At 36.1% G+C, this 57671-nt stretch carries 64 protein-coding genes, 1 tRNA gene and 1 other RNA gene (2 of these 66 only partly in view); 55 read left to right on the forward strand and 11 right to left on the reverse strand.

Annotation, left to right across the window (positions count from 1 at the left end):
* Positions 1–260 carry the 3' portion of a YneB family resolvase-like protein gene (locus tag JOC86_RS17250; protein ID WP_205174139.1) on the forward strand. Its footprint begins 391 nt before the window's first position, so the window shows 260 of its 651 coding nt (coding positions 392–651); its start codon lies beyond the left edge, outside the window; its stop codon occupies positions 258–260.
* Positions 261–362: 102 nt separating this feature from the next.
* Positions 363–596, forward strand: coding sequence for a DUF896 domain-containing protein (locus JOC86_RS17255; protein WP_205174140.1), 234 nt, complete (start codon positions 363–365; stop codon positions 594–596).
* Between the two features lie 112 nt (positions 597–708).
* Here the strand turns inward: JOC86_RS17255 and JOC86_RS17260 are convergent, their stop codons facing one another.
* On the reverse strand, positions 709–1035 hold the full coding sequence (locus JOC86_RS17260) for a hypothetical protein (protein WP_205174141.1): 327 nt from the start codon (positions 1033–1035) through the stop codon (positions 709–711).
* Positions 1036–1256: 221 nt separating this feature from the next.
* Between JOC86_RS17260 and tkt the strand changes: the two genes are divergently transcribed.
* The 6 genes from tkt (at position 1257) to JOC86_RS17290 (ending at position 9388) form a co-directional block, all read left to right on the forward strand.
* Positions 1257–3263, forward strand: a complete 2007-nt coding sequence (tkt, locus tag JOC86_RS17265) for a transketolase (RefSeq protein WP_205174142.1) — start codon at positions 1257–1259, stop codon at positions 3261–3263.
* A 326-nt stretch (positions 3264–3589) separates the two neighbouring features.
* Entirely contained in the window at positions 3590–4033 is a 444-nt protein-coding gene (sirA, locus tag JOC86_RS17270) for a sporulation inhibitor of replication protein SirA (RefSeq protein ID WP_205174143.1), read from the forward strand.
* 86 nt (positions 4034–4119) lie between these two features.
* Positions 4120–4335, forward strand: a complete 216-nt coding sequence (locus JOC86_RS17275) for a YneF family protein (protein WP_205174144.1) — start codon at positions 4120–4122, stop codon at positions 4333–4335.
* Between the two features lie 164 nt (positions 4336–4499).
* Complete coding sequence (locus JOC86_RS17280; protein ID WP_205174145.1) at positions 4500–5642, forward strand: CamS family sex pheromone protein; 1143 nt, start codon at positions 4500–4502, stop codon at positions 5640–5642.
* 202 nt (positions 5643–5844) lie between these two features.
* Entirely contained in the window at positions 5845–7605 is a 1761-nt protein-coding gene (locus tag JOC86_RS17285) for an ABC transporter transmembrane domain-containing protein (protein WP_205174146.1), read from the forward strand.
* Positions 7598–9388, forward strand: coding sequence for an ABC transporter ATP-binding protein (locus JOC86_RS17290; RefSeq protein ID WP_205174147.1), 1791 nt, complete (start codon positions 7598–7600; stop codon positions 9386–9388). Before JOC86_RS17285 ends, JOC86_RS17290 begins: the two co-directional genes overlap by 8 nt.
* Before the next feature lie 106 nt (positions 9389–9494).
* Here the strand turns inward: JOC86_RS17290 and JOC86_RS17295 are convergent, their stop codons facing one another.
* A complete protein-coding gene (locus tag JOC86_RS17295) occupies positions 9495–9698 on the reverse strand; it encodes a Spo0E family sporulation regulatory protein-aspartic acid phosphatase (RefSeq protein ID WP_239587651.1) in 204 nt (67 codons plus the stop codon).
* A 304-nt stretch (positions 9699–10002) separates the two neighbouring features.
* Here JOC86_RS17295 and JOC86_RS17300 point away from each other — a divergent pair, with 304 nt between their 5' ends.
* From JOC86_RS17300 to JOC86_RS17315, 4 genes are all read left to right on the forward strand, one after another.
* On the forward strand, positions 10003–10710 hold the full coding sequence (locus JOC86_RS17300) for a cytochrome c biogenesis CcdA family protein (protein ID WP_205174148.1): 708 nt from the start codon (positions 10003–10005) through the stop codon (positions 10708–10710).
* A 145-nt stretch (positions 10711–10855) separates the two neighbouring features.
* On the forward strand, positions 10856–11215 hold the full coding sequence (locus tag JOC86_RS17305) for a response regulator (protein ID WP_205174149.1): 360 nt from the start codon (positions 10856–10858) through the stop codon (positions 11213–11215).
* Between the two features lie 170 nt (positions 11216–11385).
* Entirely contained in the window at positions 11386–11874 is a 489-nt protein-coding gene (locus tag JOC86_RS17310) for a CcdC family protein (RefSeq protein ID WP_205174273.1), read from the forward strand.
* A gap of 330 nt (positions 11875–12204) precedes the next feature.
* Positions 12205–12912, forward strand: a complete 708-nt coding sequence (locus tag JOC86_RS17315; RefSeq protein WP_205174150.1) for a DUF459 domain-containing protein — start codon at positions 12205–12207, stop codon at positions 12910–12912.
* Positions 12913–13001: 89 nt separating this feature from the next.
* Here the strand turns inward: JOC86_RS17315 and JOC86_RS17320 are convergent, their stop codons facing one another.
* On the reverse strand, positions 13002–13349 hold the full coding sequence (locus JOC86_RS17320) for a DUF4260 domain-containing protein (protein ID WP_205174151.1): 348 nt from the start codon (positions 13347–13349) through the stop codon (positions 13002–13004).
* Between the two features lie 323 nt (positions 13350–13672).
* Between JOC86_RS17320 and JOC86_RS17325 the strand changes: the two genes are divergently transcribed.
* Positions 13673–14392: a protein-glutamine gamma-glutamyltransferase gene (locus JOC86_RS17325; protein ID WP_205174152.1), complete on the forward strand. Its 720-nt coding sequence runs from the start codon at positions 13673–13675 to the stop codon at positions 14390–14392.
* 186 nt (positions 14393–14578) lie between these two features.
* Here JOC86_RS17325 and JOC86_RS17330 read toward each other — a convergent pair whose 3' ends face one another.
* On the reverse strand, positions 14579–15004 hold the full coding sequence (locus JOC86_RS17330; protein ID WP_205174153.1) for a DUF2621 domain-containing protein: 426 nt from the start codon (positions 15002–15004) through the stop codon (positions 14579–14581).
* 199 nt (positions 15005–15203) lie between these two features.
* On the opposite strand from JOC86_RS17330, the gene JOC86_RS17335 reads away from it, so the two are divergent.
* The 13 genes from JOC86_RS17335 (at position 15204) to JOC86_RS17395 (ending at position 26960) form a co-directional block, all read left to right on the forward strand.
* Positions 15204–16532, forward strand: coding sequence for an ATP-binding protein (locus tag JOC86_RS17335; protein WP_205174154.1), 1329 nt, complete (start codon positions 15204–15206; stop codon positions 16530–16532).
* Positions 16533–16639: 107 nt separating this feature from the next.
* Positions 16640–16801, forward strand: a complete 162-nt coding sequence (locus JOC86_RS17340) for a hypothetical protein (RefSeq protein WP_205174155.1) — start codon at positions 16640–16642, stop codon at positions 16799–16801.
* Between the two features lie 100 nt (positions 16802–16901).
* Positions 16902–17351, forward strand: a complete 450-nt coding sequence (locus JOC86_RS17345) for a GyrI-like domain-containing protein (protein WP_205174156.1) — start codon at positions 16902–16904, stop codon at positions 17349–17351.
* A gap of 297 nt (positions 17352–17648) precedes the next feature.
* Positions 17649–18722: a putative 2-aminoethylphosphonate ABC transporter substrate-binding protein gene (locus JOC86_RS17350; RefSeq protein ID WP_205174157.1), complete on the forward strand. Its 1074-nt coding sequence runs from the start codon at positions 17649–17651 to the stop codon at positions 18720–18722.
* Between the two features lie 79 nt (positions 18723–18801).
* A complete protein-coding gene (locus tag JOC86_RS17355) occupies positions 18802–19815 on the forward strand; it encodes an ATP-binding cassette domain-containing protein (RefSeq protein ID WP_205174158.1) in 1014 nt (337 codons plus the stop codon).
* Positions 19816–21585, forward strand: coding sequence for a putative 2-aminoethylphosphonate ABC transporter permease subunit (locus tag JOC86_RS17360; RefSeq protein WP_205174159.1), 1770 nt, complete (start codon positions 19816–19818; stop codon positions 21583–21585).
* 17 nt (positions 21586–21602) lie between these two features.
* On the forward strand, positions 21603–22406 hold the full coding sequence (gene phnX, locus JOC86_RS17365; protein WP_205174160.1) for a phosphonoacetaldehyde hydrolase: 804 nt from the start codon (positions 21603–21605) through the stop codon (positions 22404–22406).
* A 14-nt stretch (positions 22407–22420) separates the two neighbouring features.
* Positions 22421–23533, forward strand: a complete 1113-nt coding sequence (phnW, locus tag JOC86_RS17370; RefSeq protein ID WP_205174161.1) for a 2-aminoethylphosphonate--pyruvate transaminase — start codon at positions 22421–22423, stop codon at positions 23531–23533.
* A complete protein-coding gene (locus JOC86_RS17375) occupies positions 23530–24726 on the forward strand; it encodes a saccharopine dehydrogenase family protein (RefSeq protein WP_205174162.1) in 1197 nt (398 codons plus the stop codon). The genes phnW and JOC86_RS17375 overlap by 4 nt, the downstream gene beginning before the upstream one ends.
* Before the next feature lie 35 nt (positions 24727–24761).
* Positions 24762–25541, forward strand: coding sequence for a DeoR/GlpR family DNA-binding transcription regulator (locus tag JOC86_RS17380; protein ID WP_205174163.1), 780 nt, complete (start codon positions 24762–24764; stop codon positions 25539–25541).
* Between the two features lie 108 nt (positions 25542–25649).
* Positions 25650–25746, forward strand: a tRNA-Sec gene (locus JOC86_RS17385).
* Positions 25747–26144: 398 nt separating this feature from the next.
* Positions 26145–26678 (forward strand): hypothetical protein, encoded by a 534-nt coding sequence (locus tag JOC86_RS17390; protein WP_205174164.1) that lies wholly within the window; start codon positions 26145–26147, stop codon positions 26676–26678.
* Between the two features lie 141 nt (positions 26679–26819).
* Positions 26820–26960, forward strand: a complete 141-nt coding sequence (locus JOC86_RS17395; RefSeq protein WP_205174165.1) for a hypothetical protein — start codon at positions 26820–26822, stop codon at positions 26958–26960.
* 157 nt (positions 26961–27117) lie between these two features.
* Here the strand turns inward: JOC86_RS17395 and JOC86_RS17400 are convergent, their stop codons facing one another.
* On the reverse strand, positions 27118–27726 hold the full coding sequence (locus tag JOC86_RS17400) for a lysophospholipid acyltransferase family protein (protein WP_205174166.1): 609 nt from the start codon (positions 27724–27726) through the stop codon (positions 27118–27120).
* Between the two features lie 166 nt (positions 27727–27892).
* On the opposite strand from JOC86_RS17400, the gene JOC86_RS17405 reads away from it, so the two are divergent.
* The 6 genes from JOC86_RS17405 (at position 27893) to JOC86_RS17430 (ending at position 35227) form a co-directional block, all read left to right on the forward strand.
* Positions 27893–29038 (forward strand): exonuclease SbcCD subunit D, encoded by a 1146-nt coding sequence (locus JOC86_RS17405; protein ID WP_205174167.1) that lies wholly within the window; start codon positions 27893–27895, stop codon positions 29036–29038.
* A complete protein-coding gene (locus JOC86_RS17410; RefSeq protein WP_205174168.1) occupies positions 29035–32169 on the forward strand; it encodes an AAA family ATPase in 3135 nt (1044 codons plus the stop codon). The genes JOC86_RS17405 and JOC86_RS17410 overlap by 4 nt, the downstream gene beginning before the upstream one ends.
* Before the next feature lie 183 nt (positions 32170–32352).
* Positions 32353–32652 (forward strand): hypothetical protein, encoded by a 300-nt coding sequence (locus JOC86_RS17415; RefSeq protein WP_205174169.1) that lies wholly within the window; start codon positions 32353–32355, stop codon positions 32650–32652.
* Positions 32649–33455: an acetate and sugar kinases/Hsc70/actin family protein gene (locus JOC86_RS17420; RefSeq protein WP_205174170.1), complete on the forward strand. Its 807-nt coding sequence runs from the start codon at positions 32649–32651 to the stop codon at positions 33453–33455. The genes JOC86_RS17415 and JOC86_RS17420 overlap by 4 nt, the downstream gene beginning before the upstream one ends.
* 177 nt (positions 33456–33632) lie before the next feature.
* Positions 33633–34631, forward strand: coding sequence for a processed acidic surface protein (locus tag JOC86_RS17425; RefSeq protein ID WP_205174171.1), 999 nt, complete (start codon positions 33633–33635; stop codon positions 34629–34631).
* On the forward strand, positions 34628–35227 hold the full coding sequence (locus JOC86_RS17430; protein ID WP_205174274.1) for a class D sortase: 600 nt from the start codon (positions 34628–34630) through the stop codon (positions 35225–35227). The genes JOC86_RS17425 and JOC86_RS17430 overlap by 4 nt, the downstream gene beginning before the upstream one ends.
* 473 nt (positions 35228–35700) lie before the next feature.
* On the opposite strand, the gene JOC86_RS17435 is transcribed toward JOC86_RS17430, so the two are convergent.
* Positions 35701–36234, reverse strand: coding sequence for a small multi-drug export protein (locus tag JOC86_RS17435; protein ID WP_205174172.1), 534 nt, complete (start codon positions 36232–36234; stop codon positions 35701–35703).
* Positions 36235–36422: 188 nt separating this feature from the next.
* On the opposite strand from JOC86_RS17435, the gene JOC86_RS17440 reads away from it, so the two are divergent.
* The 3 genes from JOC86_RS17440 (at position 36423) to JOC86_RS17450 (ending at position 38610) form a co-directional block, all read left to right on the forward strand.
* Positions 36423–37007: an SCO family protein gene (locus JOC86_RS17440; protein ID WP_239587654.1), complete on the forward strand. Its 585-nt coding sequence runs from the start codon at positions 36423–36425 to the stop codon at positions 37005–37007.
* Positions 37008–37335: 328 nt separating this feature from the next.
* Entirely contained in the window at positions 37336–38292 is a 957-nt protein-coding gene (gene trhO, locus JOC86_RS17445) for an oxygen-dependent tRNA uridine(34) hydroxylase TrhO (protein WP_205174173.1), read from the forward strand.
* 171 nt (positions 38293–38463) lie between these two features.
* Positions 38464–38610, forward strand: coding sequence for a hypothetical protein (locus JOC86_RS17450; RefSeq protein WP_205174174.1), 147 nt, complete (start codon positions 38464–38466; stop codon positions 38608–38610).
* A 111-nt stretch (positions 38611–38721) separates the two neighbouring features.
* Here JOC86_RS17450 and JOC86_RS17455 read toward each other — a convergent pair whose 3' ends face one another.
* The 4 genes from JOC86_RS17455 to JOC86_RS17470 all read right to left on the reverse strand — a co-directional run bounded on the left by JOC86_RS17455 (position 38722) and on the right by JOC86_RS17470 (position 40720).
* On the reverse strand, positions 38722–39336 hold the full coding sequence (locus JOC86_RS17455) for a LysE family translocator (RefSeq protein ID WP_205174175.1): 615 nt from the start codon (positions 39334–39336) through the stop codon (positions 38722–38724).
* A 101-nt stretch (positions 39337–39437) separates the two neighbouring features.
* Entirely contained in the window at positions 39438–39752 is a 315-nt protein-coding gene (locus JOC86_RS17460) for a DMT family transporter (protein WP_205174176.1), read from the reverse strand.
* Between the two features lie 17 nt (positions 39753–39769).
* Entirely contained in the window at positions 39770–40129 is a 360-nt protein-coding gene (locus JOC86_RS17465) for a DMT family transporter (RefSeq protein WP_205174177.1), read from the reverse strand.
* On the reverse strand, positions 40130–40720 hold the full coding sequence (locus tag JOC86_RS17470; protein WP_205174178.1) for a TetR/AcrR family transcriptional regulator: 591 nt from the start codon (positions 40718–40720) through the stop codon (positions 40130–40132).
* A 129-nt stretch (positions 40721–40849) separates the two neighbouring features.
* On the opposite strand from JOC86_RS17470, the gene JOC86_RS17475 reads away from it, so the two are divergent.
* The 12 genes from JOC86_RS17475 to JOC86_RS17530 all read left to right on the forward strand — a co-directional run bounded on the left by JOC86_RS17475 (position 40850) and on the right by JOC86_RS17530 (position 50065).
* A complete protein-coding gene (locus JOC86_RS17475; protein ID WP_205174179.1) occupies positions 40850–41332 on the forward strand; it encodes a GNAT family N-acetyltransferase in 483 nt (160 codons plus the stop codon).
* A 37-nt stretch (positions 41333–41369) separates the two neighbouring features.
* Positions 41370–41540, forward strand: a complete 171-nt coding sequence (locus tag JOC86_RS17480; RefSeq protein WP_205174180.1) for a hypothetical protein — start codon at positions 41370–41372, stop codon at positions 41538–41540.
* 10 nt (positions 41541–41550) lie between these two features.
* Positions 41551–43434 (forward strand): selenocysteine-specific translation elongation factor, encoded by a 1884-nt coding sequence (gene selB / locus JOC86_RS17485; RefSeq protein WP_205174181.1) that lies wholly within the window; start codon positions 41551–41553, stop codon positions 43432–43434.
* Positions 43435–43582: 148 nt separating this feature from the next.
* Positions 43583–44122, forward strand: a complete 540-nt coding sequence (locus JOC86_RS17490) for an RDD family protein (protein WP_205174182.1) — start codon at positions 43583–43585, stop codon at positions 44120–44122.
* A gap of 204 nt (positions 44123–44326) precedes the next feature.
* Positions 44327–45328, forward strand: a complete 1002-nt coding sequence (locus JOC86_RS17495) for a permease (protein WP_205174183.1) — start codon at positions 44327–44329, stop codon at positions 45326–45328.
* Positions 45329–45340: 12 nt separating this feature from the next.
* Positions 45341–46243, forward strand: coding sequence for a TIGR03943 family putative permease subunit (locus JOC86_RS17500; protein WP_205174184.1), 903 nt, complete (start codon positions 45341–45343; stop codon positions 46241–46243).
* 151 nt (positions 46244–46394) lie between these two features.
* Positions 46395–47579, forward strand: a complete 1185-nt coding sequence (locus tag JOC86_RS17505) for a GTP-binding protein (protein WP_205174185.1) — start codon at positions 46395–46397, stop codon at positions 47577–47579.
* A 248-nt stretch (positions 47580–47827) separates the two neighbouring features.
* Positions 47828–48640, forward strand: coding sequence for a DUF2785 domain-containing protein (locus JOC86_RS17510; protein WP_205174186.1), 813 nt, complete (start codon positions 47828–47830; stop codon positions 48638–48640).
* Positions 48641–48655: 15 nt separating this feature from the next.
* On the forward strand, positions 48656–49090 hold the full coding sequence (locus JOC86_RS17515; protein WP_205174187.1) for a MerR family transcriptional regulator: 435 nt from the start codon (positions 48656–48658) through the stop codon (positions 49088–49090).
* On the forward strand, positions 49080–49463 hold the full coding sequence (locus tag JOC86_RS17520) for a hypothetical protein (protein ID WP_205174188.1): 384 nt from the start codon (positions 49080–49082) through the stop codon (positions 49461–49463). Before JOC86_RS17515 ends, JOC86_RS17520 begins: the two co-directional genes overlap by 11 nt.
* The gene (locus JOC86_RS17525) at positions 49464–49601 is read left to right on the forward strand and encodes a hypothetical protein (RefSeq protein ID WP_205174189.1); all 138 of its coding nucleotides are present in this window, start codon (positions 49464–49466) and stop codon (positions 49599–49601) included.
* Positions 49598–50065, forward strand: a complete 468-nt coding sequence (locus tag JOC86_RS17530; protein ID WP_205174190.1) for a GNAT family N-acetyltransferase — start codon at positions 49598–49600, stop codon at positions 50063–50065. Before JOC86_RS17525 ends, JOC86_RS17530 begins: the two co-directional genes overlap by 4 nt.
* A 99-nt stretch (positions 50066–50164) precedes the next feature.
* Here the strand turns inward: JOC86_RS17530 and JOC86_RS17535 are convergent, their stop codons facing one another.
* Positions 50165–51286, reverse strand: a complete 1122-nt coding sequence (locus JOC86_RS17535; protein ID WP_205174191.1) for a metal ABC transporter solute-binding protein, Zn/Mn family — start codon at positions 51284–51286, stop codon at positions 50165–50167.
* 287 nt (positions 51287–51573) lie between these two features.
* On the opposite strand from JOC86_RS17535, the gene JOC86_RS17540 reads away from it, so the two are divergent.
* The 8 genes from JOC86_RS17540 to JOC86_RS17575 all read left to right on the forward strand — a co-directional run.
* A complete protein-coding gene (locus JOC86_RS17540; protein ID WP_239587655.1) occupies positions 51574–52206 on the forward strand; it encodes an NUDIX hydrolase in 633 nt (210 codons plus the stop codon).
* 65 nt (positions 52207–52271) lie between these two features.
* Positions 52272–52727 carry an NUDIX hydrolase gene (locus JOC86_RS17545; protein WP_205174192.1) on the forward strand — a complete coding sequence of 152 codons (456 nt, stop codon included), beginning with the start codon at positions 52272–52274 and terminating at the stop codon, positions 52725–52727.
* Positions 52728–52808: 81 nt separating this feature from the next.
* A non-coding RNA gene (gene ssrS / locus JOC86_RS17550) (6S RNA) lies at positions 52809–52997 on the forward strand.
* 267 nt (positions 52998–53264) lie between these two features.
* A complete protein-coding gene (locus JOC86_RS17555; RefSeq protein WP_239587656.1) occupies positions 53265–53681 on the forward strand; it encodes a MerR family transcriptional regulator in 417 nt (138 codons plus the stop codon).
* A gap of 75 nt (positions 53682–53756) precedes the next feature.
* Positions 53757–55064, forward strand: coding sequence for a hemolysin family protein (locus JOC86_RS17560; RefSeq protein ID WP_205174193.1), 1308 nt, complete (start codon positions 53757–53759; stop codon positions 55062–55064).
* Positions 55065–55180: 116 nt separating this feature from the next.
* Positions 55181–56086 carry a DoxX-like family protein gene (locus JOC86_RS17565; protein WP_205174194.1) on the forward strand — a complete coding sequence of 302 codons (906 nt, stop codon included), beginning with the start codon at positions 55181–55183 and terminating at the stop codon, positions 56084–56086.
* Complete coding sequence (locus JOC86_RS17570) at positions 56086–56688, forward strand: DUF4166 domain-containing protein (RefSeq protein WP_205174195.1); 603 nt, start codon at positions 56086–56088, stop codon at positions 56686–56688. The genes JOC86_RS17565 and JOC86_RS17570 overlap by 1 nt, the downstream gene beginning before the upstream one ends.
* Positions 56681–57671, forward strand: partial view of a YndJ family protein gene (locus JOC86_RS17575; RefSeq protein WP_205174196.1) — the 5' portion only. 614 nt of this gene lie beyond the right edge of the window; 991 of the gene's 1605 nt are visible here — the first part of the coding sequence; it begins with the start codon at positions 56681–56683; its stop codon lies beyond the right edge, outside the window. The genes JOC86_RS17570 and JOC86_RS17575 overlap by 8 nt, the downstream gene beginning before the upstream one ends.

A 57671-nucleotide genomic window follows, 5' to 3' on the forward strand; every position in this document is an offset into this window, starting at 1 on the left:
TACATAACTTAAAAATTAAACGTGGTATGAAAAGAGCAGTTGAAAATGGATATAAGCCCCAAAGGAATCTGAAAAATAGAGGGAATATCGATGGTAGGGATCGTATAGACATCCCTATTCAAGAAATTGTTCGCTTACGTAAGAATGATTTAACCTTTTCGGAAATAGCAGCAACTTTAAGAGGGTTTGGGTATGATGTTTCAAAAGCAACGGTTCACCGTAGATTTCAGGAATATCAATCACAATTAGAAGAATCCTAACGCTTGTTATTTTACACCTTTTCTAGTATCATTTCGAATAGTTAACGGAGTAAAATCGATCATTATTCATATAAATCATTCTAGAAAAGGGGTTATTTATAAATGCTTTCCAAACAAAAAATGGCGCGTATTAATGAACTTGCTAACAAATCAAAAACATCAGGTTTAACGGATAAAGAGGCAAAAGAACAATCAAAGCTACGCAAAGAATATCTAGAGACGTTTCGTAGTTCGATGAGAAAAACGATTGAAAATACGAAAGTTTTTGATCCTGAGGGTAACGAAGTAACTCCGAAGAAATTACAACAAATTCAGAAAAAGAAAAACTTACATTAAAAAGCACACCATAGATTGAGTGTGCTTTTTAATTATAAGTAGACATATGGATTAGTCAAAGTGTTGGGAATTTCTATTATATGAGATCATAGAACGATACGGGGAGTTCTTTCTAAAGAAAATAGTCTTTATAGACAATGAGAGAAGCAAATAACGATACTACTGTATAGGCAACAGCTGTATAAAAAGCGACATTGGTTTCGAATTTCTTTTCTTCACGCTCTACTTTTATGCCCGTTTGTAATTGAAGGTTTAATCGGGTGGTATCTGCTACGAATCCTCCAGATGAAGTGAAAAACTTGATAATAATGGCTAATAGAAGACCTACAGGAAAAGCTACATCGATAAAGGATTGATTAAATAAGTAGGCAGTAACTCCATTTAGTACAGCTAAAATGAAAAGAGTTAACACACCCCAAAACACCTTTTGATTCATCATCTATTTCCCCCTTAATTTATATCTATCTAAAAGTTATACGGAACCAACAGACATATTGTTTCATTTGAAAATTGAAAGTTTCTCACCTTTTAACGAAATGAAATAGAAATTGATACCTGCACGAAACTTTTTACTTGATAGTTCCTTCACAATATGGTTGTATAAACTTTTAAAGAAGATTAATATTAATTAGAGAAGATAGAGAGAAAGGATGTCATACTATGTTTGATAAAACAGATCAATTAGCAATCAATACGATTCGTACACTATCAATTGATGCCATCGAAAAGGCTAATTCAGGTCATCCTGGAATGCCAATGGGTGCTGCTCCAATGGCTTATACATTATGGAGCCGATTCATGAATCACAATCCTCAAAACCCGGATTGGTTTAATCGAGATCGTTTTGTGCTTTCGGCTGGGCATGGGTCTATGCTTTTATACAGTTTATTACATCTTTCTGGATATGATGTAACAATGGAAGATTTAAAGAACTTCCGACAATGGGGTAGTAAAACACCTGGTCATCCTGAATATGGTCATACTTCTGGTGTTGAAGCTACAACTGGTCCACTAGGACAAGGAATTGCGATGGCAGTTGGTATGGCTATGGCAGAAAGACATCTAGCAGCAGTTTATAATAAAGGTCAATATGAGATTGTAGATCATCATACATACACTATTTGCGGTGATGGGGATTTAATGGAAGGCGTTTCATCGGAGGCAGCTTCACTTGCTGCACATTTAAAATTGGGTCGTCTTGTTGTTCTCTATGATTCGAATGATATTTCACTTGATGGAGATTTGGATAAATCTTTCTCTGAAAGTATTGAAGGCAGATTTAAATCCTATGGATGGCAATATATCCGGGTAGAAGATGGAAATGACCTTGATTCAATTGCACAAGCGATTGAAGAGGCAAAAACTGATACTGAGCGTCCAACAATGATTGAAGTTAAGACAGTTATTGGCTATGGTGCTCCTAATAAGTCAGGAAAATCAGATGTACACGGTGCTCCACTTGGTCAAGATGAAATGAAATTAACAAAGGAACACTACGAATGGACATTTGAACAAGACTTCCATGTTCCAACAGAAGTTCAAGCACGTTTTAAGGAACAAATCATAGATGCTGGTGAAATGAAAGAACAGAAATGGAAAGAACTATTTGCAGAGTACAAAGTGGAATTCCCTGAATTAGCGCATCAATTTGAAGAAGCTATGGCAGGCGAATTTCCGGAAGGTTGGGATAAAGATATCCCAGTTTATGAAGAAGGTAAAAGTCTAGCAAGTAGAGCTTCTTCTGGTGACGTTCTTAATGCCATCGCTCAAAATCTTCCAACCTTCATTGGAGGTTCTGCAGATTTAGCGGGATCAAACAAAACAATGATAAAAGGAGAAAGTGATTTCACTCCTGAATCATATAATGGAAGAAATATATGGTTCGGTGTACGTGAGTTTGGTATGGGAGCGGCCATGAATGGAATGGCTCTACACGGAGGATTAAATGTATTTGGAGGAACATTCTTCGTATTTAGTGATTACTTACGTCCAGCAATCCGTCTTGCTGCACTAATGGGACTACCTGTAACATATGTATTTACACACGATAGTATCGCTGTTGGAGAGGATGGTCCAACACATGAGCCAATTGAACAATTACCGTCTCTTAGAGCAATGCCGAACCTATCTGTCATTCGTCCAGCAGATGGAAATGAGGTAGCTGCAGCGTGGAGAACGGCCCTTACTTCCAAGGATCAACCAACAGCACTAGTCTTAACAAGACAGAATCTTCCTACATTAAAAGGAACAGATGTAAAGGCACAGAATGGTGTTGAAAAAGGAGCTTATGTCGTTGCTGCGTCAGGGAAAGACCAGCCTGATGCTTTACTCCTTGCTTCAGGATCTGAAGTAAGTCTTGCTGTAGAAGCCCAGCTAGCACTTGAAAAAGAAGGGATTTCTGTCTCTGTTGTTAGTATGCCATCATGGGATCGTTTTGAGAAGCAATCTGCCGAATATAAAGAATCGGTTATTCCAAAGGCAGTTAAGAAGCGCCTAGGAATTGAAATGGCTTCCTCTTTAGGATGGGACCGTTATGTAGGAGACGAAGGAGATATCCTTGCTATTAACACATTCGGGGCATCTGCTCCTGGAGATAAGGTATTAGATGAATACGGCTTCTCTGTTAATAATGTCGTATCAAGAGTAAAAGCTCTTTTACAAAAATAGATTATTAAAAACTGCTGGCCATTTGGCTAGCAGTTTTTAATTAAACTCGATTATTTTTCTAGTATATATTCGGTAAATTCATTAAAGATTAGAAATTATTCTGCCGGTTATAAGAGTACTTCTATAAAGTTTTAATTGAATTTGGCTCCATATATACCAGGTACTAATTTTGAAGTGTTCATAAGGTCATATTATGAAAATTGTTTCGTTGTCATGTTTATTCTATAGGGTTTTCGACAAAACTAGTGTTGATTTTCAACATATTTCAACAATTCAAGCTCCTTAAGTCCTATATAATAATAAAAAGGACAAGGAGAGGAATGAAAATGGTGCGCTCCTATCAAATTTATTGGATTAAAAAAGAATTTGCTTCTTTTTTTTATGGTCGTGAACGACTCTTTTTTAACCTGTTCTTACAAAGAGAATCTTCTAGTGGATGGTTGAAAGAAATACTAGAAAAACAAGTAGAATTTATTACGAAACCAATTCCGTACCTTCCTATACAACGGTATGTAGGACAAGAGGTTCAAAAAAGGGAAGATATTATGAAAGTAGACGAATCCTACATGATTGAACTTCCAGATGGTGCTGGAGGGGTAAAAATGACGATACAAAAGGATTATATTAACATTGAAGCTTGGGGATTAGAAGAAGTAGAATCGCTATTCTTTGAAATTCTTCGAAAAGTGGACGGGCGTCTCCTTGCAATTGAATTAGAACATGAACGTTTTGGGTGGCTAAAGCCAATTAAGGAAAGAAAATACGTATAAATAGAGATTTTCACTTTAAAATATTGTATAATGTTTCATGGTTTAGTACACTTTTATAAGGACAACATGAAGGAGGAAATATAGTTATGACTTGGCAATTTATTCTAGTCGGTGTCCTAGCTTTAATCGCTGGTGTCGCACTAGGATTTTTCATTGCTCGTAAATATATGATGAGCTATTTGAAGAAAAATCCACCAATCAATGAACAAATGTTAAGAATGATGATGATGCAAATGGGACAGAAACCGTCTCAAAAGAAAATCAATCAAATGATGAACGCAATGAACAAAAATATGAAATAATAGTTAAAGAGCTGTTGGAGGGATTTCCCTCAATAAACAGCTCTTTTTACATCTTTTCAATAAAATCTTATGTAATTAGTTCACTTCATTCAAGAATCAATGATAGAATAGGTACTAGTGTTTTCAAAAAGTAATACATAATTATTTGGAGGGAGAACGAACGAATGAAGAAGACTATTGGGCTTCTCGTCTCTTTCATGCTTTTGGTTTCAGGATGTGGTCTCTCCAACTCTCCTGAAGAATCAGAAACTGAGAAAAGCCAAGAAATAGGTACTGAAAAAACAGCTGGGGCAGAAGGTAGAGATTATTTACAATATAAAGTGAACCCGAAGCAATTTAGTGAGAATCGAGGGATGATTACACAACGACTTTATAACCGAATAGATATGAACGGCATGGAAACAGGGTTAATGACTCTATCCCAAGAATATTTTCCTGCAGATAAATTGAATTACCAAGAAGGCCAACAACTAAAAGATTTATCTAATTGGGTGTACAGAAAATCTACTCATAAAGAGGGACTGAACCCTGCTGTTAAGATCAGTGATGATATGAATTGGGAAGAGAAAATGGAAGCCCAGAAGAAAAGTCCAGTTTACCTTGCCCATATACAGGAGCAAAATTATGTAGATAAAGATGGAAAAATAAAGGGAATATCCATTGGATTGGGATTAAATTCAGTTGACTATATTACCGTACAAGACGAACAAGGCTTAACTCACTTTGGGGAGGTAGACATTTCCCAAAAGAAAATGGAGACAGAAGGTAAAAAAATCGCTGAAGAAATTATTAATAGAATAAGAAAAAAAGCGAATTTGAAAAATGTTCCTATCCTTATTTCCTTATTTGAATTAGGGGAGAAAAATAGTGTTACTCCAGGTAATTACTTTACGTATGCATTTGTAGATGATAATCAAAAGTCGGTAAAAAAATGGGAAGATTTAAATCGAAAGTACTATTTATTTCCTTCTGACGATGGGAAAGAAAAGGATAAGGATATTTCTGACCGACTTCTTGATATCGAGGAATATGTTAATGAATATTTTACAACAACAGATATTAAACTAGTAAGTCAAGGATTATACGTTGATAATGAGCTAGAGAAAATGGTCATCAATGTGTCAACAAATATGGTGAAATATCCTGAAATAGTCGCTTTTGTCCAAGCTTTTACACCAGCAGTTTCTGACTATTTCCCGCATACACCGGTCTATATGTATGTAAATTCACCAGAAGGAATGAAAGCTACCATCATTAAAGAACCATCCGAAGATCCTATCGTTCATATCCATGATGAATTTCAATGATGGATAAAAGGGGCTGGTCCTAAGGGGGCAGGAACCTCAAAGTTTGACCAAATATAATGTTGTGCTATATATGGTCGAATAATGTGGTTCTGACTTCCGGTTAAAGGACCGCCTCTTTTTTATTGAAAAATATTTATTTTCTAATTTTTAAAAATTTGGTAAAATAAATTGTTGGAAAATGAATATGACGGAGGATAACATCATGAGAGTTTTTCTTGATTTGATGTGGTTTTTTAAACAGGAAAGGAAGAAATACATAGTTGGAATTTTAATCTTATTATTTGTCGCACTCCTTCAACTCGTACCTCCTAAAGTAGTTGGAATTGTTGTTGATAGTATTAAAGAAAATGAATTAACAACGACCGGTCTCGGAAAGTGGGTCGGAATCCTACTTGCTACAGCTGTGAGTATGTATGTTCTTAGATTTTATTGGAGAGTCATGATATTTGGCTCGGCAGTCAAGCTTTCACGGTTACTACGAAATCGTTTGTATCATCATTTTACAAAAATGTCTCCATCCTTTTATCAAAAACGTAGAGTTGGAGACTTGATGGCGCATGCAACGAATGATCTTCAGGCCATTCAAATGACAGCAGGTCAAGGTGTATTAACCTTTGTTGATTCACTGGCTACAGGCGGGTTTGTCATTATCGCAATGGCTACAACGATCAGTTGGAAGCTTACTCTAATTGCTCTAATCCCGATGCCGGTAATGGCAATTTTAACAAACTATTATGGAACTTTATTGCATAAAAGGTTCCATAAGGCGCAAGAGGCTTTTTCTTCTTTGAATGATAAAACTCAAGAAAGTATATCTGGAATAAAGGTGACAAAGACGTTTGGACAAGAAAAAGACGATATAGAGGATTATCGAAAACAATCTGAAGATGTAGTACAAAAAAACATTGCGGTTGCAAAGGTGGACTCATTATTTGATCCGACGATTTCAATTATTGTTGGGATCTCTTTCTTTTTGTCTATAGCTTTTGGTGCACGGTATGTAATTAGCGGAGAATTAACCATCGGTGAGCTAGTTTCTTTCACCACATACTTAGGATTATTGATTTGGCCTATGCTTGCGTTTGGATGGTTATTTAACATTGTCGAACGCGGCCGAGCTTCCTATGACCGTGTTTCTAACTTACTTTCAGAGACGGTAGAGATTAAAGATGATAAAAATCCATTAGATTCTATGCCTATAGGTGATATCGTGTTTAATATCGATCACTTTACTTATCCCAATGAGGTAAAGCCTGTACTTAAGGATATTCATTTTACTCTAGAAAAGGGGGATACTCTAGGGATTGTAGGGAAGACGGGAGCAGGAAAAACATCGTTACTAAAAGTATTCCTTAGGGAGTTTAAAGGGTATGAAGGGGAAGTATCCTTTGGTGGTTATTCTATAAAAGAGTATAAGATGGAGAGGCTACGGGAAGCAATGGGATATGTTCCACAAGATCATTTTTTATTTTCAGCTACGATTGCTGAAAATATTGGATTTGCTAATCCACTTGTTAAAAGTGAAGATATGGAGCAAGCAGCAAAGCTTGCTCATATTCACAGTGATATTTTAGAGTTCACAAATGGTTATGAAACAGTTGTTGGAGAAAGAGGAGTTTCATTATCTGGTGGCCAAAAGCAAAGGATTTCTATCGCTAGAGCTCTATTGATGGAACCAGAAGTCCTCATTTTGGATGATTCCTTATCTGCCGTTGATGCTAAGACAGAAGAATCGATTTTAAATGCATTGAAAGAAAATCGAACGGGTAAAACGACGATTATTACAGCACATCGTCTAAGTGCCATTCAACACGCAAATCTTATTATTGTACTAGATGAAGGGCAGATTGTAGAAAGAGGAACACATGAAGAATTAATGTGTCAGGATGGCTGGTATCGTGAAATGTTTTTAAGGCAGCAATTAGAAGAATTGGTGGAGCATGGAGGTACTTCAAATGGATAAAACGGTGATGTCAGGTAAACACCAGCGAACCGTACTTACTCGCTTATTAAAATATACAATTCCACATAAGAAAACGATCATTTTAGCGTTTACACTTCTATTGCTGACAACGATAGGAGATGTTCTTGGACCTATCTTAGTGAAGATATTCATTGACGATTACTTAACTCCAAGAGAATTTCCTTATCAACCAATCGTCGGTTTAGCCGCAGCATTTATAGGAATACAAATAGCAAATGTAGTAATATCCTATTTTCAACTATTAAAATTTCAAGAAATTGCTTTAAAAATTATTCAACAATTAAGAGTTGATGTATTTTCAAAGGTTCAGTCACTTGGAATGAGATATTTTGATCAAACACCTGCTGGCGGTATTGTCTCAAGAGTCACAAATGATACAGAAGCAATAAAAGATATGTTTGTTAGTGTGTTGGTTAGCTTTATTCAAAGTGGATTTTTACTCATAGGCATTTTTATTGCAATGTTTACGTTAAATGTAAAGTTAGCCTCTTTCTGTTTATTTATTTTACCAATCTTATTTTTAATCATGAGAACGTATCGCAAGTACAGTTCCATTTATTATCATGATCTTAGAGAGAGACTGAGTCAGTTAAATGCAAAGTTGAGTGAATCTCTTCAGGGGATGCCGATTATTCAAGTGTTTCGTCAAGAAAAAAGACTAAAAAAAGAGTTTGCTGATATTAATGATAGGCATTTTAATGCAGGAATGAAAAACCTGAAACTGGACGGATTACTACTTAGACCTGCAATCGATTTGGTGTATGTCGCGGCACTCATCATGGTGTTAAGCTTTTTCGGAATCACATCCTTTACTAACCATGTTGAAATAGGGGTGTTATATGCTTTTATTAGTTATTTAGACCGTTTTTTTGAACCGGTGAATCAGATGATGATGAGACTATCAATGTTTCAGCAGGCAATCGTAGCCGGTTCACGAGTGTTTAATGTTTTAGATGAAACAGAAGCGTCTCCTGAACAATTTAATCGCGCTAATAAAGGTATTCTTGATGGAGAAATTGAGTTTGATAATGTTACTTTCTCCTATGATGGAAAAAAAGAGGTGTTAAAGAATATTACTTTCACAGCGAAACCTGGAGAAACCGTTGCGCTGGTCGGTCATACAGGAAGTGGAAAAAGTTCAATTATAAACCTGCTTATGAGATTTTATGAATTTGAACAGGGAAATATCAAGATCGATGGTCATTCAATTAAAGATTACCCAATAGAGGAGCTACGTGACAAAACAGGTCTCGTGCTTCAAGATCCCTTTTTGTTCTATGGTAATATAGCTGATAATATAAGACTTTATGCGAAAGATATGTCCGATGAAGAAGTGATAAAAGCGGCAAAATTTGTTCAAGCCCATACATTTATTGATAAGCTTCCTGAAGGATATGAGCATCCTGTTGTAGAAAGAGGATCCACTTTTTCAAGTGGGCAGCGTCAGTTAATTGCTTTTGCGAGAACCATCGCAACAAACCCGAAGATTCTCGTATTAGATGAAGCAACTGCAAATATTGATACTGAAACAGAAGAAGCCATTCAGGAAGCATTGGCGAAAATGAGAAAAGGAAGAACGACGATTGCCATCGCCCATCGTTTGTCTACCATTCAGGATGCTGATTTAATCTTGGTGCTTCATCAAGGAGAAATCGTTGAAAGAGGGACGCATCAGGAACTTCTAATACACAAAGGACTCTATCATAAAATGTATTTACTCCAGAATGGTTTAGTGGAAGGAATCGAGGATGTTGTGAGTTGAAAAGACAAAAGCGAATTCTTTTGTTCTTTATATTCAAGGGCGATGATCAAGTAAAATAGAATTAAATCTAAAAACCACTTAGGATTCTATCTAAGTGGTTTCTTGTTTAAGCATGGGAATATTGAGAGCTACTGGTTTTTTTTATAAATCGCTGATTATAATGATTTAAGAGGTTATCTAGTTCTTGACTGTATTGAATCGCGAGTGGGGAATTTAATCCATTTGCAGCAACGATATCAATCAGTTGAGCGCGTTTATTTTCGATTTTATCTAAAAGCTCTTGTTTTGACACGGCTGTATGTCCTTTCATCTTGTATTTCGAGTCAAATAACATTATGTTCTTGGTACATGAATAAGATGATAACAAAATAATTCTATAAACTAACCGAAACATTTCTAGAAATAATTGTATTTGCTTTCTAATAGTATACCGAAATGGGCATGCATTTTCAAAAGAAATTAACAAGAATTTGAAAAAATAGAGATTTTGTGACAATAATATGTGCTGGTCACCATTAAATTTCCACAAAATCTTCACAACTAGTATAGGCATGAACAGTAAGTATGTCTGATAGAATAGATAGAGGTTATAAATTTTTGTAGGAGTTGTCAGTATGGATGTAAATCTATTTTTAGCGTTTGGAGCAGGTTTTCTTAGTTTTATATCGCCATGTGTGCTACCTTTATTTCCTGCGTTTCTTTCATATATAACGGGTATGTCAGTAAGTGATTTGAAAAATGAAAATGCCATGTTGCAAAAACGTAGTTTGTTACATACATTGTTCTTCCTTTTAGGCTTTTCGGTTATATTTATTGCGCTTGGCTTCGGAGGATCCTTTATTTTAGGAAAATTATTCTTGCAATACCAGGATTGGATTCGTCAATTTGGAGCCATTTTTATCGTGATTTTTGGACTTATTGTAGTTGGAATCTTTACTCCTGACTTTCTAATGAAAGAAAGAAAACTTGAATTTAAGAATCGTCCTTCTGGTTATTTTGGAACTTTTTTAATCGGGCTTGCTTTTGCAGCAGGCTGGACACCCTGTACGGGTCCAATATTAGGTGCTGTTTTTGCATTAGCTGGAACGAATCCAAGTTCAGGAGTTTTTTATATGATAGCTTACTGTCTAGGATTCTCTATTCCATTTTTCATCCTTTCATTTTTTGTTGGGAAAATGAGCTGGATTCGCAAACATAATGTGAAAATTGTAAAAGCCGGTGGTTTCCTTATGATTATTGTTGGTGTAATGCTATTTTTTAATTGGATGGAAATCCTTTATATTTTCTTTAGTAAATTATTCGGTGGATTCCAAGGCTTCTAAATTCCATATAGGAATAAAGGCATGTAATAGATTGAATTGTCAATCATTGTAATGATATATTTATAGTTGTTTAACGATTTAATTGGTATATATTGACGTTTATATAATTGTTTTTTATCCATTGCGTGATTGAGGAGGAGCGTCTTTGGCAACTGTATTAATTGTGGACGATACAAAGTTTATGAGAAAGACATTGATAAAAATGCTAGAGTCTAGTGAACATTGTGTAGTGGGGGAAGCTGAAAATGGACTTCAAGCTATTGAAAAATACGAGGAGCTAAGACCAGATATCGTCACAATGGATATTACGATGCCCGAAATGAATGGAATAGAAGCAGTGAAAAAAATCTTGAGTACTGATTCTAATGCTAAGATTATCATGTGCACAGCTATGGGCCAGCAAAAAATGGTGGTTGATGCTATTGAGGCAGGAGCAAAAGATTACCTCATTAAACCCTTTGATGTAGGGTGTGTTGTTGAAGCAATCAATCGAGCATTATGCTAGTGTGAAACAGACTTTCATATGATGGAAATTCTGTTTTTTTGGGGATTTTATAAAAATAATTGTAGGGAATCGTTTTTACTTTATTATATCTAAACAACTATTTTAGTTTTTATCAAAAATAAGCTATAATATAGGGCGACAAGAATAACAAAAGGATGATATCTATGTCTATGGCGATTGCTTCATCCATTATTGCGATTGGTATGGGATTTCTGGTTCTATTTATCCGAATGAAAGCCCAAAAGAAGCCTGTTTCTGCTAAAAAGATCATTTTGCCACCTATTTTTATGAGTTCTGGGGCATTGATGTTTTTTGTACCCATGTTCAGGGTAACCATTTGGGAATTATTAGAAGCATTGATTGTGGGAATGATTTTTTCTATTCTACTTATTAAAACTTCCCGTTTTGAAATTCGTGATAATGATATTTATTTAAAACGATCAAAAGCATTTGCTTTTATTCTAATAGGACTTCTTCTGATTCGGATTGCTGCAAAGTTAATCTTGAGTAGTTCAATTGATATTGGAGCCCTTAGCGGAATGTTCTGGATCTTAGCGTTTGGTATGATTGTACCTTGGAGAATTGCAATGTACCTTCAATATCGAAAGCTAGAAGCTAAACTTAAAGGTCCAATCACCCCCAACACAACACTAAACTAAGCAGAGGTTTACCCAAGGATAAAGGGAGAACCTCTGCTTTTCCTTTTATTGCATGATTACAAAAAACCAAAAAGGGAAAGAAAAAAACGACAGGGACGGTTCTAGAACGCACTAAAGCGTTAATCGACATGGGGACGGTTCTTGAACACACTAAAGCGTTAATCGACTTGGGGACGGTTCTCGAACGCACTAAAGCGTTAATCCACATGGGGACGGTTCTCGAAATTATTAACGCGTTAATCTAGTGGAGGACCGTCCCTGGGTGCGGTGAAGCGGTGGTACTGTAATGTGTTAATGAGGTGATGCTGTGTTGTTTTGGAGGGGTGTTTTTTGATTAGGAAAAGTGTTTTTGGTGGTATTGTATTGTTGATGGGGGTCTTCTTTTATTTAATGGTTGGTGATGAGTCACTTGGGAGTAAGAAGGTGAAAGAGGTTATTGCTCTAGGTGATTCTTTAACATACGGCTATGGAGATGCTTCTCATGAGGGATATACTGGAAAGCTGGAGGAAAAATTAAATCATAAATATAGAAATCGAATTTATGATATTCAAAACTATGGAATAATAGGACAAGAATCTTCACAGGTCATGCAACAATTGATAAAACCGTCTCTAAGCGAAGAGTTAAATGAAGCAGACTATTTTATCCTTTTTATCGGTACAAATGACCTCATAAACAGTAATGGCGGTGATTTAGCTCCTATTTATCACAATAAAATAATGAAATCAAAAAAAGAGTACCTCGAAAATTTAGAAGCTATCATTGATAATCTGGAAAGCTCAAACTATGATGCACCCATCCTTCTATTAGGTCTTTATAATCCCTATCCTCAAGGGGAAAAAATTGAGCAATATATTGACAATTGGAATCAGTCAATAAAAAAGATGGCTATAAAAAATTCGAGAATTGTCTATATTCCTATGAATGATGTATTTAAAGGAAAAGACAAAAAAGAGTATTTTTACGATTCACTTCATCCTAATAGAAAAGGATATGAACTCATTTCCAATAGGATTGAACAGAAATATCATTTTTAGTATTCTGAATGACTAATATAAAAGGGTCTGACACTTATAGCTTAGGTTTAGGCAGAAGACAGACCCTTATTTTTTCATGATTCAAATTATTAAACTCGTTGTATATGAGTATCCTTAAACGATGCGTCATATTTAAGACCATATCCGATAAAGCGATCGATGCTAATATGTGCAATCCAGATTAAGCCTAAGGAGAGTAAAGTTTGTGAATCAACTAGAAATCCAATAAGTAGGAATAAAACCGAAACAGAAAAGGTATGAAATAGGTTATATACCACCGCTCCAATTTTTCTATTGAATAAATAACCTAGCATTCCAATATCAGGGGTAAGAATCAAAAAGATAAATAACCACCAACTCCCCCCATTTAAAGAATAGAAATAGACAGCGGTAATAAAAAAGACTAGACCCTCTAAATGCAAAAGTACTTTAGGCAAAATAAATCACTCCACTATGATGGATTTTTATAAAAATTATATTTCTCAAATTACCAATGATCCTCGATAACATGGTAAAAGGGTGCTGGTTATTTGTTAAATGATATAAAGGGCTCTTCATCAGAATCTTAAGAACTATCCAACCTATTATCTAATGTATGTTCTATTCAATATTTTAAAATATAAGAGAGTAATAATCTAGAAGATATATAGTTGAATTTTATTACACAAAATAAGGTGTTTCCATTTTACTTTTTCTCATTCAATAAACAATCCATCCCTTCCTACATAGGCTATTGTAGATAATGAAGAAGGTGATGTGAATGATACAAATTCCATATGGAGTCATGAAGCCTAGTAGTAAAACCATTTCACCTCTACAACAGTCTATATACCAATCTCTAAAGGAAAGCCATGTTACGTACCATTATTTTACACAGAGGGAGATGTTGTTTGAACTTCAATTACGTGAAAATATAGTAAAAGCGGCTTTTCAACTGAATGAAAGCAAAGTCAATTTTTCAGGATTTGAAAATTCAACATTTAATAAAGAGTACTGGGAGAAGACTGAAGTAGGGTATCAATTAAAAAAAGGAAAAAAGCCGTCTGATGGAATTCGTGACGTTTTTATTAATAGTGATCAATATATATTCGAATGTGTTACAAGCATTGTCATTATTTATTATAAAGCTGTGCTTGAATCAATACAGGAGCATTATTTTAATTATCTGTTTTCACAGATGATTGTATGGGCTCACAACTACGATAAGGATTTAGGAATGTATAGCATTAAGAAAGTGGATCTTTTCCCAGGAGATGTTGTTTACTTTTACAATCCTGATTATGAAAAACCCATTTGGATGGGAGAGAACTGTGTTTATCTTGGGAATGATTTGTTCTATGGACACGGAATAGGAGTTGGGACGGCAGCTGAAATGATTGAAGCATTAAACTCACTGAGAAAATCTGAAGCGACGGAGTCGGCCTACTTGCTGCCACAAGTAACAAGACTTGATTTTAGGTATTTATCAAGGTTTGAATAAAAAAAGCCTGGAGCCTTGCAAATAAAAAGGTCCAGGCTTTTTTTATTGATTTTTTTTGGATTTCATTTTTTTATATAAAAAAATGGCAGCAACTACAAAAATCGTATAAAGAATAAGTGGTATGACCAATACAGCGCCCATAACATGTTCACCCTTTCAGAGCATGGTACAAAGTGAATAAACTTTTTAGAAGAGGTGCTCGTATGGAGCGACTTCTATTTTCATTTCATCAAGTTTCTTCCTTAGGAATTTATGATCTCTTTTAGGTGTTGCAAGGATATAGCCACGAATAATTAAATCTGTCGTGATGCTGCTTGCTTTTTCTTCAAGGGCCAATTCCCCAATCTTCCCTGCGATTTTTTGTTTGGCAACATCGCGGAAGAGTTCAGGTACAGGGGTGACGAGTTCATTTAACATTGCTTTTTCTGGACTCCCCCAAAGGTGTATTGTTTCATTGACGTAATGTTCTTCCCAATCTAGAACAGATTTTCCATCTTCTTTAGGCATTCTTTTCAGGAATTTTCTAAACATAAAAAATCCACCGATGGCAAAGGAAAAGATAAGAATAAAAACCCAAAATAGAATAAAGTATAAAAACCAGCCTTCTAACATGTTCTCACCTCAAAGGAAGCTATTTCTTCGCTATTCATTATAGACAAGCATTTAAGTGGTGACAAGCAATTGCTGTTGTAAAAAATCTATAACCGCATATTCCAATTTTATTTCGACATGTTATACTAAATTTAGATAATATTACAGAACTTTCGAAAAACTTTTCAAAGAATCGACATCATATTAAAAGGGTGACAGGATGAAACGCTATCAGGGAAGGTTTATTGGGATAAGTATAGTCATTATTTTTATTACGGTTTGGAATTTTATTTTCTATACTGTACTAAACAATCCGATTAATTGGACTGTTGACATTATCTATACGATTTTAATTTTACTAGTTGGGGCTTGGGTTGGTGGGTATTATGACCAGAATCTAATTAATTTAGCGAATTTAAAAGAAAGTGAAGAACGATATAAGAAACTTTCTGATGAGATGAGAATGGTATTAGAAAACATAGGGGATGTAGTCTTTCATTCAGATTCAAAAGGATACTTTTTATATTTAAATCCCGCATGGGAAAAATTTACCGGATATACACTGAAGGAAAGTCTTTATATGAACGGACTTCATTTTCTTCCACTTGAAGATCGCCATGATATTATCAAAAAGGTTAGAAAGGCAATTAGAGATAAAGCCGAGCATGCCCGATTTGAATTTGCATACAGAAAAAAACAAGGTGGACGTTTTTGGGGAGAAGTCCAAATGAAATTCTACTATGATCAATACGGTGAGCTCGAAGGCACTATTGGAACCATATCTGACGTCACTGAACGGATCTATGCAAAAGAAGAGTTGATTGAAATGAATGAAAATCTAGCGGTTCAATCTCAAAAGCTCTCGATTGCTGGTCAGCTAGCAGCTGGGATTGCCCATGAAGTCAGAAACCCATTAACAGCCATCAATGGCTTTTTACAACTCATTAAAAAAGACCAGAAAGAGAATCATCAGTATTTAGATATTATATTTTCTGAGATAAAAAGAATTGAACTCGTTTTAAGTGAATTACTGATATTAGCAAAGCCACAAGCCATCACCTTTAAAGAAAAAAATGTGATAGAAATATTGCATCAAGTTGTAACACTTCTTGAAACGAATGCCATTCTATATAATGTCGCCATACATAAACAATTTCAAGACGAACAAATACATATTCGCTGTGACGAAAACCAACTAAAACAAGTATTTATTAATCTTATAAAAAATGCCATAGAGGCGATGCCGCATGGAGGTAACATCTACATATCAGCTAAAACCAAAAACGGCTTTGCCGAGCTTTCTTTCAGGGATGATGGAGTAGGAATGAATAAAATGACGCTAAAGAAATTAGGTGAACCATTTTATACAACAAAAGATAAAGGTACTGGCTTAGGGCTTACGGTTTGCTTACGGATATTAAAAGATCACCACGGCTCAATAAACGTGGAAAGTGAGGAAGGAATTGGAACCGACTTTCAAATCGCTCTCCCATTAACAGAATCAAGAAAGGGTCAGACAAGGCGAATAAGGATGATAACCAATAGATAATAGAAAGTGATTTCTCTTAAGCGGGAAATCGCTTTCTTATTTTTCTAAGGCTGATTTCGTAAACATTGTTCTTATTTGAAAAAGAGTTAGTTGGTTGGAACGGGAGGATGCTCGTTTTCCGCATGGCGGACGGTGAGCCTCCTCGTCGTCTTGCTCTTGCTTTAGGTCTCACCTATCACGCTTCTCCTGCAGGAGTCTCACCTGCAGCGAAGACCAACCTTTTCACAAAGATTTATGTTCTTAAAAAACAACAATCCGTTAGAAAATAGCCATTACTAAAAAGAAGGAGAATGATGTCCTTGCCAAGAACTGATAACTGAAAACCGTTTTTTCTAAAAATATTAGCACTGCTATAAAGGAGAAAATGCTATGAAAATCATCACGTTAAAGGATAAAAAGTTAGTAGGATTCAGGGTGGTATGTGAAACACTTGAAGGCTATCAGCAAGAAATCCCGCTAGCATTAGAAAGGCTGACTCAACAAATTAAAGATATCAATCATGTGGTGAGTTCAAACATTATATATGGTATCTTTAAAGTGGAAGCATTACCGGAAGAGGATGGCTATTGGAAGTGTATAGAAGTTGAATCCTTCGAAAATATCCCAGTCGGCATGGATCATATTGTAATGAAGCAAGGACGATATGCTGCTTTAGACTATGATGGCACTCCACAAAGAATACAATTAGCTTATGAGTCGTTGCATCAATGGACTAGAAATAATAATCTGGAAAGAAACTTAAATGAATGGACAATTGAACGATACGAAAAAATAGAAAATAGTCGGATAGAATGCACGATATATGATCCAATAAAATAGTTGGATTTAAAAGAGAGTCTAACTGATAAAGGTGACCCAATAAAAAGTGTTTTGAACGTCAACTTACGTTTTTATATAGAAAGTCTTAAGGACTACTTCTATTTATCAATGATAGGTGGCTTCATGCATTCTTGGGTCACCTTTTTTGATATTCGACAAAAACCACAAGAAAACAACGAATTTACAACATCTTAATATTGTTTTAATTTGTACTTCATAAATATGATTTATGATTTGAATTGTTAAAACAAACAAATTAAAAACAAAACCACAAAAAACAATAAGGGAGTGTGTAAAATGAAAAAACATATCAAAAAATGGATGATGCTGGTAATGTCAGTTATTTTATTATCTGCATGTGGTCAAGAATCTTCAAATGGAAGTTCATCTGAAGGTGACCATTCATTATCTGGAGAACTAACCGTTTACACGGCAATTGAAGAGGAACTAATTCCAGAATACTTAAAGTCCTTTGAAGAACAATATCCAGAAATAGAGCTGAATATTGTTCGTGATTCCACAGGGATCATCACAGCTAAATTATTATCTGAGGGTGAAAATACCAATGCTGATGTTGTATGGGGGTTAGCGGCTTCAAGTCTATTAGCACTTGATGAAAAAGACATGCTGGCAGAATATACTCCTAAAGGTAGTGAAAGAATACAAGATTTGTATAAAGATTCCAAAGAACCTACGAAATGGACAGGTAATACGGCTTTTATGACGGGAATCGTAGTGAATAAAACAGAATTAAAAAAGAACAATCTTCCAATTCCAAAAACATATAAGGATTTATTAAAGCCAGAGTATAAAGACATGATTGTTATGCCGCATCCTGCATCTTCTGGCACTGGGTTTTTAACGACTTCCGCATGGCTACAAATGATGGGAGAGGAAAAAGGCTGGAGCTACATGGAAGATTTACATGACAATGTTGCAACATATACTCATTCTGGTTCAAAACCAGCAAAATTAGCAGCTGCTGGTGAGTATCCAATTGGTATTTCCTTAGTCTATAGCGGTGTGCAACAAAAGCAAGAAGGAGCACCAGTAGAGGTCATCCTTCCTGAAGAAGGTCTCGGGTGGGATGTTGAAGCAAATGCATTGATTAAAAAAGAAGGAAATGAAAAAGAAAAATTAGCAAAAGCTTTTCTTGATTGGGCTATTACTGATGATGTAATGAAAAAATATTATGATGCAAATGGATTTTCAACAATGGAGAACGATTTTGCTAGGCCAAAAGAATTTCCAAAAGGTGTAGAAGAAAAAATGTATAAAGAAAATGATTTGAATTGGGCAGCTGAGAACCGGGATGACATTCTTAAGGAATGGGAGTCTAAATTTGGAACAAAAGCAGAGCCTAAAGAATAGTGTTCTACGGTTAATGGGGGAGCCCCCTACTCCCCTGTTAGCGATGATTATATGAAATTATTAGAGAGGATGAAAGTCATTGTCTCAACCATTCCTATCGATTCAAAATATAAGTAAAAATTTTGGCCATTTTAACGCGCTGAATCAAATTAATTTTGATATTAATAAAAATGAGTTTGTCTGTTTACTAGGTCCGAGTGGATGTGGGAAAACAACCTTACTTAGAATAATTGCAGGCTTAGAAGAACCTAATAATGGTTCCATTCTTTTAGAAGGGAAGGATTTAACTTCATTGCCACCTTCACAAAGGGATTTCGGAATCGTGTTTCAGTCCTATGCATTATTTCCGAATTTAACAGCTTACCAGAACATTGAATATGGATTGAAAAATCGCAAGGTTCGTAGTAAAGAGAGAAATGAAAGAGTCTTAGAAGCTTTAAAGCTAGTTGATTTAGTGGAAATCAAAAATAAATACCCAGGACAGTTATCTGGCGGACAGCAGCAACGGGTGGCGTTGGCAAGGGCAGTCGCGCTTTCACCAAAGTTCTTATTACTGGATGAACCTTTGTCTGCCTTAGATGCAAAAGTAAGAGAAAAGCTTCGTTACGAAATCCGTTCGATTCAAGAAACGTTGGGAATCACAACGATAATGGTCACCCATGATCAGGAAGAAGCTCTAACAATGGCCGACAAAATTATCGTTATGAATAATGCAGAGGTCATACAAGTGGGTACTCCAGAAGAAATTTATGATCAACCGAAATCACCATTTGTAGCTGATTTCATCGGATCCATTAATATGTGGAATACGGAAAGGGGAAAATCTCAAACCTTTGCCATTCGACCAGAACATATTGAAATCAGTAAAGAAGGAGGCTTGCTTTCTGAAGTTGAACACATTGAGTTTCGCGGTGCATTCTATCGTTTGAAATTAATGGTAAGAGAGGCCGATTCACCATTAAAAGACGAAATCGTAAAAGTGGATTTATCCGCTCAGATGATTGACAATCATCAATTAAAAAAGGGAGATTTAATCAACATAAACCTTCCCGAAAATCAAGTATTAACCTATAAAGAACAGGTGGTAGTATAAATGGAATTGGTTCGTCGTTTCTTTCCCTCCTTTGAGATTACGGCAAAAAAAGTAAAACAAAAAAGTGGAAGGAATGAGCGGTTACAATCTCTCATGATCCTGTTTATCATTCTCTCCTTTTTAGTTAGCCTAGTAATTCCTTTAGGGTTTTTGTTTTCACAAACTTTATATAATAAAGCGGGAGAATTTGTAGGAATCCAAAATTTTGTAGAGTATTTTGCAACCTCTTCATTAGTCTCTTCCTTGCAAAATACAGTATTCATTTCAACGATGACAATGGTCATTTCTGTTGGACTAGCATTTATCTATGCCTATTGCTTAACGAGGACGAAAATCGCAGGAAAAACATTATTCAGATATGTTGGACTGCTACCACTTTTTGCACCTACAATGATGCATGGGATTGCCTTGATGTATTTATTTGGAAATCAAGGCCTTATTACGAAAGGGTTTTTTGGAGCCATTCCTGGATGGGAAATCGATTTGTATGGTCCAATTGGTATTATTATTGCAGAGACCATCTATACGTTTCCTCAAGCCTTTCTAATCTTATATATCACATTACAGCATACAGACTACCGGCTGTATGAGGCTGCTGATACTTTAGGAACTAGTAAAATAAAGCAATTACTTTCTATTACTCTTCCTAGTGCAAAATATGGTGTTATTAGCTCTATGTTTATTGTTTTTACACTTAGCTTTACGGACTATGGAGCTCCTAAGGTTGTAGGCGGCCAGTATAATGTATTGGCAACGGATATATACCAACAAGTGGTAGGCCAACAAAATCTGTCAATGGGGGCTACAGTAGGGGTTATTCTAATGCTTCCAGCTCTCTTAGCCTTTGTCGTAGATCAAATCACTCAGAAGAAACAGGCTTCATATGTGTCAGCAAAATCAATTCCATACAAATTGACTACTAATCGTTTAAGAGATGCATTTGCCTTCCTTTACTGTTCTGTACTCACACTCATTGTATTAATGATTTTTATGGCAGTGATTGTAGCAGCAAGTGTAAAGGTATGGCCCTACAACTTAAGTTTCACATGGGAACATTTCATGTTTTCAAGTATGACGGGAGATGGATTATCAGCGTATAAAAATAGTTTAATTGCCTCAAGCTTAACTGCGGTTATAGGAACGATCCTAACCTTTTTATTTGCTTATTCTATTGAAAAAATCCGCAAACATTATGGCGTAAGGAAAATCGGCTATCTATTATCGATTATTCCTTTAGCCATTCCTGGTTTAGTAATTGGTATCAGTTATGTGTTTTTCTTTAGCAAACCAGAAGTTAGTATATTTGGACTGACGATCTCAAATCCGTTTCATTTCTTGTACGGAACCATAGCCATCATTGTAGTTGCAAACATTTTACATTTCTATTCAGTAGCCTTTGTCACAGCTACGACTTCATTGAAAAAATTAGATAAAGAGTTCGAACTAGCTTCAGAATCGATGGGAGTTCCATTTTATAAGACATTTTTTAGAGTGACAGTTCCAATGTGTTTGCCAGCCATTTTAGAGATGGCGATGTTTTATTTTGTAAATTCGATGGTTACGATCTCAGCTGTAGTTTTTCTTTATACGGCAGATTTTAAACTAGCCGCAATTTCGATTGTAAACATGGATGACGCAGGTAATCTTGCATCAGCAGCAAGTATGAGTGTTCTCATTGTCATAACGAATATCGTAGTGAGAGTACTGTATGAATGGGCTGTAAAAGGGTTGACCAAACGAAACGAAAAGTGGAAATCAACAAAAGGATAAGAAAGGTGGAATTTGCTATGAACAAAATTGAAGGAGTTATTTTCGATTGGGCAGGAACAACGGTTGATTACGGGTGTTTTGCTCCACTGCATGTTTTTTTGAAGGTATTTGAAGAAAAAGGAGTTTCGATCACTTTTAAGGAAGCACGTGAACCAATGGGTTTATTAAAGATCGATCATATCCGTGCGATTACCAAAATGCCAAGAGTACGGAAGGAATGGATCACCGTTCATGGAAATGAACCTGAAGAACAAGATATTCAAGCTATGTATAGCAACTTTGAAAAAACATTATTTGCTAGTTTAGCAGATTATACGACACCGATTCCTGGAGTATTAAATGTTGTTAAACAATTAAGGGAACGAAATATCAAGATAGGATCGACAACAGGTTATACACGAGAAATGATGGACATTGTTAAAAAGCATGCAAAAGAAAATGGCTATTCACCGGATTTCCTTGCAACTGCTGATGATGTTAAGCAGGGCAGACCGTTTCCTTGGATGTGTTATTACAATGCTATGGAGTTGGGAATTTATCCGATGAACCGCATGATGAAAATCGGAGACACCACGACAGATATGAAGGAAGGACGAAATGCAGGAATGTGGACGGTTGGCGTAGTCCTTGGGAGTAGTACTCTTGGCTTATCAGAAGAAGAGGTGACCCAGTTAGAAGATAGTGTCCTTAAAGAGAAAATGAAGGCTGCTCGACTAGAACTTCTGGAAGCTGGAGCCCATTATGTGATTGATTCAATTAGTGAATTAATGGGATTGATCGATTTAATTGAAAATAAAAAGGAAACATTACATCATTCATAAGGAGATGTGCCCAAATGAATAATCCATATTTATTACTAACTCCAGGCCCATTAAGTACATCTGACACAGTAAGGTCTGTTATGCAGAAAGATTGGTGTACATGGGATGATGAATATCTACAGCTTGTTCAAACGATCCGTAAGAAATTAGTGGTTTTGGCGACACATCAACATATTGATTACACCGCTGTCCTTATGCAAGGAAGTGGAACGTTTACAGTGGAGTCTGTCATTGGAAGTGTAATACCGAAAGAGAAAGGAAAACTTCTCGTTGCCACAAATGGAGCATATGGTACTAGAATTGTAAAGATTGCTAGTATGTTGAATATTCCGGTGGTTACTCTTCAGAAAAACGAAAATGAATTGATAACTCCTATTGATGTAGAAAATGTACTCTTAGAAAACCCGGATATCACACATGTAGCTGTCGTTCACTGCGAGACGACAACGGGTATTCTTAATCCTGTAGAGAAAATCTGTCATATTGCCAAAAACCATGGGAAAGTAACAATAGTTGATGCAATGAGCAGCTTTGGCGGTATAGAAATCGACGTACACGAATGGCATATCGACTTTCTCATCAGTAGTGCTAATAAGTGTATACAGGGTGTACCAGGCTTTGGGTTTGTAATTGCAAAAAAAGAAGAAATAGAATCTTGTAAGGGTCACGCGCGATCGCTATCACTAGATCTATACGATCAGTGGAATACGATGGAGGAGTTCTATGGAAAGTGGCGTTTTACCTCTCCTACACATACTGTCCGTGCCTTCTACCAAGCCCTTTTAGAACTGGAAAAGGAAGGTGGAATCCAGGAGAGGAATCATCGTTACAAAGAAAATCAGACGCTGCTGGTAGACGAAATGAAAAAGATGGGATTCCAAGCTTTTATCGATCATCATCATCAATCACCGATTATTACATCGTTTTTGTATCCAGATAAAGAATTTAACTTTCCGAGCTTTTATCAATATTTAAAGGAAAAAGGATTTGTGATTTATCCTGGGAAAGTGTCAGAAGTTCAGACGTTTAGAATTGGAAATATAGGAGAAGTATATCCAGACGATATAAAGAAATTGGTTGATAGTATTAAAGAATTTTCTACAAAGAAAGGAACGATTACTTTATGAAAGTCTTTTGTCTAGGCGGAGCAGGAAAGATCGCAAGAGAAGCAGTTTTAGATTTAGTACAATACTCAAAGTTTGAGAAAATTACCATCGCTGATTACAACGAGGAAGAAGGAAAACGTGTTGTAGAATGGTTGAATGACCCAAGAGTTGATTTTGTAAAAGTAAATGTTCATAACCATGATGATACAGTAGCAAAGATGAAGGGCTACGATATCGTTATGGATGGCACAACGATAGCCCTTAATGGAAAAACTACTGCGTGTATCGCAGAAGCTGGTTGTCACGGGATTAATTTAAATGGATTCGGGGAAGAAGATCCTTACCATGAAATATTTGTAGAAAAAGAGAAAACCTGTTTACCTGGATTTGGAATGACACCTGGTTTAACACAGTTAATGGCCATGCATGCCGCTAATCAATTAGATACAGTGGAAAGTGTAAGAGTAAGTCATGGCTCTTATCGACCTATCGCATTCTCTAAATCTATAACAGAAACGACAACATACGAGTATGATCCAGAATTGCCAGGAAGAGTCGTTTATGAAAATGGCGAGTTTATTCAAGTACCCCCATTTGCACGTCCAAAAGAAATAAAATTGCCAGAACCATACGGGACAGGGACACAATATATTATCCCTCATGCCGAAACGAAAACACTTGCAAAAGCGTTAGAGTCGAAGAATGTTCAATTAATTGAAGTCAGAGGCACTTGGCCAGAACAAAATATGAAATTAGTCAGAGCTTTATACGAATATGGTATTTTAAGGAATGAATCGATTAAGATAAATGATCAAGAAGTAGGAATTATGGATTGTATTGCCGAATATTTATCTCAATCAAAAGAAGGAACAGAAACAAAACTATATGGCTACGCTTTGCATATAGAAGTGATTGGCATGAAAGATCGCGATAAAGTAAAGCATGTCTTAACACACACACACCCAACTTCAGATGGATCGGTAGAAGGCTGGGAAGGTTTACGGGCCTATACAAGAAATGTAGCTATTCCTTTTGCGATAGCAACGGGAATGATTGCTGAAGGATTGGTACATGAGAAGGGAATCATTACACCAGAGGAAGCTTTCAAAAGCCCATCTCTATTTTTTGAAGAATTAGAAAAACGTGGTATCTTTGTACATAAAGAAATGGAATTTATAAATGTTCCTGCAAAAGTAAATTCCAATTCAAAATGAAATTTAAGAAAAATCGTTCGGAAAGGGAATAGGATATGTCGCTTTTAGCTGAAGAAAGAAAGACGATTATCATGGCGGAAATAGATGAGTTTGGTCAAGTTAGAGTGAACGAATTGGCGAAAAAATTTGACGTGTCTACAGAAACGATCCGCCGTTATCTAGAAGAGCTTGAGAGTGAAAAAAAATTAAAAAAGGTGTATGGTGGGGCTGTAAAGGTGAATGATGAGATCGGTGAACCCACCATGTATGAAAGAGAAATCATTCGAATTGACGAAAAGAAAAAAATAGCAAACCGGGCAATAGCCTGTATCGAAGATCGAGACGTGATCGTCATAGACGAAGGGAGTACAACGTTACAAATGGTAAAGGGGTTATGTGAAAAGCGAAATCTTACAGTCGTAACCAACTCTTTTCCGGTAGCTTCTATGCTCATGTCTTACTCCAATAAACAACAGTTTGATGGAGAAGTGATCTTTATTGGCGGGAAGGTCCGCTCACTTCATTATCGTTCATCAGGGTCATTGTCAGAAAAAATCGCAGAGGAATTCTTCCCAGATAAAGCATTTATCTCTGCGGATGGGATTGTGTCTAAACAAGGGGTTATGAGTTTTGATTTAGAAAAATCCTTGCTTGCACAGGTTTATATTAAGAATGCTTCTACATCGTATATTTTGGCGGATCATTCCAAAATTGACACAAAAGCAAATTATCGACTGGCTAGTATGGAAGATATAGATTATATCATTAGTGATATCGATATTCCAGGACATTGGAAGACGGTAAGAGGAATAGAAGATAAGTGGTTATCCTGTTAATCATGTGAATTTATTAAGTACTTCTCCAAATAAAAGGAGGGGTACTATTTTTTTATACAAAATCCTTGAATTCTTTTCCATCATTGACCATAATAAAAAGTATTCCATGGGGCTGATCGTGTTGCTGGTGCATACCTAGGTCTTCAAAACCTCTTGGGAGGCGCGTGCCGTCTCCGCTGGGTTCGATTCCCAGGCAGTCCCGCCAATTTTATTAATGATAATGAAATGAATATAGCTATTTTTAAGCTACTCGAATACTTGAGTAGCTATTTTGATTGTTTTTATCATTAAGGGGCATGTAGGAATTCCGACATTATTCTATTTTAGGAAGTTAGTCAGATACATACGGGATATAAGATTGTTGATTGTCAAAATGACGAATAAATTATTTTATGGTCCTAATTGTAGTATTTACATCGTGGTGCATAAAAATGACAATTTACCTTATTTTTCAAATATTTGTAAAATTTAAACTTTGGAGAAAACAGGAAATATTTCTTTACGTCCGAATCTTCAACATGATATGATTCAAATTGGTTATAGATGGAAAGCGAAACAGTCAACCATTTTATAACTATAAGATCTAATTAGGGGGTTACATAGATGAAAAAGTTATGGGCGCTAGGTTTAGCATTATTGTTAGTAGCAGCAGGATGCTCTGATAACAATGCAGAAGAACCGGCAGACAAAGAGAAAGATACTAAAGAAGAATCAACTGAATCTAAAGACACTTCTGGTGCAGTGATGGATTTTTATCTGAACCTGACATCAACGCTTAACGGTTTAGACGGTAAATTAAATGAGTATGAAGCTGAAATTGCTTCTGATGAACCACCAACTAAAGAAGAACTTGCTACACTTAAAAAAGAAGCTGCTGAATCAGCAGGTAATGTAGTAAAAGAATTAGAAGGTATGGAAGTTAGCGACGACCTTGGAGATGTAAAGAAAGATCTAGAAACTTTCGTGAAAACTCTTACTGAATCTTACCAAATGAAAGCTGATGCCCTGGCTAAAGAAGGGGAAGTAAATCTTGATGCAGCGAATGGGAAGTTTACAGAAGCTGCTGAACAAATAGGGGCTGTTCAAGAAGAAGTAGGTCTTGCCAAATCCACTCTTGAAAATGACTTAAATGGCTAATTAAAATGGGTAGGCCCTATTGGACCTACCTTTTATTATTGGGAAATTTGTTACTTGATTTATCAAAATTCATTTATTTACTACCAAAAAAACGCCACCAACATAGAATAAAGTATGAAACCTTAAAGGTGGTATGTCGTAGTGAAACGGCGGCGTTCTGGTAGAAAGGAATGGACGGATTTGATACGTAACCTGTCCTATTTCGAATTCAAGAAAGAAAAACTAGATGAGTATTTTCTGGAACTTGATGAGTTATTGGAAAGGCTAAACAAAGTTGATTGAGATGAGTTCTTCTTAATAGGGGATCTTTAATCAATCAACCTTTTATTTTTAGATTAAATTTTCCCAACTGATTAAAGAAATAAAGAGGTTATCCCTAATTGATTGGGATAACCTCTTTAATTTTTTGTATAGGTGCGTGGTTATACTTGAAATATAATCAAGAAACTCTTTCTCTGTTGTCCTTTGATCCTAATGATTGAAATATTTGAGAGAGTTCAAGTGATTTGTTTTCAATGAGTTCTTTTCCTGATAGAGGTAGATTCGTGAAATCTAGTTCTTTTCCTATATAGACCTTTATGGGTTTTCTACTTAACAATTCTTTGAAAGTTTTCGGTCCATCATACTTTGCTGGGATCAATGGTACGGAAGCTTTATAAGCAATTGTAACTGCTCCGCGCTTTAAAGCTAGATCTTCTTCTGTTCTTGTACCAGTAGGGAAAATACCGACTACATGACCAGATCGTAGTAATTTTAGTGGTGTTTTCAATACACTTGGACCCGGGTTTTCCCGATTCACTGGAAATGCATGTATTTTTGGAAGAAGATGCTTAAGAATCATCAATTGAAACAATTCTTGTTTTGCCATATAGTGAACATTTCTTGGCCACACGCTAAAAGCAAGGAAAAGGACATCTAACCAAGTACTATGATTACAAACAATTACATAGCTACCATCTTTAGGGAGTCGTTCTCTGTTCATTACAGTGAGTTTTCCTCCAAATAGAGTCATAACACTCTTAGCTAAACGATAAATAAATGAATACATCTTTTTACACTCCATCTTTTTTCTTATGAAAATTTTAACCTATTTTTACTAGGAAAAATAGATAGGATTGACAAAAAAAGGGGGCAATTTGAACAAAACGTTTCGTAAAAGAATAACAAGGTTTTGATATAATCATAGATAGGAAAATGGATGAAGAGGTGATTAGATGAAATTTATACATACAGCCGATTGGCATTTAGGGAAATTAGTACATGGGATTTATATGACGGCAGAACAGCGCGAAGTTTTGCTTCAATTTGTTCAATTGGTTAAAGAAGAAAAGCCAGATGCCATTGTCATTGCAGGAGATCTTTATGATCGGTCCGTTCCTCCAACAGAAGCAGTTGAATTACTGGATGAAATTCTATTCAAAATAAATGTTGAATTAAAAACTCCAATTATAGCGATTTCAGGAAATCATGATAGCGCTGAACGACTTTCTTTTGGGTCATCATGGTACAAACATAGTCAATTTCATTTGAAAGGAAAGCTGACAAAAGACTTCACGCCGGTGAAAATAAAAGGAGTTAATTTTCATTTAGTGCCATATGCAGAACCAGGGATTGTCCGTCAATTGTTAAATGATGAACGTATTGTTTCCCATCATGACGCAATGAAAGCAGTCGTTGAGAGGATTCAGGAAGAGATGGATCCGAATGAGTTACATGTGTTTGTGGGACATGCCTTTGTTTTAGGCGGGAAGACGACCGATTCTGAACGAACCTTGTCAGTTGGTGGTTCTGGATGTGTAGGTGCGGAGGTTTTTGAGTGTTTTCACTATACCGCCCTAGGTCATTTACATAGTCCAGATGCCATTAAACACGATACCATTAAATATTCGGGCTCACTCCTAAAATATTCTTTTTCAGAAGCGAAGCAGCGGAAATGTGTGTGCATCGTAGAACTTGATGAGAATGGAAAGGTATCTATAGGGGAGCGTTCCCTCACACCTTCTAAAGATATGAGGGAAATTGAGGGTTACATAGATGATTTAGTAGACCCTAGTTTTTATACTGATCAACAAATAAATGATTATTTGAAAATCACCTTATATGATGAGGGAGCCCTTATGGATCCAATCAATAAATTACGTCAAATTTATCCTAATGTACTTCATCTTGAACGAAAGATTGACCGTATCGATTCTCGGCAAAAAGACGAAATGGAAGTGCGCCAACAAGAAAAAAAATCAGAGCTTGAGCTATTTGAAGAATTTTATCAAGACATGACCACTCTCCCATATTCAGAAGAGAAAAAGAAGATCATTGCAAGTGTCATGGAAAAAGCGAAAAAGGTGGTGGAAAGTAAATGAAGCCAATAAAGCTAACAATGCAAGCATTTGGCCCCTATGCAGGGGAGGAAACGATAGATTTTGAAGCCCTTGAAAACCGAACAATGTTTGTCATTTCTGGAAAAACCGGATCTGGAAAAACCACGATTTTTGATGGGATTTCCTATGCAATTTACGGGAAAGCTTCTGGTGAAGATAGAAATGGAACCGACCTTCGAAGTCAATTTGCAAATGATGACATGATGACAGAAGTAAGCCTGGATTTTTCCCTTCGAGGTAAGACCTATCATATTTGGCGATCTCCACAACAGGAAAAGAAAAAAGCCCGGGGTGATGGATATACGACTGTAAATGCCCGAGCAGAATTATATGTTTTCAACGAGGATGGCGACAAACAAATAATCGGGTCAAATGTGAGGGAAGTCGAAGAAAAAATTAAAATGATCATACAATTAGATGCCAATCAATTCCGGCAAATATTAATGATTCCACAGGGTGAGTTTCGTAAGCTTCTTACATCTGAAAGTAAAGATAAGGAACTTATACTCCAGCGGCTATTTCACACTGAATATTACAAAGTGATCCAAGATCAGCTTAAAGATGAAAGTGATGAATTAAAACAAAATGTAGAGAAATCAATCGAAATTAGAACAAGACTATTATTAAATTTACACTATGAGGAAAATGAACCACTTAAAGAGGAGCTATTGGCCCCGTCCTTGAATGATAAAAAAATAATAGAGCTCCTTCTTCCTCATTTAGATCAGATGAACAAAGAGCTAGAAGGAATGAAAGTAAATTTTGAAAATAAACAAAAAGAGCGGGATTCTCTACAAAAAAAGATTATTGAAGCAGAAGGACTTCTCGAACAGTTTAAGCTTCGAAACCAATTACGAGCAGAACAAAGAAACTTAGAAACAAGGAAAGCTCTCATAGACGATAAGAAAAAAGAAATTTCACAAGCCCATAAAGCGGCTCGCCTTCTTCAGCAAGATGAATATTGTCATAAATTAAAGCGTGATTTAGACATTATTAAAAGGGAAGAGCTTCAATTGAGAACGTCCCTAGAAGTAGGAAAGAAAAAGCTCGAAAAGGCTGAAAATCAGTGGAATGTTGAAAAGGATAAAGAGATTGAGCGTATAAATGCAGTGAAAAAGGTGAATCAGCTAGATGCAATGCAAAAAAACGTTTATTCTTTTTCACAGCTTGAAAAAGAAGTACTTAAACTGAAAAATCAATTGTCATATGAAAACACGTCACTAGAAAAATTACAATCTTTAATAGCAAATTCAAAGCAGCAGTTGATTGAGAAGGAAAAACAAAAAGAGGAGCTTGAGAATGTTAAAGAGCAGCTTTTTGTAAAGGAAAAGGAGCTGTCTCATAAAGAATCCATTGAAAAACAACTTAGAAATGTAAAGAACATTGAGAACGAAGAAAGCAAGCTTTTGAAGCTGACTAATGATAAAAAAGAGAAGCACGAGCACACTGTGAGAAGGGTAGAAGATGCTCGACTAACCTTACAACATCTGGAGGAGAAATGGCAGCGTGGACAAGCAGGAATCCTCGCGATGAAGCTGAAAGATAAACACCCGTGCCCGGTATGTGGTTCGATTCATCATCCAAATCCTGAGCGATCCCAGGACGATCTTCCCTTAGAAGGGGACCTAAAAGGCGCAAAAGAGGCCCTTTCCATTGCTGAGAAAGAAGAGGGTCAAGCTGAAAGAGAATTTTATGAGGTAGATGCAAAACTGAAAGCACGGAAAGAGGCTCTTGAACAGTCGATATCAGAAGTATCAGAAGAAATAACTGGGTTCACTCTAGAGCAGCTTGATCTTTTCATTCGTGATACAGAACAGATGAAAAAGGAATTACAACGATTTATTAATGAAGCAAAGGAACAATGTTCGAAACTTTCATCATTACGTAATCAGCTTCTTCTAATAAAAGAAAAACTTACAGAGTATGAAGAAAAATATCAGCAAGGAATGCAGCAATTTCAAGATTTAAAAGACCAATTTTCAAATGAAAATGCAAAACTTGAGAATCTTAAGGAGACAATTCCTGCAGAAATTCGATCAAAAGAAAGCTTCGACCGAGCTATACTGCAAGCACAGAGTAACCGTGATGCTTTACAGAAAGCATTTGAGGATGCCCAAAATCAGTTTCATCGCCTAGATAATGAAGTTTCTGTGAAGGTAGCTCAAGTAAAAGATAAAGAAGGGCAAATGAATGCTTGCGAGGAAGCATTAAAAAAAGAGCGCCAGATCTTCTTAAATCTTTTAGAAGAACAAGGATTTGATCATTATCGCAGCTTCCATGATGCAAAAAGAACAGATGCCCAAATGATCTTCTTAGAAAAAGAAGTCCAACAGTTTGGCGAGGAATTACGATCTGTTACTGATCGACTGAAGGATATAGAAAAAAGTCTTGAAAACAAAGAAATGCCGGAATTAGAGAATCTAAAAACAGAATTTAGAAATGTAAGTAATGAACTGCAAACAATAAACAACCAAGTAAATGAGCAAAGAAACAAAATAAAAGATAATGAGCAAATTCGTGAACAGGTACGACAGGTAAATGAAGATATGAAAGAGCTTGAAGAACGATATAAATTAGTGGGACATTTAGCAGAAATGGCCCGTGGACAAAATGCACATCGAATCACCTTTGAACGTTATGTCTTGGCATCATTTTTAGAAGAAATATTACGAGTTGCTAATGACCGGTTAACAAAAATGACTTCTGGAAGGTTTCAATTAATCAGGAAACGTAACAGAAGCAAAGGAAATGTTCAAAGTGGACTTGAATTATTGGTTTTTGATCAATATACAGGGCAAGAGCGACATGTGAAGACTTTATCTGGAGGAGAAAGCTTCAAAGCTGCATTAGCTCTTGCCTTAGGTCTAGCGGACGTTGTACAACAATATGCTGGTGGTGTTTCATTAGAGACGATGTTCATTGATGAAGGATTTGGTACCTTAGATCCAGAATCGCTTGATCACGCAATTGAAGCTCTAATGGACATTCAAAACAGCGGTCGTTTAGTTGGAATCATTTCGCATGTTCCAGAGCTAAAGGAGCGAATTGATGCACGTTTAGAAGTCATTTCTACACAGGTTGGGAGTCGAACCGAATTTCAGTTCTTAGCTTAATGAAAGGAAAAGAGTCAATCATGTGTTGGCTCTTTTTTATCGTGTATAAGGAAATAAAATGTGGAAAAGGATAACAAGATATAGATTGAATTGATTTTCAAATTCTAACCATTCATCTTTAAATTAACATAATTTTCGAATAACATAGAAGTGTAAGATAAAATCAAATGGCAGGTGTGAGAGATGAAATTATTCTTTTATATTTTGGTCATCATTATTGCAGGAGGCGTTTCCTTTGGATGGAGCTGGAAAAGACTACTTGATTTTAATAGCTATAGGAAACCGTTTATTGAAGGATCTGTTTTAACTTTTTTAATATTGTTTGTATCCTCTATTTGGTGGTACTTTACTGAGAGTAACCCTGAAGTTGGTATGACCGGAATCTTTTACAACCTGATAGCCTTTCTTGTGATTATTACGTGCAATGGATTTATTCTAGCGTTATTGTTCTCTAAGAAAAAACAGAGAGAAGGATTGTCATGAAACGGATTGGAATAGATGCTGGGGGTTCATTAGTTAAAGTAGTTTATGAGGAGAAGGGGAGACGTCATTATAAAACATTTGAGGTAGCTGAAATAGGGAGTATCCTGAATTGGCTTCATTTGATTGCACCAGAAGCACATTATTTTGTAACGGGAGGCAGTGCTAGTCAATTAAAGGATAAACTATCAACAATGACAGAGGTTCCAGAGTTTGATGCTGTCTGTAAAGGGGCTCAGGTTTTACTCAATGAAGAATTAGAATTAGATGAATCGTTTCTATTAGTGAGTATTGGGACAGGAACATCGTATTTTATAGTAGAACCAGGTTCAGGCTTTAATAGACTGCTTGGAAGTGGAATTGGCGGGGGAACTTTTATGGGGCTCGGAAATATGCTGACGGGAGTAAAGGAATTTAATGGACTTGTAGAGCTTGCGAGTAAAGGTGACCGTACATCTGTAGATTTAATGGTTAAAGATTTGTACACTTCAGGGCCAACTCCTATACCTGGTCACTTAACCGCTTCAAATTTTGCAAAAGGAAAAAGAGGCAGTTATGCAGTAGAAGATGCCGTCAGGGCTCTTATAAATATGATTGCTGAAACAACGGTTTTGATGGCGAATGGGACCTCCAAGATTCATGGAATTCGAAAATGGGTTTTTGTTGGCAGTACGGTAAATGGAAACCAACCATTGAAAGATGATCTTACACAATTCCAAGATATGATTCCCTATGAACCTATCTTTTTGACCCATGGGGCTTATGCTGGAGCAGTGGGTGCCTTGGTGAATCGAAATAATTATTAAATAACTATAATTATATTATGTAAAGTTCAGGCAACCACTCTGAGGAGATCAGAGTGGTTTTTTGACGGAAAATTATAATTGAAAAAATTTGATAAATCAATTCTATCCAAAAAATTTTTATTCGATTATATTTAATTTGTTATCTTATAAAAATGCAGAAAGAAGGAAAAGAGAAAAATGAAGAAGTGGCTTATCGGTCTTATATTAGCGTTAGTAGGTTTTGCGTTTACACCATTTGTAAGTCATGCCGCAATAATCGAAGAAGAGTTGGAAGACTTCCTATTGGAGAATAATCTAACGGAAGAAGAACTTGTGGAGCATCTATCATTCTATTACGATGAAGAACTCGCTTCATTCGCTTCGATTAATGAGCTATCTGACTATATTGGTGAGAGATTAACAGAGGAAAATCTTCTCCCGGTATTAGAAAGTCATGGCTTTGTTTCAGTAGAGGAAGCAACGAATTATTTAATAGAATATGGCGAAATTCTTGAAGGAGAAGATATAATCTCTACTTACCTTTTTACAAGTGCACTAGATGAGACGCTATATTTTTATGAAGAGGTTGAATTCGATGCAGAAGAAATTGGCTTAGATGAATTTGATTTAACGAGTGAAGAAATGACGGCTTTATTTGAGCATTTAATGACACTTGAAATTGATGATAAAGAGTTTGAAGAAAAATTATTAGCGTTAGATGCACGTTTAATGGCTTTAGGTGATTTTGAATCAGCGGAGGATTTAACTACTGCTCAAATTGAAGAATTGTACAATGTTATGAATGAATTGCTTGCACTCTTTAAACTACAGGCAAAGTTTTATTTGTTGGATGCTGATGGAAATACCAGGCTTCTATCAAGCCAAGAACTAATTTCTTTAGAATCTACAAATGGACAAGATCTTCTAATTGAAATTTATGACCTTAATGGCAACTTTTTAGCTGATATGATTTTTACATCGGATATGTTCGATTCAGAATGGTTTGAAGAAACAACGGAATCGATTGCTTCTCCTGAAACCGTTAAAGCAGTTACTGAACCACTCAAGACATCGGTTAAAGGGGCAAAGCTTCCGAAGACAGCAGGATTCTATACTGAAAAACTTATTGTTGGGATTGCACTTCTTTTAATGGGACTTTTATTATTTAGAAAATGGCGTGCGATGACAAGCAAATGAATAAAGCGGTAGTCATTTGTTTAGCTATCCTTTTTCTTATAGCAGGGGGAAGCTTAATCTTTACCAATGGGTTGATCTTATTTAAAGGGAATACAATGAAACCAGTTACTTCTGAAAAAATAGCTTCTGAAGTGAGTGGTGAGCCAAACGATACATCCCTATATGCTCACAAACCAAAAATCGGTGAAGAAATCGGTACGTTAACGATTCCGAAACTAGAGCAGTCATTGGCCATCTATCATGGTGCCAATGAAGATGAACTTGAAAAAGGTGTGGGTCACTATCATGGAAGTGTCCTTCCTGGTGAAAATGATAATTCTGTTTTATCAGGACATCGGGATACCGTATTCCGACAACTTGGAGAAGTTAAAATCGGGGATATGCTAGTGGTTACAACCGAAGCGGGTGAATTCACGTATAAGGTTCAAAAAATCAGGATTGTTGATCCAGATGATCGTACAATTGTTGTTCCTAAACCAAGAGCGACCTTAACTGTCAGTACATGCTATCCCTTCCGATTTATTGGACCCGCTCCAGAAAGGTATGTCTTAATCTCTACGTTAGTTGATTCCAAGATTTATAGTAAAAAAAGCTAAAAGAGGCTGTCCTAAAAGGGGCAGGAACTACCTTGTAATATGGTTCCTGACACCTTGGTTATAGGACAGCTTTTCCTATTAAACAATTATTATAGAAAGTTAGTTCATTCCTCTTTTATCAGAACTCGATATAGAACATATCTCCCTGTCTACATTTGGGATTTAATGATTATTTTCTCTCCTTGATCATTTGGAAATATAAGATCAGATCCTAGTTGCTCTTCAAATTTTCATCCTATTTCTTTTTTACTCTGAATGATTTCTTTATTTGCTTCTTTTTGAGATAACTTCGTTAGGTACCAATTATTGTCTTGGTTCTGCTTGACATTTGTTAATGCTCCGCAAGAGCCCTCTGTTTCTAAATGATTTTAATTGGTTACTATTATTAAACGGTAAGGAAGGAATGGATACGTATAAACATACACCTAAGATAACGATAGTAATTCCAGTGAATGTGATCGATTTTTTCATCATTATTCCTTTTCAATTAAGTCGGTAAGGAATCCCTTATACTCATCTGTGCTTACAAACAATCCTAGTCCATAATATGTGGCCACAGTTGTGATGACCGTCCATAGTGTTAAACTCGCTATCATCCAGCCTGTAACCCATTTACGTTTCGCTCCAAAGCTCATACTCATGAATGCGGCAATATGGGAGCCGACTATTAGTGGTCCGATAATTGTTAGACCTGGAAGCCCGTATTGGTTCCACAGCTTATTGGCTCGTTTTGAACGTTTAGTTTCAATAACTTCTTCATTTGAAGAGGAAACGATTCCTTCTGCTGCCATTTGTTTTTTCTTTTTACGCTTGAGCAAATATCCCTTCACTTTGTCTACCAGAAATATTACAAATAATACCGTAATGAGATTCCCTAAAAAAGCTGCTAGTGCTACAGGGATAGGTGAAAGTCCTGATACAATTCCAAGAGGAACAATCCCGATAATTTCCAATAAGGGAGTTGCTGCTAATAAAAATATCATGATGTAAGCCCAAATAATATCCATAAATAATTCTCCTTTTCAATGATGCTTTTATTGTAACAAATAATGGTAAAACTAGCATTTAAGAAGTTATCTTCACAAAATCTTCAAGAAATCTTCATGGAAACCTGTTAACACGAATTGTTTTTCGAGAGGGGTTCGTCTAACATATAAAATGAAATACATAGTTCTTTATCCTTGGAGGGGTTACCTTGAAAAAATATAGCTTAATGATCCTTTTGGTGGGAGTCCTTCTCTTATCTGCCTGCGGTGGTGGTTTCAAAGCAGATACGGATTGGGAAGTTCAAGATTTCTCATATGTAAATCAAAATAATGAAAAGGTCAGCTTGAATGATTTAAAAGGGAAAGTGTGGATTGCAGATTTTGTTTTTACGAACTGTGAAACGGTCTGTCCCCCAATGACGTATAATATGACACAACTTCAAAAAAAGCTAAAGGAAGAAGGGATAACCGATTACCAAATCGTTTCCTTCAGTGTCGATCCCGAAGTAGATAAGCCAGAAGTGTTAAAAGAATATATCAGTAAATATGAAGCAAATACTGAGAAATGGGATCTACTTACAGGCTATTCGATGGATGAAATTTCGGAGTTCGCTGAAAAATCATTTAAAACGATCGTTGCCGACGATCCTAAATCAGATCAAGTTGTACATGGTACAAGCTTCTATCTTGTTAATCAAGAAGGTGTTGTCGTAAAAAATTATACTGGTATAGAGGAAGTACCATTTGATCAAATCGCAAGTGATATTGAAGCACTTATTGAAGAAGGAAAGTAGGGAGCCATTTTGGTTCCTTTTTTTATTAGATAAGAATGTATTTAAATTTGGAGTGATTATGGATAAAAAAGTTTGTCAGTGGCAAGCGTAAGCGCATAGGCCTTTGGGTCATAAGCCAAGCCCCTAGAAAGGGAAATATCACCCTCCCTAGGTGGTTCGTCTTATGCTTGTCAGGCCTGTTCAATGCGCTTCCGCTTTTCTTATGAAAAACTAGGGCTTAACCATTCATGTATTTTTTGCTATAATGTTCATTTGTAAGAGAAAAGTGTATTACAATACGCCCATACATTTATATCTTGCAAATATAAATCAATAGGTGGTAATAAAAATGAATCAGTATAGAGTGCTTTTATACTACAAATATGTAACCATAGAAAACCCTGAAGAGTTTACAGCCCAACATAAAGAATTTTGTGATTCCTTAGGGTTAAAAGGAAGAATTCTCATTGCATCTGAGGGAATCAACGGGACTGTATCAGGAACTGTGGAACAAACAAGTCAATACATGGATACTATGAAAAAAGATCCGCGTTTTGAAGATATGGTATATAAAATAGATGAAGCAAATGAGCATGCATTCCCAAAAATGAAAGTCCGTCATCGTCCAGAGCTTGTGACTCTTCGTTTAGAAGATGATGTAAATCCTAACAAAACGACGGGAGAATATTTGGATCCTAAAGAATTTTATAAAAGATTACAGGATGAAGATACCGTTGTTCTCGATGCTCGTAATGATTATGAATATGACTTAGGTCATTTTAGAGGGGCCATTAAACCGGACATTGAAAACTTCCGCGATCTCCCTCAATGGGTAAGAGAAAATAAAGAAATTTTAGAAGGTAAGAAAATTATTACGTACTGTACTGGCGGCATTCGTTGTGAAAAATTCTCTGGCTGGCTTGTAAAAGAAGGTTTTGAGGATGTTGGCCAATTACATGGAGGGATTGTTACGTATGGGAAAGACCCAGAAGTTCAAGGTGAACTGTGGGATGGTCAGCTCTACGTATTTGATGAGCGAATTGGTGTGCCAGTTAACCAAAAAGAGCATGTTGTCGTTGGAAAAGATTATTTCTCAGGTGAGCCTTGTGAACGTTACGTCAACTGTGCGAACCCATTCTGTAATAAAAAGATTTTATGTTCAGAAGAAAATGAACATAAATATTTAAGAAGCTGTTCACATGAATGTCGTACACATGAGCGCAATCGATATATTATTGAGCATGATTTAACGGAAGAAGAAGTGGCAGAACGAATGGAAAAGATTAAAGAAACGGAAAAGGCTTAAAACCTTGGAAATGAAACGAGTAAATTCATTAAATGGATTTGCTCGTTTTTTTATGGAGGGATGGTGGCGAAACTCATTTGATTTGGGCATATATTTTCTAAGGAAAGAAAATTCAGATATATTGAAACCTTTTTTGTTTTGATTCGTAAAATAATAATGGAGGGGATATACATGTTATGGTCTATAATCATAACGATCTCTGTCTTGGTTGTTCTTGGACTTGCTGGTGCATTAGGAAGAAGAGCTGTGCATCGAAATAACGAAGAGCAGCTGGAGGAGATGGAAAGGGTTAGAAATAATCATTGGCCAGGTGTATGACGACGATTAAAAAATCTATTGTAATAAGGAGAACCACCACGTCCATATAAGTATTGATTATAGACGTGGTGGCTCAGGACCATTGTCTTCAGACAGACATTTATAAGATAGTTAATGATTTTTCTCCAATGCTAATTTAAGTCCAAATCCTATTAGGACCAGTCCAGTTGCTTTGTCCATAACTTTTTGCACTTTAGGGGAAAGCAGCCAGTCACGCATATAGTTTATAAAAAATACATAGATAAAAAACCAAGTAATGGAAAGAATTGTGTAGATAATTCCCATCATAATAAGCTGATAAATTGTTCCTGAACCAGCATTCACAAATTGCGGAAGGAAGGTTAAGAAGAACATTGCTACCTTTGGATTAAGCACATTTGATAATAATCCTTGTTTATAAGCTGAATTTCGCTTTGATATCTGGCTTGAATCCGCTATATCGCTTTTCTTTTTCGACCAAAAGGAAGAAAGACCTAGATAAATTAAATAAATGGCACCTACATATTTAACGATTTCAAATGCAATAGCGGACTGCATGAGTATAGCAGACAAACCGAATGCAGCGGCAAAAGTATGAATCAGACATCCCGTTGAAATTCCTAAAGCCATTTGAAATCCTGTCGTCCTACCAGTTGATATGGTTCTCTTCGTAATGAGTGCGGTATCAATTCCAGGGCTCATGACGACGAAAAGGGAGAGTAATAAAAACGTAAAGAATTCATTCATTTCGTTTCCCTCCTGACCTGAATTTTTTTGAAATTTAACTAAATTTACCACACTTCAAATCGATTGTTAAGAAAAATATTAAGGTAGGGGTTGATTTCTTTCTATGAAACGAGTTTCAACCCTGCAATACTAATGATGATCCCACTAATCAATAAGATTCGAATCCGATCTTTCGATTCATTAAAAAAAAGCATTCCGACAAGAACACTTCCAGCCGAACCGATTCCAGTCCAAATTGCATAGGCGGTTCCAACAGGTAAGGTTTTGACTGATAGAGAAAGTAAATAAAAGCTTATAGCACCGAAAACTATACACGATAAGCTTGGAATAAGTTTTTTAAATCCTTCAGATAATTTCATGGAAAGGACACCGCCAACCTCTGCGAACCCAGCAATAATTAAACAAATCCATGCCATGATGTTCACCTCTAATCTTAAGATTGTAATGATTCTTGTTCATTAGTTGAAGCTGTCTTTTCATGATTGGTTAATTTTAAACCTATCACACAAGATAATAGCAGTAGAATAAAGAATATTTTCAGAAACGAGACAGGCTCTTCAAGAAATACCATTCCAATAATGGCAGTCCCTGCTGCTCCGATACCCGTAAAAATGGCATATGCCGTCCCAATGGGAATGAGCTTTATTGCTTTTGCGAAAAAATAGAAGCTAGAAGCAATTAGTACAATCGTGATCATGCTTGGTAAAAGGAGTGAGAACCCATTCGAATACTTTAAGCCTAACGCCCACGCAATTTCTAATAAACCACCAATAATTAAAAACATCCACGCCATTTATTTCACCTCATTACTAATTCCATTCCAATAAACTTGCCATGATCCTTCTACTATTTGTTCAAACTTCTCGAACGAATCTACAATGTTACTGCGTGTAAAAATACCATCCAATAGACAATTAAAACTATTAACGTAAGGCTGAATATCGGCTGCTGGTATTTCCCCTTTATTCATTGATTCTTTAAACAAACCAGCCATCATTTCATCAAACTCACGCTCAAAACGAATATTCATTTCATTAATTCTCTCCTTTAAAAGTTCAGGAGGAAACAGTAACATCCGTTTATAAAATAGGATAAGATCCTGATCCTCCCAGCACATTTTGGCATTTTCTATAATGATCTGATAAAGTGTAGCTTTTACTGAAGAATTTTTATCAGTAATCAATTGAAAAAATTGTTCATTATAGCCTTTAAATACTTTTTCTAATGCAGTTAGCAAGATATCATCCTTACTTGAAAAGTGATTATAAAGAGACGGTTTTTTTATTCCTACAAGCTTTGCAATATCTGCTAAGGAAGCACCTTCATACCCTTTTTGTGCAAATAATGAAATGGAAGTGTTGAGAATTTTGGTTTGAGTATCCATTTACATCCCTCCTTAAACTAACGATCGGTAGTTAGTATCGTAGCATAGATTTTATTATAAGTAAATCAACAAAGGAATTAAAAATTTTATGTCGAATGATTGAATGATAGAATAGGGGAGGAATCATCGATGGAGATAAGTATTAGAACAGTAATGGTAAAAGATGCGGAAAGAATAAGTGAAATCATGAGACAAGAAAAAGTATTGCCAAATATCATTTCCCTTCCAAGCATGAGAACGGAAAAGATGGAGGAGCGGTTGAAAAACGCAACCGCTGAAAACCATGAGTTTGTTGCTGAGGTTAATGGGATGGTTGTTGGGTTTTGTGGTTTACATCAAGGACGAGGCAGGCGTTCACATAGTGGAACCCTTTTTATCATGGTGGACGAAGAGTATCATGGAAAGGGAGTCGGAACGGCCCTGATAGAAAAAGTCATCGACCTTGCTGATCAATGGCTGCTTCTTGAGAGGATTGAACTAACAGTAATCGAGAACAATTCAAAAGCAAAATTACTTTATGAGCGCCTTGGATTTGTTGAAGAAGGACTGGCACACGGAACGATCGTACAACATGGGCAATATGTTGGCGAATATCAAATGGCTAGATACTGACCAAACGGAACAATTCAAGAAAGGATGAATACCACTTTTGAAGAAGAAAAACAGTAAAAAACTATGGCTTTTTGACCTATTTATTACCATCATCATTTTTTTATGGATGATGGCCAACTTCTATAACGGTGAAACAGTGAAAGGATTTATATTTTTAATCTTATTTATCGTTATGATTGCTGTTTTATCATTTAAAAAAAGAAGATAGGGGGAGGAGAGTGAATAAACGATACTACACGATTGGCATGGCCGGTCATATTGATCATGGAAAAACAACTTTAACAAAAGCGTTAACAAACATAGATACGGATCGATTAAAAGAAGAAAAAGAACGGAATATTTCTATTGAGCCGGGCTTTGCTCCTCTTTTTGAGGATGAACAAATACAGGTATCTGTCGTTGATGTACCTGGTCATGAACGTTTTATCAGGCAGATGATTGCAGGAGTGGCAGGAATAGACCTCGTTGTTCTGGTTGTTGCAGCGGATGAGGGAGTTATGCCGCAAACGAAAGAGCACTTAGAAATCCTTTCTTTTCTTGGAATTAAATCTGGTATTGTTGCCTTAACCAAAATAGATCGAGTAGAAAAGGATCTCTATGATATAGCAAGGGAAGAAATTACAGAAGAGCTAGTCGGAACCGTGTTCGAAGGAGCCCCTATAGTTTTAGTCGATAGTTTGTCTGGGAAAGGGGTAGAGGAAGTAAAGACATATATTACAAAAACCATCGGGAAACAAGAAACGACGAGGATTCAAGGGGATTTTCGACTGCCCATTGATCAAGTTTTTACCGTAAAAGGACAAGGAACGGTTGTACGTGGAACCGTTTACGAAGGGATGGTAGAAGAAGGAGAAACTCTCCATGTTTTGCCATTAGGATTAGAAACCCGAGCCCGTCAAATTCAAGTTCATCAAAAAGGAGCAAAAATGGTCTATGGAGGTCAGCGTGCTGCCATCAACCTTTCAACACTTGCTAAAAATCAAATAAGACGTGGGGACGTTTTAGTGAAATCACCACATTTTACCGTGACAAAAACGGTAGATGTAACCCTTAATCTTGTTCAAGATCTACAATATGAGGTAAAACAACGTATGCTTGTGAAAGTTCATACTGGTACTGCAGAGGTAATAGGAAAAATTGTTTTCTTTGATCGTAATGATGTTATGACAACTGATGAAGAGATTTATTGCCAATTGCGTTTGGAAGAACCCATTGTCACGAAGCGAAACGATCGATTTATTGTGCGAAGACCGACTCCGAGTGAAACGATCGGGGGCGGAGAAATTATTGATCCAAATGGAGCCCGATATAAATTTGGTGAAGAAACTATTGCCAAGCTGAAAGCAAAACGTGAAGGTGCTCCTGAAGAAAGACTTTTACGAGTAATCCAGAACTGGAAAGTAGGAAGTCGCGATGAAATCCTACAGAAAACATCACTATCAGGTGATGAGCTTGATGCTGTTCTGTGTATAAATGACTGGATTACGATTAATGGCAGCCAGATTACACATTCGTCATTAGTAAAACAGTTATATACATATATCTCAAATAAACTTGAGGACTTTCACAATAAAGAGTCAATGAAATACGGGATAGATAAAGCAGAGCTTATTCAATCTCTCCAACCAGTTTGGGATAAGCAATTAGTTGAATATGTCCTTTCTCAAGGAAAGGACTGGAAGCAGGATGGCCCAATTATTTCTAAAGATAATTTTACTCCTCATGTCCCTTCACAGTGGAAAAAGCGTTCGGAAAATAGTCTCCTAAGTTTGAAAGAGTCAGGTAGGAAAGTGGAACCAATTGAGGTTTATTTAGTTAATGAAGGAATACCAAAGGAGCTCCAATCCTCTTTCATTCATTTTTATCGTGAGCAAAAACTGATTGTTCAACTGGAGGGTTCAGTTTGTTGGCATATAGAGGTATTTGATCATGCTTTAAAAATGTTAGTTGATCAAACGAATGAAACTTTTTCAATTAGCGAGGCGAAAGAAATACTAGGGCTTTCACGAAAATATATGATTCCATTTTTAGAATGCCTTGACAAAAAAGGATTCACTTTCAGGGATGGTGGGGAGAGAAGGTGGAAGGACGAAAGTAAATAGTTGCGGGATTCAGAAAAAGGCATTTCCTATTTTTAGATGGAAGTGTCTTTTTTTATTCAGAATTCAAGGGATGAATAATAACACTTTATAATAAATCTACCTAAATCGTTAGGTATGTTAATACACTAAATATGGGAGGGATGGAAAAATGTACTCAACAAATTCTGCTTCAATGAAACGAAGAATGATTGCACTGCTAATTGATTATCTTATTATTATGGCGTACGGAGCTTTCCTATTAAGTATTTCATTTCTTCTTGGGCATCCACTTAATCCATTATTCGAAAATTCGGCTATGGTCGCCCAAACAGCCGGATTTATATTCGTAACTTTACCCGTTTTCCTTTATTTCTTTCTAACGGAATCTTCCAGTCTTGGCGGTACAATCGGAAAGAAGAAAATGAGTCTAAAAGTGGTTTGTATCAATGGATTGAAATTGAAAAGAGGAAGGTCCTTCATGAGATCATTTATAAAATTTCTTCCATGGGAGCTTGCTCATTTTGGAGTATATAGATTAATTCTTCCCACTAATATCAGTGAATCTACCATCGTGACTCTATTAGTTGTGGTCAATATGATCACAATGCTCTATTTGATTACGCCAATGTTTAATCGTGAAAGGAAATCGGTCTATGATTGGCTAGCGGGTACGAAAGTGGTAAAGGAAGAGGCGGATGAACAGATTTAGTTGTATAAAAATTTTATGAAAATTCCGGTGAAATCCTACAATAAATCCACATTAATTACACGATCTACACTTCTACATCTTTCATTCTTAAAAACTATTCCAATAAAAATCCGTCATAGAATCCTTGGACAAGCATACTCTTTATTATAAAACGAAATCATTACGGTTACTATATATGGAATATAATATGAAGGAGTGAAAAGTATGAATGCTTTTAAGGAATCAGCACAGGATGTAATAGGAGTCTTATTGTTCGGTTGTTTTTTGTTATTGTTTATAGCCGGTGATTGGGTAAAAAATTTTTTTCCTAAAGAGTTTCCCAATGATTCATTATTAAATATTAGTACGATCTTTTTGAGTATTATTCTCGAAGCCATCCCGTTTATTTTAATTGGTGTATTTGCATCTGCCATTATACAAGTCTTTATCTCTGAGAATATGTTAAAAAAGTTGATTCCAAAAAACCGACCATATATGGCGCTTGTCCCAGCAGCTTTGGTCGGTGCGTTACTACCTGTTTGCGAGTGTGCGATTGTCCCGGTGGCAAGGAGATTAATTAAAAAAGGAGTTCCCCAACATCTAGGTATCGTCATTATGGTAACGGCACCAATTTTGAATCCCATAGTATTGGCCTCTACTTATTACGCATTTCAAAGTAATATGTTGGTGGTTTGGGGAAGAATGGGTATTGCATTTGTTGCTGCGATTTTCATTGGAGCATTATTGTACAGGCTTTACGGAACGAAAAATGCCCTCATAGAAGAAACGAATCATGGACATGTTCACCATCAACTCGGTAAGCAAAATAAAGTGCTTCAAACCATCATACATGCAAGCGATGAATTTTTTGATATGGGAAAATATCTGATCATCGGAGCGTTAGCGGCCTCTATTTTTCAAACGTTTCTTAATCGCGAAGTACTGATTACATTAGGAAGTGGAGATCTTATAGCTCCAGCCATAATGATGGGGTTTGCTTATATTGTCTCATTATGTTCTGAAGCAGATGCTTTCGTTGCATCATCCTTTGGGACCATATTTACCTCCTCATCTTTACTTGCCTTTCTCGTTTATGGTCCTATGATTGATTTCAAAAATACACTATTAATGTTGGCCTATTTTAAAAAGAGGTTTGTTGTTCTCTTCATTGTTGTTGTAACCCTTGTAGTCTACCTGTCAATTTTACTATTTCAACAATTAATCTAAAGAGGTGAACACATGAATTCACAGCATCGATTTCATACATTTATAAGAGGTATTATATTGATCGGTTATGCTTTAATGATTTTTAAATTATTCATCACATTTAATCTCCAAAACTTTGTTGCATCAAAAATGCATCTCTATTTATATTTTGGTCTAGGTGTGTTTATTTTTCTTGGAGCCGTACAGGTGATAAGGGGAACTTCAGCAGATGGGGAAGAAAATCAATGTGGTTGTGGGGGACATGAACTGCCAAAAGGGGCTTTTCGATCAATTTTAATTTATAGTCTTTTTGTCCTTCCAATTTTAGCAGGTTTTCTTTTTCCGAGTAATCTTCTCGATAGCACCGTCGCGGCGAAAAGGGGAGTAAAATACGGGGAAGGATTATTTACTAAGCTACCTTCTTCGTCAGAAAAAAGCTCTGAAGAAGCGTCTGAGGACCCTAAGGAAATCAAATTTAATATCACACCAACTATTGATCATAATGCGAACTTTCCAATAGAATCAGATTTTGAAAAATTAAAAGAACTTGTTCATGCTGCTGAAAAAATTTATGTAAGAGAGGAACAATTTATTCCTACCTTAAGTATTATCAATGAAAATGCGGAAGAATTTATTGGACGTGAAATTCAAATGACGGGGTTTGTTTACAAGGATGAGAGTTTTTCTGAAGATGAAATCGTCGTTTCTAGATTTACAATCACTTGCTGTGTGGCTGATGCATCTGTTTATGGGCTCCTAGCTAAAGATGCTTCACTATCGAAGTTAGAGTCCGATAAATGGATTAAAGTAAGCGGTATTATTGATACGATTGAATTTAATGGTAGTAAGATGCCCGTTATCAAAAATCCAGTTTATGAAGTCATTCAAGTCCCTAAGAATCCATATGTTGAAGAGTTTTATATGAGGATTGAGTAAGGATGGATGAAAATTAATTGATATAAGTAGTGAATCTGATAAAAAATTCACTACTTTTTTATTTTTATATTTATTGATTCCCCTTGTAAAACTTAATGTTCTATTGTACAATATAAATCGTAATAATTACGATTTAAGAAAGGGTAATAATATGAATCGAATACCAGTTACTGTCTTAAGTGGATATTTAGGATCAGGAAAAACAACATTATTAAATCATATTCTTCATAATCGTGAGGATAAAAAAATTGCTGTGATTGTCAATGATATGAGTGAGGTCAATATTGATGCATCATTAGTTAAGCAAGGAGTATTTTCAAGAACGGAAGAAAAGCTAGTAGAACTTCAAAACGGTTGTATTTGTTGCACTTTGAGAGAAGATTTAATCATAGAAGTAGAAAAACTAGTAAATGCAGGGGAAATTGATTATATCGTAATAGAGTCGACGGGGATATCCGAGCCAATTCCAGTTGCACAAACCTTTACATATATGGATGAGGAATTAAATGTAAATCTATCAACACATACAAAACTTGATACAATGGTCACGATTGTTGATGCCAATCGTTTTTGGAGTGACTATGCAAGTGGAGAGAGTCTTCTTGATCGGAAAGAAGCAATGGATGAACATGATACGCGTGAAGTTGTCGACCTTCTAATTGATCAAATTGAATTTGCGAATGTGATCATTTTAAATAAAATTGATTTAGTCGAGGATATTGATGTAAAGGAGTTAAGAGGGGTACTGCAGAAATTAAATGCCGATGCCACTATCATTGATACATCACACTCAAAAATTCCGCTGGACAAAGTCTTAAATACAGGATTATTTGATTTTGAGAAAGCATCAGAAGGAGCTGGCTGGATAAAAGAATTAAACGAGGAACATATTCCAGAAACGGAGGAATATGGTATTTCCTCCTTTGTATATCGGCGTAAAAGACCATTTCACCCGGAACGATTCATGGAATGGATGGAAGACTGGCCAGTAGATATAGTGCGTGCCAAAGGTTTCTTTTGGTTACCAACAAGAAATAATCTGGCAGGCTTACTTTCTCAAGCAGGTCCATCGATTACAATCCAAGGGGCTGGGGAATGGGTAGCTGCGTATCCTGAAGCCGAAAGGAAGCAGATCTTATTAGAAGAGCCGGAACTGAAAGGGAAATGGGATCCAGTACATGGTGACCGAATGACAGAAATAGTCCTTATTGGATTAGATATGAACCGAAAAGATGTAGAGAAATCGTTAGATCATTGCTTATTAACAGATGAAGAAATGCTATCTGATTGGTCGACATTACACGATCCCCTACCAGCATTTGTAGAGCAGGTATAGTATGAAAGGTGAAGCCTAAACAGGGGTTTCACCTTTTTAGTTTACTATTCAAATCAAATTTTAAAATATAGTGGCAAGTACTCCCTTTCAGGAGATGATCACTAAGTGTAAGTTAATTTTATTAAAATTTACAATTAACTAGTTGAATTGAGTTGATGTGAATAGGATAATTAGACTATAAAGTTACTGAAAATTCCATTTTTACAAATGCGACATCAGCTATTATTTTTATTAAGGAGATGGGGATAGTGAATTTGAAAGAAGAGCTGAAGAAATTAATCTTATTGAAGGACAATGAATTACGATCCATAGATTTAGATCCGATTATGAAAGAAATGTTAAGACGCATAGGCTCCATAGATCCGGTACTCCGTGATGATATGATTTATATGTTTTTTTCTAGATTAATTCAAGGAGAATTTTTAAAGGATGAACAGCTGAAGTACATATTAGAAGTTGCCATGGATGATGATCATTTATTTTACAGGATAGAAGAAATCAATACAGACAGCGTTTTCACTAGATCTTTTTCATCCCTTGTTATGGCATTAGTGATACATGTGGATAGCAAGAAAACATTTCTTCCTCTAGATCTTGTCATGAACGCATTTAATAGAACAATAGAGTATTTTTATGAAGAAGGAGACTTAAGAGGATATGTAGAAGAAAAAGGGTGGGCGCATAGTGTCGCACATGGAGCAGACTTAATGGAGGCTTTCATCAATCATCCCAAAATCAAAACCGGTTTTTACAGGGAAGTTCTAGAAGCAATCGAACAGTTTGTTTTACGAGATCATGGGGTGTACATAGATAATGAAGATGAACGACTGATCTTTCCAATTGAAGCAATGCTGAAGTGGGAAACAGTAGAAATTGTAGAATGGATCCATGGTTTAGGCTCGAAAGTTATGAAGGTAATAGGAGAAAGCAGATATTTTCATCTTAGAATTAATGTTTCCAACTTTTTGAAAACCCTCTATTTTCGTTTGAGATTTAACGAGAGTACTGCTTTTATATCCCCTCATATAGAAGGAATTCTTAAAAACCTTTATCAAAAATAAAAAAGGACGAATTGTATGAATGAAACCTTACTAAAATCTAAGATTCCAGAGCTTCAAGCGTGTACAAACATTTCCGAAATTAATAAAGGATTTTCAGGTGACAAGAAATACTTGATCGAATTCGACAACGGTCGTAACTATCTATTAAGAACCAGCAGCCTATCTAATTTTTCTAGAAAAGAAGCAGAGTTTAAGGTTTTAAGAGAAATGAAACGTTATGACGTACTTATTCAAGAACCAATCAGTATAGGTATATCAGTTCGAACACTTCGTTATGATGATGAAATAGATTTAGTAAAATCGAGCAAAAAAGAGCTGAATGGAAGAAGATTATACTCAAACCAGGACCTTGTGAAGCTTGAGAAAGTTCAGATTCTAAAGTCACTCTCGCTTTCTCTTGATGATATTAAGCATTTAGTGGAAGAGATTTCTACGATTAATGTTTCTTAAAGCTCAAAGGAAGCAGCTAATAGAGCAAGTGGAGGAATTAACAAATTCAATAGATAGGATTAATACATTTCTGAATAGGAATGATATTGAAAGTAATTTTGATTGGGAAAAACTACTTCCTCTAATTCAATCTTTAAAGAATAGAAAAGATTCATGGGAGAATTATTTTGAAGAAGAGGAAATTAGAATTCTAAAATCGAATATCCCAAAGATGGAGGATGATTCAATGGTGACCAAGCAGTGGTTAGCGATCGTGAATCGAATCCAATACTGTCTTAGGAAGAAGATACTGCCTGAATCCGAGGAAGGAGCCATTTTAGCAAAAGATATCATTCTTTTATCTGAACAGACATTTAATGGTGATCAGGAATAGATGAACAAGTTTTGGAATATAAGAAAATCAGAAAATGCTAGTGAAGCAGGTTTATTTCCTATATCTAAAGAAATACTTGAATTTATTGATCGTGTCGTTCGTAATGTTGAGATGAGTTCGAAGGGGGAGGAAGTATGAAATTAAGAGAGGCTTGTATTGATGATGTTTGGACACTTAATGAATGGTTTATTGCCCAAGAGGATTGTTTAAACACTATCAATAAATCGACTTTTTCGGAAGAGGATTTTCTTCATTGGCTAAAAGCAACGGATCAGCATTGTTTTATATTAGAGGAAAGTCGTCAGCCAATAGCCTATGGTGAGGTTTGGGTGGATGATGAAGGTAGAGATTTAGAATTTGCTCATCTTGTCGTAGCCCCAAATAGTAGGAATCAAGGGGTTGGGAGAAAGTTAGTTTTATTATTGGAAGGGAAAGCTCAACAATATCATTATCCATGGATTTATATTAGAGTCAGACCTGAGAACGAGGTGGCAAGGCGTTGCTATAAAGGTGCTGGTTTTCTAGAAGACAGCAGCCTTCGTGAGCTATTCGATGAGAATTGGGTGTGGTTAAAGAAGGAGAATTTTGGTGGAGTTTTTTAATGTGTATGGTGGAGATTAGAGAATGACTAATTGAAGTGACTTCATTATTAATATAGAATGGGGAAGCTCAATGCACTGAACTCCCCAGTTTTTTCAATACTATTTCTTTTCTAGCGCTTTTTCCAATGTCTCAATATTTTGCCTCATTAAACTGAAATAATCTTCTTCGTTCTTAATGTCTTCTTCTGTAAGGACAGATAGATTGTGGAGACGAAGAGGGTCAGCGTTAATTTCTTTTCGAATGACTTCCGCCACTTTTGGGGTGACGTTTTGTTCGAACAGAATATATTTAATCTTATGTTCCTTTGCAATCTCGATGATTTCTTGTAATTCTTTTTGTGAAGGTTCGTCAGTTGGTGAAAGACCCGTGACCGGTATTTGCTGAATGCCAAAAGACTGTTCCCAATACCCATAAGCAGCATGAGAGACGACAATTTCTGGATTTTCTTTTCCTTCTACTAGCTTATGAAACTCATGATCAAGCTTTTCAAGGTTTGTATTTAGTTCTTCAAAGTTCTTGTTGAATGTTTTTTTATCATCAGGTGATAATTCAATTAGTGCATTTTTGATATTTTCGGCAAGTGTTATCGATTTATATGGATCTAACCAAACATGTGGATCGTTATCTCCGTGGTCATGGTGGTGATCGTGTTCTTCTTCATGGCTATGCTCCTTTTCGGAGTGAGTGCCTTTTTCATCATGGTTATGGTCTTCCTCGGAATGAGTGCTACTTTCTTCGTGACTATGTTCTTCTTCTGAATGAGTACTCTTATCATCATGATTATGTTGTGCTTCAGAGTGACTCTCTTCATTATGAGTATGTTCATGTGCGCCACTAATGACATCTATTCCCTTTGATGCTTCTAGCATTAAAGTTTTTTCAGAATCAACGGCTTTCTTAATTTTTTCAGCATAAGGTTCCATGCCTAATCCGTTGTAAATGAAAGCATCAGCTTCAGCTACAGCAATTAAATCCTTTGTTGTCGGTTCAAAAGTATGAGCATCTCCTCCAGCTGGAATCAATGTTTTAACTTCAACTTTATTTCCACCGATTTTCTCAGCAAAATCTTTAAGTGGGTATAGTGTTGTATAAATTGTCAGTTTTTCATTTTCATTGTTCTTGCTCTTTTCCGAATTAGCTTCTTCTGTATTGGAACCACAAGCCGCTAAAAAGGTTGATAGAACAAAAATACTTCCTAATAAAATCTTTCTGATCTTCAATATAAAAACTCCTCTCAAAATTCATTCCTAAACTATTTTATCGTAATGATTACGTTTTGTAAATAAGAATTATTTCGATTTATTCAAAAGGTTTTCAATTTGATTCAGTTCGATTTACTACACTAAAGCACCGCGGGACGGTTCTCGAATTGTTTAACGCGGTGAAGTGCTCGAGAACCGTCCCGCGGTGGGGTGGTGCGTTAGTGCGGTGATGTCAGTTGGGGCGTATTGTTTGGGGGGCGGTGTAGGTTGAGGGTATAATGGAGGTAGAGAGATGAAGCCTCAATTTGGTGGTGGTATTGTTGCATTTAGATGTTTTGAAGAAGATCGGTGGTCGTACTCCTAGTATATTAGGGAGTAAAGATTTTACGAAGTTCTCCATCCTTCTACCCCTTATTGAAATGGATGGGGAGACACATGTGCTGTTTGAAGTAAGGTCTCTAACAATGAGAAGACAGCCTGGAGAGATTTGTTTTCCTGGAGGAAAGGTTGATCGTGATGACGATAGTGAGGAAAGTGCCGCGATTAGGGAAACCTGTGAAGAGCTTGGAATAAACAAAGACTCCATTGGTGAGCTTATTCCATTGGATTATCTCGTATCCCCTTTTGGGACGATTATTTATCCTTTTGTCGCTGTAATCGATTCTGAGGCAAATCTTAAACCGAATCCATCAGAAGTAGAAGAAATCTTTACTTTCCCATTAACAGAGCTAATTGAAAAGAAGCCAGATTTATTTAATGTTGCTTATAAAGTTGAGCCCTCAATCGATTTTCCATTTCAAGACATTCCAGGAGGGGAAAATTACAACTGGCAAGCAAGAGATATGAAAGAGCACTTTTATTATTTCGAGGATCGTGTCATATGGGGGTTAACGGCGAGGATATTAAAGCATTTTATTGAACTGATTACCGGAAAATAAGGAAAACCAACGGTATATCAGAAATCTGTAACGTGATTAGAGTATCAAACGTAGGGGATGATGAAATGTTTATAATTAATGTAGAAGGTGCGGTTTATAAAGAAGATAAATGGCTCGTTATTGAACGCAGCAAAAAGGAAGAGCATGCTGGTGGCCTTCTTTCACTAGTTGGCGGCACGGTTGAAAAGGAAGGAACCTCAAGTGATCTTTTAGAGAGAACTTTAAAAAGAGAATTGTTTGAAGAGGTAGGAGTCAATGTGAAAGATTCCTTAACTTATGTTCGTAATACCTCTTTTATTCTAGAGGATGGACGAATCGTTGTGGATATTGTTTTCCTATGTGAATTTGATCATGGAGAACCTTATGCGAAAAGTCCAGATGAAGTAGATGCTGTTTATTGGATGGCTTCTGAAGAAATTTTGAACCATGTAAATTCACCAATTTGGTTAAAAGATAGTATTGTAAAGGCTGAGACACTTCGCAAGGAACAAACTCGTCACTCTGCTGGAGGGATTGTCTAGTTTTTGGCTTGTTATCTATCTACAATTAGCTTTGGAAGAAATAATCATTGATATTAATTAAAATATCGGGTATTATATCAATACAGGCTGCGTTGTGCGTAGTATTTATAAAGTTTTAACCTTTACATTTGAATAGGGAGTTTTATATTAAAACGGGAATGTCATGCCTCGTGGCTTGAGGACGACAGGAATGTTTTTGCAAACACCCACTTAGTGAAGTGGTGGTTTAAAACTTTCATATTTTATTGTTACGGCAACTGTGGCTGTTATAAATTGATGATTAAAGTCAGTTCTCATAAGAGGACTGGCTTTTTTAGTTTATAAGAAAATATAAAAATTTTAATATGTTTGAAATTAGTTTGTCCTAATCTAGCTCAACCGTTCGCCCTGGAAGTCGATTAGCCAAGCCATGAATGAAGGGAAATGCACCCTGGTCTATTTTTCGGGGCTAAACAGGGCGCTTACACCTTTTGTTCGAGCCCTATTGCGGAAAAATGAAAAAGAAGGTAAAATATTCACATACCATCACGTTATAGTTTGGAGTGTGCTTCTAATGGGACAGAGAAACTAAGAATCGGTGAACTTGCTAATCTATCAAATGTAACCAAGCGAACAATTGACTACTATACTAGTATTGGGTTATTAAAAGCGGAACGTTCTGCTTCTAACTATCGTGTGTACAGTATAGACGCAGTCGATAAGTTGAAGATGATTGAAAAATGTAAGGCAGACAGTATGAGCTTAGTAGAAATTAGAAATCTACTATCTACTGATCGTGTGACAAACACTGATCCTAATGAGCTCATAAACAGTATGCAAACTTTAGAAAAAGAAGCTAATAAAATTGTGGAATATATCAATGAAAATAAACTAAATAAGGAAGATTTTCTGAGGAAACATTTATCCTCTGAAAGTATGACACTATTAAAATCTCTTATATTATTATTAGTGTAGAGTGTTTCCGATGAAATCTTCCTCCAAAATTAAACACATCAGGAGGTGGATGCCTTACTATTGTAAGGCTACTCGTTGGAAATAATAAATTTAGTTCTTGTAGCGATATTAATCGCATTAACAGGGTTCTTTGTAGCAACAGAATTTGCTATTGTTAAGGTTCGTAGTACTCGAATCGATCAATTAATTGAAGAAAATAAAGCTGGCGCAAAAGCAGCCAAACAGGTTATTACACATCTCGATGAGTATTTATCAGCTTGTCAGCTTGGGATAACGATTACGGCCCTTGGTTTAGGCTGGCTTGGAGAACCGACAGTTGAAAAATTATTACATCCAGTATTTGAACGATTTGAATTAAATGAATCTCTTACACATATTTTGTCATTCGGTATCGCATTTGCGGTGATTACCTTTTTACACGTAGTTGTTGGAGAATTGGCCCCAAAAACCGTTGCCATTCAAAAGGCTGAAGCTGTAACAATCGTCTTTGCAAAACCAATTATTTGGTTTTATAAAATTATGTATCCATTTATTTGGGCGTTGAATGGTTCAGCTAGAATATTAGTGGGAATCTTTGGTCTCAAACCAGCGTCAGAGCATGAAACCTCCCATACCGAAGAAGAATTAAGACTTATTCTTTCAGAAAGTTATAAAAGTGGGGAAATCAATCAAGCTGAGTTAAAGTATGTAAACAATATTTTTGAATTCGATAATCGTCTCGCCAAAGAGATAATGGTTCCACGAACAGAAATGGTTTATATGTCTTTAGACGATCGTCTTGAGGATATTTTTAAAGTTATTAAGGAAGAGAAATATACACGTTATCCTGTTGCAAACGGGGATACAGACCATATTAAAGGGATTGTCAATATTAAAGATATACTGACAGCAACCATTAGTAATAAATCATTAGATAAAGAAAATGCGATTGTTCCTTTTATAAAGCCCGTCATTCAAGTCATTGAGACGATTCCAATTCATGATTTGCTATTGAAAATGCAAAAAGAAAGAACTCATATGGCTATTCTTATGGATGAATATGGAGGAACATCAGGGATCGTGACAGTGGAAGATATACTCGAAGAAATCGTTGGAGAAATTCGAGATGAATTTGATACAGATGAATTACCTGAAATACGAAAAATCTCAAAAGATCACTTTATCGTCAACAGTAAAGTTCTAATAGAAGATGTAAACGATCTGTTAGGGATTGAATTAGTAGAAGATGATGTTGATACACTTGGTGGTTGGTTCTTAACAAAGCAATATGATGTTAAGCTAGGAGATGTCGTTGAAGAGGAAGGGTATATATTCAAAGTAATCGAAATAGATGGTCATCAGATTATCCACATTGAGATAACGATGCAAAAAAACGCCGAATAAGGCGTTTTTTTTTGCTAATACAAACTAAAATTTATTTTAAAGAAGTGGGAACACTTTCAATTGAATATCTCTAATTAATCAAATTTTATGCTAAGCTATTGATGGAGGAATGAATGATGAAAAATAAACCAATATATGTTGAGATTCCAATTAAAGCAGAGATGGAAAGGCTTTGGGAGGTTACTCAAACGCCTACTCTCCATGAACAGTGGGATTTACGTTTTTCTTCGATTACGTATTTACCAAAAAAAGCAGACGAGCCTCAGCTTTTTACATATAAAACGAAAATCGGTTTTGGCTTAGCAGTGGAAGGCTGGGGAAAAAGCGTTGGCAGCCATCAAACGAAAGACAATACGAGGACTTCTTCTTTACATTTTGGCACAGATCAGAAACTTTCCATTATTCGTGAAGGAAAAGGATATTGGCAGTACAAGACTAGGCAGGGATCAATTGATTTTTTGACGCAATATGATTATGAAGTAAATTTTGGACGAATAGGAGTTGTTTTCGATAAGTTGTTTTTTCGACCACTTATAGGATGGGCAACAGCACTTAGCTTTGATGTTCTGAAAAGGTGGCTAGAAAAAGGAGAAGCACCTCATTTACAGTACAAACGCTTTTTTAGTACGTGGCTGATAAGTTTTTTATTTTTCTTTATTTGGTCTTACCATGGGCTGTTCCCCAAGATCTTTGCTCAACACCCAGAGGAAATCGCTTTGGCGGGAAGTTTAATTAGTATGACAGCGAATCAAGTGACTTCATTTGTTATAGGAGTCGGTATTTTAGAAGTTTTATTTGGTTTAATGTGGTTGTTCTATCCCTATAAACGAAAATTACTAGGAATACAGATTGTTATTTTTCCATTATTAACAATAGCAGCGATCATCGCAGACCCTGGTAGTTTAACACATCCTTTTTCCCCACTTACTTTTAATATGGCATTAACCATTCTTTCTATTATCGGGTTTTATTTCAGTAATGATGTTCCGACTTCAAGTAGCTGTAAGAGAAGGAGAACGTAATGTCTGTTTATAAGAAAGTATTAGGAGAACAATTTAATCGACTACACCCTATGCTGCAAAAAAGATATGAATTAAAAGAGGATTTTAAAGGGTCTGGCTTGATGAGGATGATTCAAGGAGGGCCTAAGTGGTTATATCCAATGTACTTAATAGGGGTAAAGTGGAAGCTGCTCTTTCCTGAAGAAGGAAAAGATGTACCATTTACGATTGTGAATTCCACGATAACGGGAATTAATGGCGAAGAACAGGTCCATTGGGAGCGGATTTTTTATTTTAAGAATCGGAAGAGATATTTTAATGCTTTAATGAGTTATGATTCCAAGCATAATATGGTTAAAGACTATTTAGGGGAACCACATATTGTTTACTCAGATTTATCATTCCAGATTACCCCACAAGGTTACTTGAAAATTGAATCAAAAAGTCAGCGGCTAGTCCTTGGGAAAATTGAAGTTCCTTTACCGAGACTGTTTCAAGGGATTGCAAGAGTAACAGAAAAGTACGTTGAAGCGAGAAACGTCTACTATATAAAAGTAGAAGTGAAAAATCCGTTTATTGGGGTCGTTTTTTGTTATAAAGGAGAATTTACTGAAGATGAATAAGATGATTGGCTTGAATGCAGTATTATTTTTGATGATTATATTTTTTGGTGTTTTTCCATGGTATATGTGGATTTTAATGATTGCACAGTTACTTTATGTACCACTAACACTACATCTTCTATTGAAAAAAGAGAGTCTATTTCGTAAATATTACTTCGTGATCGGAATTCCGTCTTTTGCCGCTGTAATCATTTTAAATATGACTGATCAAACGTCATGGGACGGGGTTCTAGCAGCAGTTTATTTTCTTTATACCATTTTCATTGCACTCTATGGCCTTCATCGTTTTTTACATAAGGGATTTACCAATCTTGAAGAATTCTCGATTAATATGGGGTTAATGTACATTTCAATTGGCGGAGCTTGGTTTTTTGCTTTTGAAGCTGGGATTGAAACCGGATTTTCGCCATTAATTACCTCGTTAACAGCCATTCACTTTCATTATTCTGCCTTTTTATTACCTATCTTTGTTGGGTTTCTTGGCAGACTATATAAATCGAAACTGTATCAGTTTGTTACGATCGTCATGTTAGTGTCTCCAATGATTGTGGCACTGGGAATAACCTTTTCTGTTTGGCTTGAGGTCTTATCTGTCATCATATACATTGTTGGAATCTATTGTCTACTATTATTAATCTCTAAAACTTCATTTCACCATTCACTACAGAAATGGCTTGTAGGAATTTCCTTTGGTTCTATAGCCGTTACAATCTTATTTTCGTTATCGTATGCGATAGGAAATCTACTTGGCCATTCCATCGTTACGATTGACTTTATGCTGAAATTTCACGGTATAATCAATTCAGTTTTCTTCGGATTGGTTGGAATTATTGCTTGGTGGATTCATACACCCATCACTAATGAAAGACGAACGATGTTTCCAGTAAGTAGAATTAAAGGAAAAGGAAAGATTGGTGAAGAGATTCTTGAGAAACTGGCTTCAGCGTATAAGCTTTCATACACCGGTCTTGTCGATTCAATGA

The sequence above is a fragment of the Rossellomorea pakistanensis genome (genome assembly GCF_016908495.1).
GTDB lineage: Bacteria > Bacillota > Bacilli > Bacillales > Bacillaceae_B > Rossellomorea > Rossellomorea pakistanensis.

Coding starts and splice junctions, on each gene's coding strand:
- JOC86_RS17255 (WP_205174140.1), top strand. CDS start 363: ATGCTTTCCAAACAAAAAATGGCGCGTATTAATGAACTTGCTAACAAA.
- JOC86_RS17260 (WP_205174141.1), bottom strand. CDS start 1,035: ATGATGAATCAAAAGGTGTTTTGGGGTGTGTTAACTCTTTTCATTTTA.
- tkt (WP_205174142.1), top strand. CDS start 1,257: ATGTTTGATAAAACAGATCAATTAGCAATCAATACGATTCGTACACTA.
- sirA (WP_205174143.1), top strand. CDS start 3,590: ATGGTGCGCTCCTATCAAATTTATTGGATTAAAAAAGAATTTGCTTCT.
- JOC86_RS17275 (WP_205174144.1), top strand. CDS start 4,120: ATGACTTGGCAATTTATTCTAGTCGGTGTCCTAGCTTTAATCGCTGGT.
- JOC86_RS17280 (WP_205174145.1), top strand. CDS start 4,500: ATGAAGAAGACTATTGGGCTTCTCGTCTCTTTCATGCTTTTGGTTTCA.
- JOC86_RS17285 (WP_205174146.1), top strand. CDS start 5,845: ATGAGAGTTTTTCTTGATTTGATGTGGTTTTTTAAACAGGAAAGGAAG.
- JOC86_RS17290 (WP_205174147.1), top strand. CDS start 7,598: ATGGATAAAACGGTGATGTCAGGTAAACACCAGCGAACCGTACTTACT.
- JOC86_RS17295 (WP_239587651.1), bottom strand. CDS start 9,698: ATGAAAGGACATACAGCCGTGTCAAAACAAGAGCTTTTAGATAAAATC.
- JOC86_RS17300 (WP_205174148.1), top strand. CDS start 10,003: ATGGATGTAAATCTATTTTTAGCGTTTGGAGCAGGTTTTCTTAGTTTT.
- JOC86_RS17310 (WP_205174273.1), top strand. CDS start 11,386: ATGGCGATTGCTTCATCCATTATTGCGATTGGTATGGGATTTCTGGTT.
- JOC86_RS17325 (WP_205174152.1), top strand. CDS start 13,673: ATGATACAAATTCCATATGGAGTCATGAAGCCTAGTAGTAAAACCATT.
- JOC86_RS17330 (WP_205174153.1), bottom strand. CDS start 15,004: ATGTTAGAAGGCTGGTTTTTATACTTTATTCTATTTTGGGTTTTTATT.
- JOC86_RS17335 (WP_205174154.1), top strand. CDS start 15,204: ATGAAACGCTATCAGGGAAGGTTTATTGGGATAAGTATAGTCATTATT.
- JOC86_RS17340 (WP_205174155.1), top strand. CDS start 16,640: ATGCTCGTTTTCCGCATGGCGGACGGTGAGCCTCCTCGTCGTCTTGCT.
- JOC86_RS17345 (WP_205174156.1), top strand. CDS start 16,902: ATGAAAATCATCACGTTAAAGGATAAAAAGTTAGTAGGATTCAGGGTG.
- JOC86_RS17350 (WP_205174157.1), top strand. CDS start 17,649: ATGAAAAAACATATCAAAAAATGGATGATGCTGGTAATGTCAGTTATT.
- JOC86_RS17360 (WP_205174159.1), top strand. CDS start 19,816: ATGGAATTGGTTCGTCGTTTCTTTCCCTCCTTTGAGATTACGGCAAAA.
- phnX (WP_205174160.1), top strand. CDS start 21,603: ATGAACAAAATTGAAGGAGTTATTTTCGATTGGGCAGGAACAACGGTT.
- phnW (WP_205174161.1), top strand. CDS start 22,421: ATGAATAATCCATATTTATTACTAACTCCAGGCCCATTAAGTACATCT.
- JOC86_RS17375 (WP_205174162.1), top strand. CDS start 23,530: ATGAAAGTCTTTTGTCTAGGCGGAGCAGGAAAGATCGCAAGAGAAGCA.
- JOC86_RS17380 (WP_205174163.1), top strand. CDS start 24,762: ATGTCGCTTTTAGCTGAAGAAAGAAAGACGATTATCATGGCGGAAATA.
- JOC86_RS17390 (WP_205174164.1), top strand. CDS start 26,145: ATGAAAAAGTTATGGGCGCTAGGTTTAGCATTATTGTTAGTAGCAGCA.
- JOC86_RS17400 (WP_205174166.1), bottom strand. CDS start 27,726: ATGTATTCATTTATTTATCGTTTAGCTAAGAGTGTTATGACTCTATTT.
- JOC86_RS17405 (WP_205174167.1), top strand. CDS start 27,893: ATGAAATTTATACATACAGCCGATTGGCATTTAGGGAAATTAGTACAT.
- JOC86_RS17410 (WP_205174168.1), top strand. CDS start 29,035: ATGAAGCCAATAAAGCTAACAATGCAAGCATTTGGCCCCTATGCAGGG.
- JOC86_RS17415 (WP_205174169.1), top strand. CDS start 32,353: ATGAAATTATTCTTTTATATTTTGGTCATCATTATTGCAGGAGGCGTT.
- JOC86_RS17420 (WP_205174170.1), top strand. CDS start 32,649: ATGAAACGGATTGGAATAGATGCTGGGGGTTCATTAGTTAAAGTAGTT.
- JOC86_RS17425 (WP_205174171.1), top strand. CDS start 33,633: ATGAAGAAGTGGCTTATCGGTCTTATATTAGCGTTAGTAGGTTTTGCG.
- JOC86_RS17430 (WP_205174274.1), top strand. CDS start 34,628: ATGAATAAAGCGGTAGTCATTTGTTTAGCTATCCTTTTTCTTATAGCA.
- JOC86_RS17435 (WP_205174172.1), bottom strand. CDS start 36,234: ATGGATATTATTTGGGCTTACATCATGATATTTTTATTAGCAGCAACT.
- trhO (WP_205174173.1), top strand. CDS start 37,336: ATGAATCAGTATAGAGTGCTTTTATACTACAAATATGTAACCATAGAA.
- JOC86_RS17450 (WP_205174174.1), top strand. CDS start 38,464: ATGTTATGGTCTATAATCATAACGATCTCTGTCTTGGTTGTTCTTGGA.
- JOC86_RS17455 (WP_205174175.1), bottom strand. CDS start 39,336: ATGAATGAATTCTTTACGTTTTTATTACTCTCCCTTTTCGTCGTCATG.
- JOC86_RS17460 (WP_205174176.1), bottom strand. CDS start 39,752: ATGGCATGGATTTGTTTAATTATTGCTGGGTTCGCAGAGGTTGGCGGT.
- JOC86_RS17465 (WP_205174177.1), bottom strand. CDS start 40,129: ATGGCGTGGATGTTTTTAATTATTGGTGGTTTATTAGAAATTGCGTGG.
- JOC86_RS17470 (WP_205174178.1), bottom strand. CDS start 40,720: ATGGATACTCAAACCAAAATTCTCAACACTTCCATTTCATTATTTGCA.
- JOC86_RS17475 (WP_205174179.1), top strand. CDS start 40,850: ATGGAGATAAGTATTAGAACAGTAATGGTAAAAGATGCGGAAAGAATA.
- JOC86_RS17490 (WP_205174182.1), top strand. CDS start 43,583: ATGTACTCAACAAATTCTGCTTCAATGAAACGAAGAATGATTGCACTG.
- JOC86_RS17495 (WP_205174183.1), top strand. CDS start 44,327: ATGAATGCTTTTAAGGAATCAGCACAGGATGTAATAGGAGTCTTATTG.
- JOC86_RS17500 (WP_205174184.1), top strand. CDS start 45,341: ATGAATTCACAGCATCGATTTCATACATTTATAAGAGGTATTATATTG.
- JOC86_RS17505 (WP_205174185.1), top strand. CDS start 46,395: ATGAATCGAATACCAGTTACTGTCTTAAGTGGATATTTAGGATCAGGA.
- JOC86_RS17515 (WP_205174187.1), top strand. CDS start 48,656: ATGAATGAAACCTTACTAAAATCTAAGATTCCAGAGCTTCAAGCGTGT.
- JOC86_RS17520 (WP_205174188.1), top strand. CDS start 49,080: ATGTTTCTTAAAGCTCAAAGGAAGCAGCTAATAGAGCAAGTGGAGGAA.
- JOC86_RS17525 (WP_205174189.1), top strand. CDS start 49,464: ATGAACAAGTTTTGGAATATAAGAAAATCAGAAAATGCTAGTGAAGCA.
- JOC86_RS17530 (WP_205174190.1), top strand. CDS start 49,598: ATGAAATTAAGAGAGGCTTGTATTGATGATGTTTGGACACTTAATGAA.
- JOC86_RS17545 (WP_205174192.1), top strand. CDS start 52,272: ATGTTTATAATTAATGTAGAAGGTGCGGTTTATAAAGAAGATAAATGG.
- JOC86_RS17565 (WP_205174194.1), top strand. CDS start 55,181: ATGAAAAATAAACCAATATATGTTGAGATTCCAATTAAAGCAGAGATG.
- JOC86_RS17570 (WP_205174195.1), top strand. CDS start 56,086: ATGTCTGTTTATAAGAAAGTATTAGGAGAACAATTTAATCGACTACAC.